Below are 57,671 nucleotides of genomic sequence, written 5' to 3'. Positions count from 1 at the left end.
TATATTTGTAATGTTTTTTGGGTAATGATGCAAATTCTGCAAGCTCGTTTAAGTCTGATATGGTGGTTTCTTTTATCCACTGTTCTATCCAACCAGAAAGATCTTCAAAAGTATTTAATTTTATATCTTCAATGTAGGAACTATAAAATTCTCTGTTCGTTTCCCATTTACCAATAGTTACATTGCTACCATTAAAAGAAAAATACATTCCTTTTGGCGTTCTTTTTTCGAGAGTTGAAGTGGTCAATTTCACAATTTTACCTCTTCCCGTCTTTGGGAGAAGCTCTGTTCTGCTATTGGTTGTTTCCTCATTTAAATTATGTTCGAAATAAGTATTTTCGCTTATTATTATTCGCTTGCAGATAGTATTTCCGTCAAAATATACAAATGTATCTCGCTTATCATGTGGACTCGGAATGAGTTTGACTAAATCCCAAGTAGAAGAAACAAGGGTTAATCCTAGATATTTGCGTTCTTCGTTTGTTAATTCAAACATTGGAAAATCTCCTTCGAATAAACATTCATCTACTTGGGTCCCGAATAAGAATAATGCCCATAAAGTTGTGAATTTCCGATACGCTATATCGTTTTATCTTCCTAAGTGTTAGTAGCAGTGTTCTATACTTTAGGTTTGTATTTGTCAACCTAAAAGTTGACCACCTTGATAACTTAAAAGTTGACCTACCCTGGCAAAAAAAATTAGCGTTAAATACATACGAATGTTAATGACATATTCTTCTTTTGGAGAGAGTGCGCGTGTAAAATCGAAGTGAGGACGTAGTCCGAATGAAGATTTTACACGCGCCGCGAAAAATTCAGCCTCTATCACCAAGGAGAAAGTAAGTTATCCGCCGGAGTAACCCTAGGCTACTAAGCCACCTATCCACAGACAAGACCGAATCAATCTTTGGGGTTACGCATAAACCACTCGCTTATTCCCTTGTGGATAGAATGTACATACCGTTTCGTTCATAGTAATGGAATCCATTTGAGTGTAACAGCCATGACAAGGAAATGAAGGACCATCTAATTGGTCCGGGTCCTCATAAACCCACATGATCTCACCGCATTCGCCACAATGCAGTTCATACGCCTGCTCAAGCTTCTCTTCTTCTACCATCTGAAAGAGTATAGTTTGAATCATTTCCACTTCACAATGCAGCATGCGGGCTATTTCTGCAGGATAAATTGCCGGTACATTATTTTTGAGCAGTATTTGAATTAGATTTTTAAGGTCGCGGTTGAATCGATTCACGTAATTTCCTCCATTTTAACGTATTCAAGCTGGATTAAGATAGGCTTATCTGTTGCCACTAGACGTTCTCACATGCTCACGCTATAAATAGTCGTTGGATGCAACACGAAGGGAGTTTCCTGAACAATGACATACCAGTTAGCATCTAACTCCAATTGGCATGAAAACGTGGTTTTTCCTATATGCAACAGAAAGGATTCTCCACAGTGTAAGGGATACATCCGCTCATTTAATTTGACACACCACTGGTCTTGCTCACGGTTGTAGTGAATCGTCGTCTTTCTACTCACCACTTCACACCTCCTCTGAGCGGCTTAAGCGCTCACGGAATCGGTGTGATTCGCCATCAAACACAAGGATGTGAGAATGGTGGGTCAGTCGATCCAATAGTGCGGTGGTTAAAGCGGGATCTCCAAACACTTCGATCCAGCGGGAAAACTCCAAATTAGAGGTAATAATGAGGCTGCTTCGTTCATAACGCTGAGAAATAAACTGGAAGAGAAGCTTGCCGCCTTCTCCCAAAGGGATATACCCAAGTTCATCAAGAATCACGACATCATATTTGTTCCAGGTTTTCAGATAACGGGGAAGACGGTATTCCGATTCCGCTTGCTGCAACTCCTGGATGAGTTGCATAACCGGTGTAAAACGCACCCGATACCCCTGACGCATAACCTCTATCCCAAGAGCAATGGCTATGTGGCTTTTACCAGTTCCAGATTTTCCGATGCAAAGAACGTTTTCGTGGTGACCGACAAAATCTCCCCCGGCAAGCTGTTCTACCTTCATTTTTGGCAGTTTAGGGATCTTTGTAAATTGAAATTCTTGCAGTGTTTTAAGGACCGGAAATTTGGCCTGCCTAAGTAAGGCTAATTGTTTTTGCTCTTGTTTTCGGGCAACCTCATATTCCAAGCAAGCTGCCAAGAAGCTTAAGTGATCTGAATTCCGTTCAAGAGCATCGCGAACAATGTCTCGATAGTATTGAGCAAGTCCCGGCAACCGTAGTTGCCCACAGGCCAGCTCTATCCGCGCTTCAATAATGGCAGAGGCATCCATTAGATCACCTCCGCTAGAAGTTGATCGTATTTCGTCGCATCATCAATGGTCGTGATGGCTTCTGAATAGACTTGGGGTTGAACATTATCTCCTGATACTATTTGGCGGATAGTATCCGCTGTGATCGTAGATTCACCCAGCAATTCCAACGCTGTGGTCAGTTCGGCAACGGAATAGTCACGCAGCAGAAGCAGAACTTCAAGAAAGTCTTTGTAGCCGCGGCTATGGACCCCGACCATTCGTTCACGTAAACGTCCAAACACTGCCGGGAGCTGCCTCACCACTTTAGCATGGGTGACGGCATGAGGTTTGTGCTGAAGCACGGGTAGGTAATGCAAGATTTCAAGGATAGCTTCACCTCGGGCATAACAGCGAGGATGTGTTGCTACAATTTGGCTAAGATGGATGATGTCTACACGATCCACATACGCTTTGGCTAGAAGCACTTGGCCAGTATACTGGCATGGAACGGAATACTTGTTACGATCGACCGTAACTAAAGCATAAGAATCCACTTTAACGGGTTTTGGCCGTGCAGCGGAGAAGGAGGTGACGGGAAGCGGACGCAGAGCTTTTTGTTCTTCAAGCCATTGATCCATATGCTTCTCTTTCTCTTTTTGGCACCAAGAAAGCAGATGAGCATTCAATTCATCCCATGTCTGAAACGATGGAACTGGAACTAAAGCGCGTTTACGTACATATTTAACAAGAGATTCAACGCTGCCCTTTTCGTTTCCACGACCAGGTCGGGCAAATAAGCTGTTAAAGAGATAGTGAGCCCTCAGACTGGAAAACCAAGTGTGTTCTTCTCGTTCGGGACCTTCAAGGATTTTAACGACCTGAGTAGAGGCATTGTCATACAAGCCTTCTTTACAAACACCTCCAAAATATGCGAAGGCACGATTATGGCCTTCAAGAAAAGCTTCAAGACGTTGGGTTGGGAAAGCGATAACAAACGGTACGCTGCTGTGCTTTAAGCGCATACAGAATAACAAAACTTTCACAAGCTTATTTTTTAAATAGATTTGGGCTTCCCCGAAATCGATCTGCATTTGTTCGCCTGGTGCGGCTTCGAGCAAAAGAAAACACTCATTCTTTACATCTTTTAAACTGCGCACGTAGCGTCGGACCGTTGATTCTCCGCCTTTGAATCCATATTCATCATGAAGTCGTTCATAAATACGAGCTGAGGTATGCCGCTGCTTTGGTGGAGCATTTGTATCCATTTCTAAGATGTTTTCTATGACGTCTCGATAAGGATCCATGACCGGACTGGGTTTAGGCTTTTTTCGATGGTACTTCGGTATTTCACCATCCTTTAGCATTTTCCTTACGGTTTGCCTGGAAATCTTCAGTTGTCTACTGAGTTCTCGGATTGACCATCCTTCCAAAAAATGTTTCTTTCTGATATACTCTTTGTCGACCATTCTAAGCATTCCTTCCTCCTGTTTTGCTGATTCTTGGACAAATCGAGCATAACAGGTTAGGGCTCAGGGTGGTCAACTTTTTTGTTAGCAAACCATGTCTAAGTGGTACACTTTTATGTTAGCAGATACAAGGTTTATCTAGAGTCTTACCAAAAGAGCCTTCGGCTAAAAGAATCTGCGGCAGTATATCCGCCTTCGGCCAAAGCCAATTATCGCCAAATCTTTAGTAACTATATTCAACTAACAGGCCATTTCTCCTTTAAGCAATTAATTTTCCTGCCCTGCACTGAAAAGGAGAGTTCCTTCTTATCTACCCGCTACAAGCTTAGGTGAAGCAAAAAAAGAACGGCGGCCATGTAGCCGCCACTTCTCGTCTAGCTTGTAGCAAGAAATACTAAGTGCCTTGATATACATATTGAACAGAAGCTGGAATCCAATTCGATAATGTAAAAGCGAATATCATCCGCTGGCCGCCTCAAGTATGAGGCGGCCTGAACAATGAGTGCCGCAAATGCAATCATGAGATGCATCCCCTCAACTATTTAATTCTAATCTCAAACTCACCCGTAATCCGACTTGGATAATCCTGAATTTGAAATGTGATCGGAGATTGGTAAAATTGGTCATCCGGGAGAGTTAGCCATAAGGTTTTATCATACCCTGGTTTGTCAGAGCTAGTTGCTGTACTTTGCCCTTTAATCTCGAATGAATTTCCTTGCGCATCCATGAATTCAAAGGGAAATACACCAAATCCACGCTTTTCATCGTACAAAGGATTAGTTTTCAGGGAGAAGATTAAATCCATTTTATTTTCTGCGGGATTCTTAATTACCTGATCAAGCACAAGGTTTGGCGGGCCAACAAGGATTCTTTCGTTTTCTGGATCCAGAGTAATGCTTAAACTCTTCTTATCCATAGCTCGGATGCTTTTTCCTCTCAAAAAGAGTTTTTTGGATTGGGTAAAATAATTACTTTGGAAGAAGAGAATTTCCCGGTTCTCATCTGGATAGCTGCCACTCACTCCGTTTATAATACTACCCCACTCTTCCCCTTTTTCATTGACTAGAGTCAGATCATCAAAGGCAAAGATCTTTTTGCTATTCGCCGGATCATAGAATATATTCAGGGATATGCGCGTTGGATAAACAGTAACCTTTTCCAAGGTAATTCTTTGCCCTTCAATAACTACACTCCGGTTGACTTCATAAACCGTCTTCATACCAACAAACTTATCTTTGTCCACAGGGATTGTGATTTCCCAAGTTGAAGGTAGTTGAGAGGAAGGAGCGGCGGGAACATCTTGAACTATTTGATGAAGCTTGACTTTCAAGGTTAGTCGATTTGGAATAACAGTATTGTCATAAAAGTTGACATTAATTCGAGACTGAATCTTGCCATCACCATCCTCATCAGGGTCACCAGAGCTGCTGTGACCAATAGAAATCTCCTTCAGAGGCTCACCCACTTCATCAAAGATCCCAACTTCGGAAAAATCAAAGGTACCTTCTCCCCTTTTGTTTTCCACCGTGTAGAATATAACTAGACTTGCCTCATCCATAATGATTCCATCGACGGTAAACACAATATTTTCATGTTCATCCGAGACCCCCAGAGGTAAGATAAAATCATTCTCTACTGCGGATTGAAGTCCTTTATCATAGTTTATAAGTTGAACAATATAACCTAAACCTGGTATTTTATGCAATACAGCTGCAACGGCGGGAGAAACCCGAGCAGTCGTAATGAAGGCGACCAGCAGAAAACATGCCACGAGAGTATTCCATTTGCGGAAACGCCATACCTTTTGGGCTTTTATTCCCTTAGTTAAACCTTTTTGAATATGATCGTCGAGTTCATTGGGGATAGGCATGTCAGCAACCCGAAGCTTGGCCTGAATCAATTGATCATGAACTTGATTAACACCCTCAAGCTCGTGAAAGGCATTAAACTCATTCATTAATTTTCCCAAGTCGTCCAATGTATCTAACTCATCCATCGTTTCTGAATAGCTAAAAGTTCCCTTTTCCCCTTTAATGCTCTCATCTGGTTCATTTTGTTCAAACATGACTGTCCCCCCTCATTTGAAGGAATTCTTTAAGCAGTTTATATGACTGGAATAACCAGGTCTTGATCGTACCTTCAGGTCGTTCTAAAACAACAGCAATTTGCTGAATCGTTAAATCCTCAAAGTACTTCAGTTCAATAACCTGACGATATCTGAGATCGAGACGATCGAGGGCCTCTAGAATATCCAGACGTTGCAAATCCACCCTTCCTCCCGGTTCAGTTGAGTCATCTAAGGCTGTCAGTTTAGATTGAATAACCTCACCAGTCAGAGGAAGTTGGGCTTTAAGCCGCTTTAACTCGTCGTTACAGACATTAATAAGAATGCGAATAAGCCAGGTCTGAAAGTATTTAGGCTCCTTAAGTTTATGTATGCTGCGGTAAGCACGATAGGTCATTTCTTGAATAGCCTCGAGGGCATCATGTTCACTCTTCAAATACCGAAAAGCGATCCGATATAGCTGATGCTTATGAAAATTTATAAGCTCGTAAAAAGCCTCAGCATCTCCTCTTATTGCTGCGACAATAGTTTGCGCTTCCATTGCTCACCTCTCTGTCCGGATTCCTCGTTTGGTCGAGTTTGGGCTTCACTTATTGGACTTCACTGAGCCCTAAAAAGTTTTAAATCAAAGAAATAATCTTGTTATAACTGCTATGCCCCACACCTTGCTGATTCCGGTGTGGGGCATATAAAACCTAAGTTGATAAAATTTCATGAAGTTTGGGATAAACTGTAAGAGCATTTCGATAAAATACAGCTTCGTGATACTCTTCCGGTATAACAAGCTTGATAAATTCTATATAAGGTTTAATAGGTACAAGTGGCCAATCTGATCCAAAGAGAACTTTATTATAGCAATTCGAAATGACTAAGGCTTGTTGTATATACTCCACGTAAAGCCTTTTATCTTTGGTTTTCATCACGTGCTCTTTATTCCCTGCGATGAGTCCGGATAAGTCTGCGTAAACATTATGATTCTTGGCAGTGACCTCTGCCGCATCAATCATCCACGGGACGCCCATATGACAGATCACAAACGTAACGTCCTCTTGTTTTACGGCTAACTCATCAATCGTTAACGGATGGGAATATTTTAAAAGCCCTTTTGGGGATTGGGTATCGCCACAATGAATCGCTACGGGAACTTCGTATTTGCGAGCAAGCTCATAGATAGGATCATAAATCGAATCATACACGTAATATGGAAAATAACCGGGATAGAGTTTAATCCCTGTCACTCCCCTTTTTTTAAGTTCTCCTTCAATATAATCAAGTTCTTTATGATCTTCCTTAAGCCTTTCAGGATTGACGCCTACACAAGAAAGTAAACCTTCTACAGTCCCATCTGCCAAAACAAATTCTTCCGGACTTCCCGAAGGTTGGCTGGGCTCCCGACTGGGCGTTGACATGATGATTCCAGCTACAACACCGGCTTGTTCGAACTCTTGTCTTAGCCCTTGAGCACTAAATTCCACTTGTGATATATTTTTCGCCGTTTCATTAAATCCAGGGCGACATGAAAAATGCAAATGCGCATCAATGATTTTCAAAATACCATCCCCCGTATTTAGTTTCCTATGCCTGCCTTAAAGCACCTAGTTCTTGTGTTTACCGCTCTGCTTTGCTTACCTTCCGAAGCCGGCCCTTAATCGGAGTGTTCTGCAGATTCTGCAGCACCACCTCACCCTTATTGTTCAAGATGTCAACAAAGGTTGATACATCCAGGATATTGATGATTCCGATATCTGCCGCGGTTATGCCTTCAATACGGCAAAGCGTACCCACAATATCGACGGGTCTCATTTTTGTTTTCTTCCCGGCATTCACATGGATCTTCATGATTTCAGTGCTCAGCTGCATGCCTTTTGTTTCCTTGATTTCCGGCAAGGTATTGCTTTTCGCCATAAAACCTTGTTTCGACTCATGCACCGTTGCTTCTTCCGGTCTTTCCTTTAGAAGGATCTCTTTGCCGATGTAGTCGTGGATTTCCTTCAAAAACTTATCTTCGTTTTTGGTAACAAAGGTTATGGCTTTACCCAGTTTGTTGACTCGGCCTGTTCTTCCGATCCGATGAACATAGCTTTCTCGGTCGTATGGGATATCATAATTGATGACCAAGGTAATGTCCTCGATATCCAGACCTCTTGAGGCAACATCTGTCGCACATAGATATCTGAAATATCCTTGTTTAAAATTCTTCATGACATTCAATCGATCTCGTTGTTCCATTCCGCCATGAAGTTTATCACAAGAATAGTCCAGCTTCATGAGTTCTGTGTAAACTTCATCGACAGTTTGCTTAGTATTGCAAAAGATCATACAGCTGTCCGGGTTTTCAACCATCGTCAGATCTCGAAGAAGCTTCATCTTGTCTGTCTGATCGACAAGATATCGTTCCTGAGCGATCCGATCGGCCGCCGGATTCTGTTCTTCGATTTCCACGCGGATGGGATTTCTCATAATCTTACTGCATAAAACATTGATATCTTGGGGCATTGTCGCTGACAATAAAACGGTCACCCGTTCATGAGCCAGGTTGGCAATGATCGTTTCGATTTGCTCGATAAAGCCCATATTCAGCATTTCATCAGCCTCATCAATGACCAGGTATTTTATAGTTGATAGATCCAAGGTCCCTCTTTCGATATGATCGATCAAGCGACCCGGGGTTCCAACCACAACATGGGTTTTTTGTTTAAGTTCCTTTTCTTGAACTTGAAAAGGGTACTTACCAAAAATTGCTGCTACTTTTATTCTTCTAAATCTGCCGATATGAAACAGGTCTTCTTTGACCTGAACTGCCAGTTCTCTGGTGGGGGTAAGGACTAGGGCCTGCGGTTTATTCTGTTCCCAGTCCACTAATTCACAAATAGGGATAGCAAAGGCCGCCGTCTTTCCGCTTCCGGTCTGGGACTTGACGATGATATCCTTTTGGGCCAGGACTGCCGGGATCACTTGCTCCTGGACTTTGCTGGGACTGATGAAATTCAGTAAGCTAATTGCTTTTAATAATTCACTGCTTAATTGAAAGTCGTTAAAATTACCCTTGTTCATTGAGAGGTCTCTCTTTCCTTATGACAATTCCTGATTCAGGCCTTCAGAGTATAAGCTTACCAACTATTTGGGGACGACCTAAACTAAATTATAATGCAAATCCATCTTTAAGCAAATTTATGCTTAGCTTTTCACCAGTTCAAGCGGTATCTCAAGGTTTTATTCCAGAATTATCTCTTAATGATAAGTCCTAAGAGTTTTGAAAACGATATTACTTGTTCAGGGGAAACAATACAGCCATCCAGGTCAGCCACGGTAACCCCTAAGCCCTCTATATTACAACTGCTTAAATCAATTCCCTTTAAGCTTACTCCTGACATTCCAGTTTGTTGCAGATTAGAATTGTTAAACGCGACTTTTGAAAATTTAGCTTTGTAGAAGTCAGCGCTGCCAAGTGAACTATTCTTAAAACCAACCTGTTTACAATCCAAAAAACGGAATAAAGCATAACTTCCATCACATTCCTCAAAAAGTACATTCCGCAGCGCAGACTCACTCATATTCATGCCAACCATTTTGCAGTTGATCATTTCTACTTTATGTATGACAGACTGGCTAAAATTCACATTGGATAAATCGCAGTTTTCAAACCTAACATCGACTAAATCGAGGTATTTAAAGGACACATTGTCAAACTTTACGTTCTTAAAAAGCACTTTGTTAAAGGATACATGGTCAGCATTTTGATCCTTGCACAGAACATTGCTAATAATCCCCTTAGTAAATGAATCTTCCGGTAGAATACATTTATCGAAAATTGAAAGTATATCTAACTCCTTCGGGAGACCAGGGGATATTATTTCCAGGCTTGATTTCCTATCTTCCATACTACACCCCGTCTTTAACTTTTTAGTCACTCACTCTTAGGACAAACACCAACTTCATCTCTTTCACATAATATAGAACATTGTGAAAGGAGGCTGAGGTTAATGGAAGTTATCCTGACTAGTTTGGCCCTTTTACTACTCAAAGGGGTACCCCTACTGGTTTCATATATTAACAATAATTCTTTTCCACCCCCTCTGAGTCAAGAGGATGAAGCACGTTACTTCCAAATCCTACAGCGTGTTCATATAAACTCAGATTTAGACGGGATAGATGAAATAATTGAAGTAGAACATGCACGAAACATGCTGATCGAGCACAACATGCGCCTAGTGGCATTTATCGTTAAACAATTTGTCAAAAATCAAGAAGAAAACGAAGATCTGTTTTCAATAGGAATGATAGGCTTAATTAAAGCCATCGATAGCTTCAATCCTAATATTGGTGCCAAACTAAGCACTTATGCCACACGCTGTATCAAAAATGAGATCCTTATGTACTTTCGTAAAGATCGAAGCAACTTAGAAACCTCCCTTTTTAAACCTATTGGACCAGATGACAGTGGGGATGAATTAAGTTTGATTGACCGTTTGAGTGCTGACAACAAACCAATTCTTGATCAAGTCGTAAACAATGAAGATCAACGCGATCTGCTTGAAAACGTAAAAAAACTACCAATCCTTCACCGCCAGGTTCTTAAAATGAGATTTGGCTTGATGAACAGTACAGAGTATTCTCAACAAACGGTAAGCGAAACACTTGGGATTTCACGGTCCTATGTATCAAGGCTTGAAAAAAAAGCCCGCCAAATGTTAATCAAGCTAATGAAAGAGAGAAAACCATAAGCATATAGGCATCAGTAAAATGACAATCCAAGACCGTCTATCAGTGGTCTTGGATTGAATATTGACTTCAGTTTCGACGTATACGACGCCGGCATTGCTAATAATCGTTTCCCATAAACTGACAATATAACTTCTTACGGAGGCTAAAAGGTTGTACTGGTTCGAATGTCGATGGTTTTAGAATTAAGAACGTTACCCGAGTCTGATAACGTGTCTATTTCAAAAGCCGGTCCGTCAGATTCATTTACAAAAACAAACCAAATTCGATCATCACCGGTACCAACTATTTTAGCATCTTTGGAATTTCTGTGTTCAGAATCAGTCACTTTAATCTCTGTGGTTTGGTCATTGTCAATGGTGCCAACCAGCATAGGAAACGGAGTTCCGGAAACTGCTTGGAAATACTGTCCCGAGTGGCCGGAAAAACCGCCTCCCAAAATCCATTTCCAGCCAAACAACCCCTTTTTTACATAGCCGGCATCAATTGTGTTACTATCTCCGGTAAGACGTTTAGTGAAAACAACTACGCCACCCTTAACTTTTTCCTGATAAATTACCCGGCTGCCTCTTCGTCCAGTTTTTTCAATCGCACCATAGACTGTTGTCTCACCCCGTTCAGAATAAACCCAGTAACCACCCGCTGCAAGAACTAAGAGAAGGAACACACCAGTTACCAAAATCTTATTTTTCATGCATAGCTCCCCTTTAGTTTTGGTTTGGATTAACGTAGAAAGTCTGAATTCAGACCCTCAGCACAAAGGTCTTGGAGAAGATTGTGAACCAATTCTCTTCAATTTTACTGCATGTTCCACTGAGCATTAACGATAGGGCCTTTTATTATTAGTCAATCCCACCAGATAGTCGATGCTAGTTTTATAGAATTCGGCAAGTTTAATAAGCGAGGTACTAGGAATATCCAGGACACCACTTTCATATCTTGAATAGGTTGTTTGGCTTACCTTCAGCAAGGTAGCAAGCTCTTGCTGAGTCAAATCCCCGTCTTCTCGCAAGTCACGTAATCGCTGGTACACGGTATTCACCCCATCACTATTTTATAGTATGCGATAATCGCATATTGATTATTATGCGATTATCGCATAAAATAGTGAGTGTAAAGCACTATAGGGGTGAAGAACATTGGTAAATTATAAAGAACTGTATAGTATACTCTTCAACAAAATGACCGATATCATTGAAGAAATTCAACAAACCCAGCGTCTAACTGAAGAAATATACTTAAATAGTAGGGACAGTGAATTTGTTCTTATGAAGTCAAGCCCGGATTCAGACGGCCCAGGAAAGCAAGAATAATTAAACAACACACCTGCTGAAGCAGGTGGATTTAACGTTGCGAGTAAAACTCGCGTTAAGGCTGAACGCCTTCTAAAAAGCCCATCTGCTAAAGCAAGCTAAAGACTTCTAACTGAAACTTAGTCTTCGATTCTGAAGTTATCCCCTTTATCATGCAGTTCCTGATTTTCTATATAATTTCTCACAGTTTCTTCGGTCACTGTGCCTACCGTTGCGCAGAAATACCCTCTTGCCCATAAATGTTGACCCCAGTATTTTTTCTTTAATTCTGGAAACTGATCTTGCATCAAATGCGATGATCTTCCTTTCAAATACTGCACAATTTTACTGGGGGCCAAAGTTGCTGGACAAGACAATAGCAAGTGAACGTGGTCCCGACCTATACTCCCTTGCACAATGGTTATCCCTCGTGCTTCACATCCTTGCCGGATAAGCTCCCTTAATCTTAGGCCAATCTCTCCTTTTAAGATTTTATATCGATACTTGGTTACCCATATTACATGATACTTTATATCATAGATTGCATGGCTGCTTTTCCTATATTCAACCATATTACTCACCTCTCATGAATAATATGGCTGAAAAAGTTCATCGCTAAAACCTTTCCCGCCTTAAAGGCGGGGGATTTAAACCTTGCACATTGAAATTAAAGTTAAATAACCCCCACCTAGGCTTAGATGAGAGCTATAACTATTTAACCTCTTCGCGACAATGGCAATCCCTGCGCAATAACAGCAGAAATCAAACTTTAACCGTCTTCTTCATTACAAACCCCGGCAGTGGCTCCTTCATCTTCCAGACAATACTAATGGGCGCTGAACCATAATGGCTTTGAAAATCGGCAAAGCCAAGACAAGTATACGGAGTAGTAAAAGCTCCCTCTTGCTTATATTCTCTCACAAAAAACAGCACCTTCCCTTCACTGGCTGCTTGGCTAAGATACCTCTGCCCTGTCAAGGATTCCACCGTCGTCCGGCTTTGGGACTGCCAATGAAACAGCTCTTCATTGATGGAATAATCCTGATACATGGTTGAGGGGGAATAGTCCTTTTCAGACTTGTTCAAGGTCACGAAAAAGACATCCAGTTTCTTCTCAGCCAAGTAGAGAACTCCTTCCCGGAAAGAGCTCCTCTTTTGTTCCGTATGTTTGCCCAGAGCCACCAAAATCTGATCAAAGGTATAGGCACAGTATAAGTCGAGTGGATATTCATCCTCAAAACCAATTAAAGGCTTATCCACGAAATCGATCTTGCCGAATTGATAGTCCAGTAAATCCATTAGTTCTTGGTAAAGCCGCTGATCATTAATGGCCCAATAAATTGCCTCTTCTATTGAAGCAAACCTCTTGTCCAGATTACCTAGCCCCTTACCCCATAGTGTATAGTGAACCATGGTTAGCATTGTCCGTTCCACCGTAGTTAAAGAATGCAATAAAGAGCCTTTACTTAAAAGAATCAGCGGTAAGATCTTCTGCATAAAACCAATCCAGCGTCTGGAATTTACAAAAGATAATCTTCCAAGCGCAGAGGCAAGCAATCGTTCCCGCTCTGCATCTGCCTCATATCCCGTCAGTAAACCGGCTTGGGCTGCCAGTCCCACAACCGTTGCCTTTTTGCTGTAGACGTCTTGGGGTGTCACATGATAACCTTCGAAAAACTCCCTAACCTTAAGTTCTTGTTTAGTTTCGATAAGATCATAGAGCTTGCTGATTATATTACGCTTAGTATTAACGGCATTGCGTATGTTCTCCAGAATGTAGTCCTGGGCTTGTTTTTCCAATTGGATGGAGCAGCCTCTGGGCACATTGGCAAAACCCGTCTTGATTTCCTGCTCAATGGTTTTGCGAGACCTGGATAACAAGGCTTTAAAACGGTCTTCAAAAGAATACTTCTGGTGCGCTTGTCCCACAAAGTCCAAGACCGTCAGGGCTTCTTTTCCCTCACAGAGTCTTAGCCCCCGGCCTAACTGCTGCAAAAAAACAGTTAAGCTTTCCGTAGGCCGCAGAAAAAGAACCGTATTCACTTCCGGAATATCAATTCCTTCATTATAAATGTCCACCACAAAAACAAAGGTGATTTCCTTCGTCACCAAACGCCGCTTCACGCTATCCCTCACAGCGCTCTCCGATTCCGCCACCAGAAATTCTGAAGCAATCCCCGCTTTGTTAAAAACCTGAGCCATAAATTCAGCATGCCTCTTATTTAAGCAAAAAGCAATTCCGATGATCTCCCCAGGTTCCAAACAATACTTTTCTAGGGCGCTGATAATATAGCTAACCCTTTTTTCGGCAATGGCTTTTTCGAACACATAGAGGTTCTCCAGTTCCCGTTCATCGTAATTGCCGGCAACCCAGTGAACCCGACTAAGGTCAACATTATCCGTTACCCCAAAATAATGAAAGGGGCTGAGCAATTTCCGTTCAATAGCTTCCCATAAGCGGATTTCAGCAGCCACTCTGCCTAGAAAATATGTATAGATGCTCCGGCCGTCCGCTCTCTCAGGGGTTGCCGTCAGTCCGAGCAACACCTTCGGCTGATAATACTCCAAAAGTTCTTGGTAAGATGGGGCAGCAGCGTGATGGAATTCGTCAATGACAATATAATCGTAGAAATCAGGGGAAGTGACCTCTGTTAGATCCTTCGAGTTAAAGGATTGGATGGAGACAAATAAATGATCAAAGCTATCCGGCTTCAGACCTCCCACCATCATGGAACCAAAGTTGAGATCCTTGAGTATCCCGCGAAAACAAGCCAAACTTTGGCTTAATATTTCCTTTCGGTGGGCGACAAAGAGCAGTTTGTTGGGGCGAGTGTGGTTTGTCCTGCAAAAGTCCCGGTAATCAAAGGCGGCGATCACGGTCTTACCCGTCCCCGTGGCCGCAACCACCAGGTTTTTAAACGAGTGATGCACTTCCCGCTCAGCCTTCAATCTGTCCAGAATTTCCTGCTGGTAATAGTAAGGCTTCAGATCAAAGTGAAACCCTAAGGCATTGGCTTCATCCTGACTGTTTCTTCGCTCAGACTTTAAGGCTTTTCTCAAGCGCTCAGAATCAAGGGTTGGAATAAAAGGGGTAAACTCAAGGTTATTCCAGTATCCTTCAAAGGTGGCCCGGATTTTCTCTAAGATATCTCCGGAGTCATATTGGGATAGCTTGATATTCCATTCCAAGCCGCTGGTCATAGCTGACTCTGAGATATTTGATGATCCGATATAAACGGTGCTGAAGCCGGTATCTCTCCAGAAGACATAGGTTTTGGCGTGAAGGCGGGTCCGTTCCGTATCATAGGAAATATGTATTTCCGTGTTGGTTAGTTTACTGAGTTGTTCTACGGCTTTAAAATCCGTGGCTCCTAGATAAGAGGTGGTGATAACCCGCAGTCTACCACCGCCCATGGTAAACTGGGTCAGTTCATTGATGATTAACCGCAAGCCGCTCCACTTGATAAAGGAAACGAGGAAATCTATTCTGTCACTGCTTAGGATTTCCTTTTTGAGTTCGGAGATCATGCTCGGCTCATGGACTGCCCCAGTAAAGAGGGAGTTCTCCGCGATTGAAGTCTCTGGCCTCACGATCTTTTCCGAGGTAGGTAAAGCTTTTGGCTTGTTTGCATTCTTGTCTACCAAGGCTAGTAAGAGTTGGGCGTCCTGATTTATTAGGAAACTCTCAACTCGTTTTAAGGTCTCTTGATCCTTTTTGAAGCTAAAGCTCCCTTTCTGAATACATTCGGCTATGTATTGTAAGATACCATTACAGAAATTGACACGGTCTATGACGACAGAGTCTCTATCTTCAATATAATCCAAAATCTCACGCATAATTTTCGTCAGGTATTCAGCCAGAATTTTAGAAGACTCAGCTGAATCCAGGGGCTGAGTATCTTTAAAGATTAGTTGCCGATCCACTTTATCCAGATTTTCGTTGATAATTCCGTTGATGATTTGCTCGTATAGGCCATAGATGATTTCGGACATGATGCACCTCTAGTTCACGGAGTGAGATTAGCCTTGAGAAAGCTAAGTATATGGACATAACGGAAGTTCTGTAACTATCATTTTCTTTCTTCCAATTTGGTATAATTCAAAGCATGTACTAGCTCAATGAATATTAGTCATTGCTAGTGGCATAATATAATATCAGGGCTAAACATCGTCAGCGTGGCGATATGACATGCCAGATCTTGCTCTAGTAGTTAGGCCATTATCTCTAGGGCAAAAATGGCCAGCCGGGGAAGGACCGGCACGGTGTTTAGCTTTTACTATTTTTACCCTGCTCAAGTAACAATATCGATTTGCTATCAGATGACATGACCTTCCCTGATAAAAGCCTGTCAATTTCCCTATGATCTATATTTTCGGTATAAATAATATGCTTTCTTGCAATTTGCGCAATCAGCGTTCTGGCATAATAGCAACTATCGAGTTCTTTCCGCAGAGTTATAGCTCTCGATACAAATTGGGGGGTGTTTCCAACATTCTCTTCCATCATCAACAGCATAATTTTGTGGTTTGCATTATCGAGAGGGCCGTCCCGCAGAGCGGTGATTGTATTTTCATTTGAGGCGTTATATGCAATATCATTCATAATATTAAGCGCAATAAAGGTACCTACCTGCCCAATCAGCTTTCTTACATAATCTTCTTTTATCACTTCATCTGGCATTCTTTCTTTTGCAAATTCAATGATACTGTGGACAATATTTTCGCTATGGTCTTGATAACGTTTCAGCATTGCGTAAATGACTTTTTGAGGTACAGAGTACAATGTTTGCAATATCTTATCTATTTCATCTGCATCCAAAGCTCCATATTGATCAATTAGGGCACGACCGATAAGCTGTGAGTACTTTAATGCACGCATCACTATGTAATGCTCCTTATTAACGTCATTTACGTCATAATCAAATATTCCACGGAATTTAATCATATCATGACGTTCTTTTTCAATCTGTTCAACCTGCCAATGGGCATTTTTTTTATCTTGCGAAGAAGGAAGTTTGTCTGATATATCAGCAGATTCGTGAAGAAACGGAATATTCATCTTTTCAAAATCCCACTCAGGATATTCGCCCATCAATTTTATAGCATCATCAGCAATTCTGAGGATAATATTTACATTGTTTCTTATAAATGACAAGAATAGAATTATGGTATCATTTATTCCGAAACATATATGGTTCATGACAAATGACAGCGTTTTAAGGTTTGTTTGGTCTTTCTCCAGTTCTCTGTTTATGGACTTAGCTACAAAATAAGCAAAGGTATTCTTATCGAAGAAACTAACACTAAAGGAATTATCGTCTTCTTTCAATATATGTGCCTCGACACAAGAATTCAGAAACCTCTTTGCGATTATGTCAGCTTTTTTCTTACTGTTATATCCTTTGATAATTCTTTCTAGATCTGAAATGTTGATCCTCTCGGTTTGCAATCCAAAATACATTTGGTCAGCTATGTATTCGAGTACCATAAGATATACATTGGCAACAGAGTCCTTTTCGCATGAAAGGATCGAATTCCTTATATTTGTTTCAAATACCATGGAAATAGTCTGAACGCCCTTACGATCACCGGCACCGCCTTGCAAGAAGTATTTGATATATTGCAACATGTTGACCGGCATGAATGAAAAGAGGCTAGTTTGGCATTGAACCATATAGTCGAGAGCGGTTTTGATTGCATCTATCTCATCTTGTCTTTTTCCATAAATTCCACATACTTTTCCCACAAGTTTGTCACGTGTTTCCTTATAGAACGGCTTAATATCAATGGTGCTAATAGTTTTTCCTTGCAATTTGGCTTTGACAATTTCCTCGAGATCCTGTTTTTTTTCTTTGGTTGTACAAATAAGAAGCTTTCCTGATTCGATTATTCTTGCAATCAAATTCTCTTGCGCTTTTTGATTTGAAATGAGATCCACATCGTCGATGAATACAATTTGACTCGCTCTATCAGCTTGCTCATACGTATTGTATCCGTGTTCGGACATGTTTCCATACTGCTCTTCGAACAAATCGCGGAACATTTTGTCTATTCTACTATCCTTATAATCTCTCTTTTCGATAAGGATTGGCATAAAACCAAGTTCTATTGACTTGGAATACAAATATCGGAGAAGAGCAGTTTTACCAGAACCGCTATTGCCGGTTATTCTGATAGCCTTATCGGTTTTAACCGCAGAAAAAATATCATCGATACCGATGCATTCAACATGTTCGTCAGAGGAGAACGCGTCTCCTTCTGCAGCCAGTTTTGGAAGTACATAATAATCCGTAAAATGAGTCCGTATGTTTTGCTTGTCCTCAAGAAGCATGTTTAAGAATGCATCAGTAGGCGCAAGCCCTTTTTTCTTTTTATTAATTTTCCCGCGAGATACCGGGACGAAAATATTTTCTTTGGTAGCCCAATTGAACTCTAACCTCTCCATCTCGCGTGTGTTGCTATCGTATGTAACCGCATTAAAAGCGCATTCTTTGTCTATATTAAGATTGAACTGTCCTCCCATAATGATATTGAAGGTGGAACCATCGCCATTTACTGTTGTAATCGCTTCCGCTTTATGGTCATGACCAAAGAAAACAAGATCATCGGTAGCTAATGCTTTTTTCAATATTTCTTTGGTATTCCATTCACACCATTCGTAATGATGGTGCATAATAGTGATTTTCAATTCGGCTTCCGGATCACGGGTTAGTTTTTCACCGACATAAGTGGGTAGATAGTGAAATTGTTTATCTTCTGGATCTCGCGTTGAATACGGCGCTGAGTTCAGCAGACAGAATTGCAGTTTAACGTCTCCAACAGTAATAGTGTTCACATCACATATTTTGTCTTTAACAAAGCAGTGCTTGATCGCTGAATATGCGAAAAAGCTTTTAAGACGATCTAACTCTTCAAAAAGATGCTCATCTTTGTTCCAGACTTTGATTTCTTCTGCTCCGCGGCTCCCTTTCGGTAGAATCATGTCGTGATTACCGGGGACAATTTTTGTATGAATGAAACCACAGCTTAAAGCCTCTGACAATTGATACAGGAACTTACCAAGTAAATGCCTGCCCGTTTTAAATTCATTTGGGTCAGCCGTATCGCAAAGATCACCTGAGAAAACTAGAACAGCGCCATCCATTTTACCAAGTGTTCTAATTGCGCTAACGGCCTTATTGAGTTTTTCTGTTAAAGAATGATCCGAACTATGGCAATGCATATCACTTAATTGGACAAATAATAATTTCATTTTTTTATCCCTTCCTATTCTGTTGCATTTCAATGTCAAGGTATGTGGCTTTGTTGACTTCGCATTATTGCTATAATCAGGACACAAGTAAGTTTTTATTATTTTGCCTAAATCTACCACTTAAAAGTTAAAGATCTCAAAAACGGCACCTATTCGACTACTTCCATTTCAAGAGTAATAATACAATCGATTTTATATTTCCAATCTCTTAACCATCTTTTTCTCATTATTGCTATAAGTGAAACGTTCAATAGGTTCTCATTCTAGACATACTCAACATCGATACTTGATTACTCAACTTACACCGAAATCAAAATTCACGCCTAGTTGGTAATTGTAAACCTACACTTCGGATAATTCTTACACCCCTTAAAATCCCCATATTTACCCTTTCTCATGATTAAATCCCCACCACATTTTGGGCAAATATTAGCGCTTACTTGGTTCGCCACTTCAGCTTTCTTTTTATGAATTCCTTCAACATGCTGAGTTCTGGCCTCCTTATCTCTTACATTTAGAGCTAGTAATTTCGCATATATCTCTTCCTTTTGTTGTTCAGTAATGGTTTCCGCTGTAAACTCTCTAATCGTTTTAAGCAATTTTACTGAATATATAACCTTGGTATTTGTCTTAACCTTTAAATTAGCATCAATGGAAAAAACAATAATTGGCACGTAATTCAATTCTGGGTATTCTTGCAAATTCTGCTTTAGAGCCTGAATATGCCCATAGTTTTGTCTTATCGGATTAAAGAACTTTTCCTTCCGCTTGTAAATTACTTGTGCCCAATACTCCCCGTGCTCATCTCCCAAAATCCAGCCCTTATAGTTCTTTGTCTCTATTACAAAAATCCCATAATTTGACACGACTACATGATCTATCTGGGACGTCTTCCCATCAACTCTCAACATCAGATCATTTATGACCTTATATTTCGTAGGATCTAACCTCATCAGAAATGCCGATATAGTTTTCTCACCAATGATTCCTTTGATTTTGGCCTTATACAATCGATAAATAAAAACTACTAAAACTAAAAGCCACAAATACCATAACTCCACGAAAGCCTTTATCATTTGAGCTTCTCCCCCTCATTTCCTCTCTTGGCGTTTTCAAAGCCTATAGTCGCTTTTTAACTCCTAAGCTTTTTCTAAGCACGACTAAAAGAACTTTTCTTTAAGCACCTAAACCCGCTTCCTATAATACTCCTCCAACTTCTCATCACACCACCCAAAAATCCAGTCCTTCTCCTCATGCGTCAGCCTCCTCCAAACATGCCGATTAAACTCCACATACTCAATATCCCGGCACCGGCTAATAAACCGCATATCCTCAAACCGCTTAAAGGGATTGCTAAAGATATTTCTCTCAACATCCTTTCGGGTATATCCATCTTTACAATACAGACTGGATTTCTTCTCAACCACCAGCCCGCTCTCTTTTCTGTCCCTATAGAAATCCATGAAGTAATTAACCATGTCCTCGACTCTAACTCTTCCACTTTCGTCAACATGCTCAAGCATGGCCTTGAGCAGTACCGGCTTATAGGAAAAGCTCATATCCATGGTCCTGACCATGTCCATAAACTTATCTTTCATATTGGCAGGATTAATCAGCTCCCAGCCGTACTGTTTAGCATAGCTCTCCACAGTTGCTTCCTTAAAATATTTAAAGCTCCTTTTATCCCCAAAGGGTACCTCTAAATCAGGGGTTATCTTTCTTTCACGCAGGTACCGTTCAATGGTTTCTGTTTGCACATCCACCATCCTCACAAACTCCAGCTGGGATATCATCCCTTTCACTTCATCCTGCCAGTTAAAAAGATCAATCAGTTCATAATCCGCGGCATTCACCGGGAAATCCAGAAAAACAGCCGGCTTTTCTCCTCTGGCGATTAAATCCCTGTCCAATTCAAACTGCTTCTGTGAAGCAACAACGTACTCTCCGGCCCTATATTCCTTCAGGTTAAACATTCTGTGCAGAGAGTAGGGCATATTAAACAATCCAGCATTATCAATAAAATCGAAGACCATCAGATAGTCCTTACCCGCGCACTTGCGCATCCCTTGGCCCAGCTGCTGAACATAAAGTCCTCTGCTAAGCGTCGGCCTAGCCATGAACAAAACTTCTGTTTTCGGACTGTCCCAACCCTCGTTTAAGAGATCACAGGCACATAAGACTTGGATATCCCCATTTTCATAACGATCTAAAATCCTCGCCCTTTCTCCTGACTTCATAGAACCGGAAACAGCCTCGCAATGAATTCCCTTTTCCTTGAACAAGGCAGAAATATTCTGAGCGTGATTTACGGAAGCACAGAACACCACCGCCTTCTTATCCCTAACATAGTTCAGATAAGTTTCGGCAATCAGCTTACTTCTCTCCGGCACAAAGAGCTTGCTTTCTAAGTCCTGGGCGTAATATTTAATGCCATTGATTCTCACTGTAGAAAGATCCACATTGGTCTTGACCCGGATACACCTGATGGGAACAAGTTCCCCTAATTCCACGGCTTGCTGCAAATCCAGTTTATGAGCCACATTTTTAAAGTCCTCCAGGATACTCTCGCCATCGGCTCTATCCGGGGTAGCCGTGAGACCCAGAGTAAATTCAGGCTTGAAATAACTCAAAACCTTCCTATAAGTATCTGCTGTTCCATGATGACATTCATCGAAGATGATATATCCAAAGTCATCGGGTTTGAAGCCTTCCAGATTTCTGGCGACACTCTGAATGCTGCTGCAGACAACATAAGCGTCATTAGCCTTTTCTTCAGCAACATAGAGTCCTGTCTCAGCCTGATCCCAAAGTTCTTCAAAGGTGCCTTTCGCCTGGGCAATTAGTTCTTTGGTATGAGCCAAAAACAGAGTTCGTTTCCCCAGGCGTTTGGCATCACTGACTGCAGTCACAGTTTTTCCAGTTCCGGTAGCATGATAAAGCAGGGCGATACTCTCCCCATGCTCGCGCATGGTCTGAAGATTGTCTAAAGCTGCTTGCTGATGCTCCCGCAGTTCGATGACCTTGCCCTTCTGCTTAGGCAGATAATCCTCCAGCATTCTAAAGGCAGGCATTTCCCCCACAAAAATCCGCAGCTCATCCTTGACCTTTTCCGGTTGATGCTTAAGCTGGTTGTAAACCCAGCGGTAAACCTTCCAGTTCTGATAGATCAGGCTGTTTTGCTTGGTAAGGTCATCATAATATTTATTAGAAGAAACCTTGTTGGGATTATGATAGGTTTCGCCGTCAATCTCGATGGCGATTTTTAAGTCTTCGCTTTCCAGAGCAAAATCAAGGGAGCGTCTATGGCCATAAATATCTATGACTGGATACTGAAGAAATAGATACTCCGCTTGATCCGGACCAAAGGTATCACAAAACAGCTCAACAAAGAGGTCTTCGGCGATACTGCCCAAACATCCCTTGTGCTTGATCTTTTCTGTCAATTTCCTTCTACCTCTCAGTCTTCCCTGACTTCCTTGAGCAAGAGCCTATCCCGGAAAGCGCCTCTCTCCTCAACCTTTTGCTTCCTGATACTCTCAAATTCCTGCCGGGAAACCCCTTTGTAATCCAGGATGGCGTAGACCACTTCCACTAAATCCGCCAGTTCTTCAACCTTTTGGCTGTCCAGGTACTCCTGAATCTCTTCTCCTAACTTGGCGTTTAATAAATCCAGGTATTCCGGGCCTGAAACCTTTGCGATAATGGCTTTCTTGCCGCTATCTTCGATGATCTGGGGTATTTTATCGCGAATCAGTTTGTTGTAGATTTTTATCCTCTCTGATCCGCCGTCACGGACTTCCTTCTCATCTATTACCGGAATGGTAATGAAGCCATCCCGATCATCGCCGATCACCTTTCCCTTATGCCTGACGAGCCAATAGGCGGCGTAAGCACATAAAAAAGCATCCAGCCTGTCCTCAAGGTTCTTATATTCCTTTTTAGACATAGCCTGAATGCCCGGTGAATGATTAAAGAAATCATTAATATTATGGACGGGAGGATTAAAGTCCCCCAGCCTTTGCAAAAGGCTGACCATCCGCCCCATTTCTGTCTTGGTTGTTTCAAAGGGAACCTTATGTTTGATCTTATATTTAACGGGAAAAGCGTCGGGAAAAAGGCCTAAGGTTATTCCCGTGGGAAAGGTTTCCATAATCACATGCTCTTTATTGCTTAAGTCACCTGTGAGGGCAAATTCCGGCATCCGCTTTCGAATGGCTTTAACCACTTCTTCTCCTCTGACCACCCCGAAGTGTTTGAGCATAAAGCGCCTGCTGCAGGTAAAAACGGACAGATTTCTGCCATGAATTTTCTCTCTCATAATAGCTCCGTCACAGTACCGGGCACCTGTCTCGTTATTAACGATTAAAGGGGCATCAATCCCCACAAGGGCTCCTGCCCGGGCATACTCTGCTACGATATCCCCAATCATTTCGTCGCTGAAAACCCTGGACTCACAATAGATGATTTCCCCATTGTCAGCGATCACACAAATTCCCGATTCATTGGCATAGGTCCAGGCTAAATCGATTCCGATATAATGCATTGATTTACCCCCAAAAACTTTTGGCTTTATTCTCATACCAATCTGATCTCAGTCTTTATTAACCTCCAAAAGCGCGGTCAGCTAAAGAGGTCCATCCCGATTTGCGAGGAACCTTGAGTCTCTTCTCTGACGTCTTCCTCTAAATCGGGCAAATTCATAGCTATTGCAGCCAATTGGTCACAGCGCTCGTTTTCCGGATTTCCTGCATGACCCCGCACCCAATGAAATCTGACCTCATGCTTTTGGATCATCACCCACAGTCTTTTCCATAGATCTACATTCTTGACCTCTTCCGTCTTAGTCCTCATCCACCCTTTACGCATCCACTTAATGATCCATCTCTGTTCAATAGCTTCTGTCAAATATTTCGAATCACTATAGATGGTCACACGGCATTTTTCTTTTAAAGCCTCCAGCCCTTTGATAGCAGCCATTAACTCCATCCGGTTATTGGTTGTATTGGCGTATCCCCCGGATAATTCTTTTCTCTTTTCATTATATAAGAGTACAACCCCATACCCCCCATTGCCTCCGGGATTGCTGATACATCCTCCATCAGTATATATGTCAACTTGTTTTAGTTCGCGGTCATTCATGACCCGGCAGCTTCTTTTATCAAGGAGTGAGCCCCCGGGCATGTTTGGATTAATTTTCTCTGTTCAACATTACGATGCACTGAAAACTCCCCCTAGATTATTACTAGTCCTTACGGACAACCTTTGACGTATAGTTTCTTTTTCGCCGAACTTTTATCTTTTCCTTCCACCATTCACCAAATAATTCAAAAACTATGCAAAAGAGCACCAGTCAGTCTTAAAAACTGATTGGCGCCCTTTTCTATTTTCAAACCGCACAATGATAATGACATATAGTATAAAATGAAACTTCAATAACACCACTTGCTCTGTTTTCCCTATGGCTCAGAGAACAAAATCACTCCTTACTCAGAGATTCCAATAACTTCTGCAGATAATCGATTTGTTCCGGTGACAGCTTTTTCACGGTACCCAGTAGTCGTTGGATCTCCGGGCCCCAGGCCTGTTCTTCTTCTGCAAAGAATTCGGCAAGACTAATGCCCAGAGCAGCACAAATGCTTTCGAGGGAACCTAGTGAGGGTTTAGAATCGTTGGCTTCAATTTTATAAATCGTAGTCGGATCCAGTCCGATTTTTTTCGCTAAAGCATTGGCAGAAATTCCAACGGTATTACGAAAGAACTTGATTCGCTGTCCGTAATTCATCTCATCACATCCTGAATATAATTCATGTTCAATTATAACTGAATCACTGAAATGTAAATATCGTGATTTTAATTCACTTTATATATTGACATAATGAATTAAATTCTATAACCTGTAATTAGGGGTGGTCTTATTGTGGATACAACCGCAAAACAAATTAAAAAGCTAAGAGTATCACTCAGACTGACTCAAAAACAACTTGCTGATTTAATTCATATCGACGAGAGCATGATCAATAAAATCGAAAATGGTCATTCAGCAGGCTCAATCCGAACCTTGACCAAACTCGCTGCCGCCCTCGGTGTTAGTATTTCCGAACTCATCGGAGAACAATCCCCTGAACAGCGGGAGGAAAACGATGTCCAGACAAGACCTCAGTGATTTTGAGATAGGTTATGACTATGTCCGCAAGCGCTATTCCATTTTAGCTAAACGTAACTGCCAGGATTTATGGGAACTGGGAATCGCTTATCTGCAGACCAGAGGGGCTAACGCCGAGCTATCCAGAGGCATGGGCTTCTATTTCCTGGAGTTAGGAATTAAAACCCGCCTCGCTGAGATTATCCCCGGTCCCAGTCCCTCTGGTCCCTGTCTCCCTAAATAAAAACTTTGCAAAGGGGCACCGGTCAGTCTTAACTGCTGAGCGGTGCCTCTTTCATACTAATTTTATGTTCTTGGGTCTTTTATACAACGTAAATTCCGCATGAATTTACCATATACAAAAAGCAATAAGACACCAAGGGTATGAGTTTCCGGCCTAACCGATCTCAAACCCTGGTGTCTTCACTTTTCGCCATTGAGCCAAAGCTCTTATTGTAAAATGCATGTCAACCGAACATCTGTAAATAGATTTGGAACACCTACACGTTCCATCTTTTGCCTTGGTTTTTGGGAGCATCAGAAGACACTTTGATACTTGAGGATGTGTTTTAAGCTTTCTGTGACACTCTCTTCCGATTGATTAAAGTAGGCAAGAATATCTTTTTGCTTTTTCGTCAGCGGGTTGTGCATCATCACCCCCGATGGGTGGACGACGACTTTGATCTTGCGCATTTCGATAAAGATTCTATCTAGGGAGAGACGCTTCTTGAGGATATAGGGCTTTATCGTATTGAACACATACGTCCTCAGAATCAACGCCAGAAAGGCTAAAAACATCTTTCCTTCTTCCGCCTGCGCGGAATGAATTCTTAATCGTTTCATATCTAAATCATTTTTTAGACTGTCAAAGGATTTTTCGATGACGTCCTTCATCCTATAAATCTCCAGGATGTCCGCCGTGCTTTTCTGAAAATCCGTACTCATCACTAGAAAATATCCCATGGTCCGCATATAGGCATCGATGACCTCGTGGTTGGCTTCTACGCTGAGGACAGTATCCTTTTTGTCTTTGGTGATATGAAAAAACGGTTCCGCCTCACGAGGAATGAGCCCTTTGGCTATGGAGGCTTGCCACTTCTTGAAGTCTATCTTGAAACGGTATTTTTCATCCGCCATTTTTTCATCGGAATACAGGAGATGGACTCGACAGCGAAAGCCATAATCACTGCGCTCAAGGGCTATGCCATTAACATCGCCAATGCCCAGATCATAACGCGAACTCTTGACGTTTTCGCCATGGGCCTGAATAATCTCTTGAGATAGAACCAGCCTATTGGGCATACCGATAATAAACCCACGGGTATGTTGGTTCAGATAAAGCAGATTGTCTTTGCTAAAAAACCCTCTGTCCATCACAAAATGCGCGTTCTTAATGCCAACCTTATCACTGCCTTCCATCATGGCGACTAAATGGCTTTTATCAGGGATACTGCCGTAATAGGTTCGATAATAGACCGGTAGCTTCGTCGTCTCGCCAAAGTACATGCCCAGATTGATCTGCGGTAGTTTCTCCTTGTCGCGGTTATAACCAAATTCCACCTCTTCATTGAGCTTGCTATAGGAAGAAATGGAGGTTATATCATAGGCTAGGTATTCTTCCTGTTGGCGTATATGGACCCATGCTCGGAAAAATTCATTGCGCTTAGCTTCATTAATAACTTTCAGAAGCCTTGAGCATTCTTGAGATGCAAGGATAACATCGCTTCCAGTGAGCGTTTCCTCCATCCAGTCCTCACAATGAGACAAAACATTGCCTTCCAGAGCCATATAGATGGCCAGCATTAAGATACTTTGGGCATCTTCGCCGAAGACTCTGTACAGCAACGTATCCAGCTGAGATTCCCGGGTGATTGCCTTCAACAGAAAGTAGCTTCCATAATTCTTGATGCTCTCGATCGGAACAGTCCTTAGCTGTGGTTTCCCGCCGTAAATCTTGAAATAATTATCGTTTGGAATCAACATACCGGTTTGCGTGTCATATTTGCCGATGATGGTTTGGGAACTCGTCGGCTGGCCTTTGTCATTTCGATAGCCTTTGCCAATATGGTACACATATCCTGACTTCTTGCAGGAGACATTGCTTTTCGGCATGGAGACGAAGGTGTATGCGGGTGCTGAGAGTTTCGTCATAAACATCCCTCCTAAAGCCTTATGTATATGATTATATTATACCATATACATAAACATTTATCTTCCCCCTAATATGAAAAAATACCTGTATTTAAGCTATATTTCTATGCTCTTATACAGGTATATGATATTTTTTTGCGGGATTTAGGATACAAGAGGGTTGACAGTCATGACCGGTGACTCATTGTTCTACATGATGAAACCAGATGACTCCGAACAGCGAAAAATAGGATTCCTCTATCTTAGTTCATCTATCCTTTCAAACAGGGCTTCTACACAAGCACTAGTCTCGAATTGATGCATAATCCCCTCGGCATCATAAAACGTTATAATCCTTGAAAAATCATCTAACGCCTCCCCGGACGGGCTGAGTTCAAAGCGGCCGGCCAATAGGTCGGAAAGGATGTGAGAAACGAAGAAGCGCCTTTTGGACTACGTCCAGTTCTTTAGACATCTCCTTCTTCGTTATTTTCATTCCCGAACACCTCAGATAAATCATGAGTGGTTTCAGGCAGCATGTCGATCCCCAGCTTCTCCCTCAATACCCCGCGTATATCCCGCACAAAAATCGGCCTGCCTCTTTCCCCCAATTGAAAGAGCCAGCTGGGAAACCCAATGGCTTTTCTGGCGAATTTGGAACCGAACATGCGCCGGTACTCCTGCCGATCGGCCGCTATCAGAACAACGACAGCGTCCGCCGCAATTTCCTAGTTTGAAGTATCCGAAGCTTCGGGAATGTACTCATATTCTCTCTCCATCATATATAAATGAAACGCCAGCCTGGGCCCGGCCCAGTAATAAGCTTGAATAAAATCCTCCCCTTCGATGGAGCAGCCCGGCAGATCCGGGAAAACAACCGTATATTTGCCGTTTATTCTATCCCGCTCTATAATGGCCGGGAAAACATATTTCCTCTTCATCATCCACCAGTCCTTACTGCATATCTCCGCCGGAACAGACTTACCTGCTCCAGGTCTCATCCTTAAGCCACACATTCAAAAGATCGTACACTTTATTCTTATAAGTGATATCGTCTCTTTGTCATTGGGGGCGATTTGGAGCAGCTCATGCTTGACTTGCTTAAGAGTTTTATCCGGGTTTTCACAGAGGAAGGCGATCTGGCTGGCTCTGACTCTCTCCAATTGGACCTTCAGATCGGCAAGCTCCCCAGTCAGCCCGGTGATAATACTGCTTTGCTCCGCCACTCTTCCGGAGGCCTTCCTGTTTGGTCATTCCCTCGATATCCATATCAAGGATGAATTGCGCCCGTTCCTCCTTTGGGATACCTAAAAGAAGCACTGCCTGGCTGTAGTTCAAATTCGGATTCGAATCCGAATTTGAGGAGAAAAACTGTCCGGCTCCGTATTCTGTAAAGATACGCATCAGTTTATTGGCCCGGCTCTGGGAAAAGTCCACCGACTCTTCCAGCCACTTGCCCCATTCTCCATGTTCGAGCAAGGCCTTGGCCTCCGTCAGCCGCCTTCCGATCTCCACGGCGGCGGCCAGGCAGATTCTCTCAGTCTGATATTTGATCATGTTAATTTCAGCCGCGATGACCTGGGTGGTGCGTCCGCTGATAATGTCCGTGCCGGTACCCGTCATGGTATCCACACTCCTTAGGCTAATGTCACTCATAGGATATGTGGACAGACTTAAGAGTGTGACATGATTACAAACGATCTCTACGATCCGCCGGTGACCTAAGCAATTTACCCACAAAAAAGGAAGCGCCTTTTGAACTGCACTCAGTTCTTGAAGCGCCTCCTTCTTTCGTCTTCATTCCAAGTTGATATTTACCCATCACCCGCTCGATAACCTTTGCCTCCTGAAATTCCTCACCTTCTACTGCGATTTAACGAAAGATAAAGTCATCATAGAGGGTTTCCGGTGCACTGATCAACTGTCCATTCAACGTGGCCCGCAAAGATGCTTTCTCCCTTTGAAGCTCTTGCCAATGAGATGCACATCTTTGTTCAAATACCGGCAGCACAGGCTTTTGCAAGGCAAGATACCGATGCCATTTTCCGGGAGCTTGACAAATAGAACCTGTTTACCATAACTCATCTTACAGAGTAGAGCGTCTTCCATGCTGTGGATGTTGTCACTGGAAAGACCGGTATTGTTCCAAAAGTTCTGGACTGTAAAATTGGTATATTTAATAATAGTACCTAAAGGTTTATTTTGCCCCTTGACATATTTGATATATAAACTCATAATTTAATATAGAGAGTATCAATCCAATTATATAGTAATGGAGAGGCAACTGTATGTCTAAAGAAAAATCCGATCGTCGTTCTTACACTAGTCCCCTGCGTAGTAATCAAAAGGAAAATACGCGTGATCGTATCTTAGATACTCTAGCGGAAATTATCAGTGAAGGGCGCATCCTTGATTTTACTGTAAAAGATGTAGCTATCCGTGCCGGTATCTCTTATGGTACGGTTTACCGCCACTTTCCGACACGAGAATCTTTCCTGGAGGCTCTTTATGAAGCAGCCTCAACTATTATCGCACAAAGCGCACCTTTTATACCTCAATCGTTAGATGACATTCCTGCCATGGCAGGAAATACTTTAAAGATATTCGAGGAGAAGGCAAATCTCGTTCAGGCTTTCACGATAGCTTTGCTGGTTAACAATGTTAAGCCAAAAAGCAGGAATCAGCGCGATCAAAAAATACAAGCGTTGGTTATAGAAAATGCCCCACACTTGTCCGCAGGAGCCGTCAAAGAGACCGCTGCAATAATTTCTCATCTTTGCAGTTCTCTAACCTGGACAACTCTTAAGCAAAGGTACGAACTTAACTCCGAAGAAACGACTGAAGCAATGAATTGGGCGCTACAAGTACTGATCAACAGTCTAACAGGGCACGAAAAAGATTAGTTAAATGCAATAAAACCCATAGATAACTAATCAAATTTAGAATGAGAGAATTGGTATGAAACAATTAGTTTGTTTATTTAAGGAATTGAAAACTGAAGATCAGCATTTGGCAGGCGGTAAAGGAGGAACACTCGCTTACCTTTATCAACACGGTTATCCGGTGCCCAATGGTTTTATTATTATGCCGGCCGCCTTCGAAAAGGACGAGTTAATACCTGAAGCCTGGAACCAAATCCAAATGTACCTTAGACAACTGCGTCAGACAGTTGATGAAAACGCTTTCGCTGTCCGTTCATCTGCGCTATCTGAGGATTCTTCCACTGCATCTTTTGCCGGCCAATTTAAAACTGTGCTTAATGTTGGTACTGACGATGAAATCAGAAAGGCGATTCAAACTGTGCGCCAATCACGGCATAGTGAGGATGTGCAGGTTTACAGTCGCTCGAAAGGCCTTACTGTGTCTCACGACATGCCTATAGTAATCCAACAAATGGTGAAGTCAGATATTTCAGGCGTTTTGTTTACGGTAGACCCGGTTACTAATAACCGAAATGAAATGGCCGGCAACTTTATCTTCGGGTTGGGTGAAAAATTAGTGTCTGGTCATATCACAGCGAATACTTTCAAGCTGCGTCGAAAAACAGGAATTTGGCATAGCTTTAGCTATGATGGATCGCCGAAACTTAAAAAATTCGCTCCTAAGCTCTACAAACTGGCAAATCGTCTGGAGATGGAAATGGGCTGTCCTCAGGATATCGAATGGGCGATCACTAGCAACACATTATATTTGCTGCAGTCCCGGCCAGTAACCACCTTGATCGGATATAATCCTATCACCGGTGAGTGTAACGATAGCTTGACTGGCAATTACCTATGGTCTAACGTAAATTTCGGCGAAGCTATCCCCCAAGTGATGACACCTATCACTTGGACTGTTCAACATCAAATATTCGAGTCGTGGAAGTTGCTGCCCGGATATCAATCATCAGGCAATATTGGTGGGCGTATCTATCTTAATTTAAGTATTTATGCTTCGGTATTAAGTGCTTTAGGAAAAAACAAACAAGGGATAATTCAATTTTTGGAAGGTTTATTATACACACGAATCCCGGAGAGTATGGACATTCCCATAATATCACTGTCTAAACGATCTACGGTTTCCTTTCTTATTAGTTTTGGAAAGTTAATACTTAAACAAATTCAGACAACCCGATTATTACCCAAATTCCTTAGTTCGAATCCGGTTTGGTGCGAGAATATGCAAAAACAGATCCAAAAAACAAATACCAAAGCCGAACTTAATTCCTTGTGGCAAAGAGAAATTTTACCTCACCTGCAGAACACTGTTTGGTATGTAATGGCTAGTGTTACTCAGTTTTCAGGCTATACCATTAAACTACGACGTGAGTTAACCGAGCTAATTGGACCGGAAAATGCAGATCTGTTTATATCCGGACTGAGCAGCAGTTCGGACGTAAGAGACAATTCGAAACTATTAGCAAGTCTTGGACCTCTTCTTGGCATATCAAAATTGGCCTGCAAGGAAATCACCCGCAAAGAATACATAGCTTACTTTGGCCACCGTGGGCCAAATGAGTTTGAACTATCTGTTCCTCGTCCGGCTGAAGACCCGGGCTGGCTTGACCAGCAGCTGGCACAATATGAGAGTTCGCCCATAGATATAGAAGCTCTGCTCATAAAACAGCGCACCTCTTTTGCCGCTGCCTGGAATCGTTTTGCAACAAGCCATCCCCAGAAGGTGCGATCTATAAAACGTCGTTTAAACAAAGTTGCTCCAAAGGCTCGCATACGCGAGGCAGTTCGTTCCGAATATGCGCGTGATCGTTGGGTTGCCCGTATGTTTGCTCTTCAAGCCGGGCATTTAACAGGCCTTGGAGATGACATTTTCTATCTGACAATCGATGAGGTGTTGAATGTTCTGTCTGGAGAAGAGGCAGCAATAGAATATATCCCTGCCAGGAAGGATATCCACAAAAGGTACCTATCTTTACCTGCCTATCCTTCGATCATATGTGGCCGTTTTGATCCGTTCCGGTGGGCGTTAGATCCCATGCGGCAAAATGGCATATATGATGCTAATGGCTCTACATCCTGTTCTGAGAATAATTCCAGTCAATCGAAGAGTCATATAATTACAGGCTCCTCCGGGTCTGCCGGTCGATATGAGGGATTGGTTCGCCGCATACATACTCTGGAGGAATGTGAACAACTTCAGAAAGGTGAAATACTGCTTACCTCTCAAACAGACATCGCTTGGACACCACTCTTTCCTAGGGCGGGAGCAATCATCACTGATGTGGGAGCACCGCTGTCGCATGCAGCTATCATTGCTCGCGAGTTGGGTATTCCGGCAGTTGTAGGTTGTGGCAACGCGACCATGTGTTTGCGGACCGGCGATCGTGTACTTGTCGATGGTGGGCAAGGCGTGGTACGACTCTTGAAGTAATTTATTTCGCATATTTACACGAAATATATCATTGACGGTAACCACATCTGCAAAATATTATTCTTTAAGCCATTGATTCTCATCACTGGTTTTCTCTTTGTCTATGAACATCATAAACAAAGGGATGCCTTAGCCAAGGCATCCCGATAAATGTTTTCATTACAAAGCAGCTCGTCCGGGTCTGAAACGATCTTCAGAGCTGGTGTCGGCTCACTGAAGTGATTAAGTATTTCACCACGCCAATTTTTCAACGCACTCCTTCTCCCCGTTATCTGTCTAATCTCCAATGACTTTTTGCAACCCTTTTAAGAAGACTGCAAAACTATGAGATTCGTTTTCACTAAGCTTCATATAATTACTTACAGCCCGTGCACCGCTTATCTTCTGGTATTCCGGCACTAGTAACTTTAAGACCTGAGCAGGATTGCTTAACCGATCAGGTTGCCGATACTTTGCTTCTCTTTGCCGACGGGCAAGGCTTGTCTGATTGTAGGCTTTTCCCACAGCCGCTAAATCACCCAGGAACCAGGATTCAAGCTCATGACATACAATTCTCACGAGACAATTTTCCCTTCCGCCTACTTGGCAGAGTTCTAACAAACGCTTTTTCAATACTATGCAATCGTTACTATCTTGATCGATCAAAACCACAAAACGTGTCTCAGGTTGCCTAAAGGCACAAAGTTTCTTGGGAATCGATTTTTCTAAGTCCTGCTTACCCTCATGATGAATAATCGTATAGGAAACATTATCAGGTATCACTTTAGGTAAGATCGCTTTGAGCAATTCTTTCATGGAGGGTTCTTCAACTAAAAACACGATTTCCTTCATAGAGGGCTGGCCCCTTTAAAAAGCCCTTGTTTCCAAAGATAACCGGGCAAATCCCCTGCGGCCACCAGATTGCGCAGGAGTTCATCCTCCGAGGCTCGCCTAATTTGGCTAAACCCATCCACTTTGACCAGCCAGAACAGTTCCTCTAGTTTAACCCCGTTCACGAAATCAGGAGAATGCGTTGAGATGAAGACTTGCCCACCTGCCTCCATATAGCTCCGGAATTCTTCCGCTAACTCATATAACAAATCGGGATATAGTTGATTTTCCGGTTCTTCGATACAAAGCAACGGATGAGGGTTCGGATCACTTAAAAGAAGTAAGTAGGCAAACATTTTTAAAGAACCATCTGAAACATACCGTGCTATAAACGGATCTCGAAAGGCTCCATCCTGAAACCTTAAAATAATTCGCCCATCTTGAGTTTCAGCCGCCTCAACCGAAGTTACTCCCGGAACTCTTTGTTCCATCTTTCTTAAGACGTCTTGAAACTTTTCCGGATAATGTTCATGCATAAATTGCGCAACCAACGGCAAGTTTTCACCCGTTGGGGATAGATGCTCTGCATAGCCGGCGTCTTGACTTGATCGAGCCGCTTGAACATGAAAATCGGAAACATGCCAGCCTTCAATAAGGCGTCTAAAAGCCGCAACTTGCTTAAATTTTTTAAACTGACCTAAACCTTTAATCGCTAAGATATCAGGAGAATCCAGCCTCTGTTCTTCTCGTTTCTCTTTCGCCCCGGCACTGCCGTACTCACTCTCATTGACAATGGCAGTTCCAGACCCATTGGAAAAATCAAGGAAGTGCCAAGGTTTACCTTTTTGACCTCGTCTGTATTTTAAACGTTCACGAGTCACAATGGGTAAACCCCTGTCATTAAGACCTACGTTGAGTTCGTAAGTAACTAAGGGTTCGTCCGGTTCTGGTCGGAACTTAATTTCGATCTCGATCGGTCCCTTTGCATTACGCGAGATAACCTCCTTATAACCTCCTCTTTTAAGAAGGGCTGCTTTGACGTTATCGGTCAAAGCATCGTGCAAAAAACCGAAGACATCAAAGAGCGTGGATTTTCCCGTCCCATTGGCACCCAAGAAGACAGCCATATCCGGCAAATTTGTGATTTTAATATCTTTAAAGACTTTGAAATTTTTCAGTCGCAGTTCCGTAATCTTCAAACTAATCAACTCCTCTCTAATTAAGAATTAGTTCTTCAGAACACTTCCAAGCATTCTCATATATTGTAAAATCAGAAATATAATCAATAATGCCTATACCATCTTAACCCTTCATCACGACTCCAAGCGGACTTGGGCATTGTTCTATAAATAGCTTAACCTAAACATTGTCATGAATTACATTTTATTTTTTGAAACTTTATAATATTTCTAGATAATTCTTTGCTATTCTAATATTCTTCATCCTTTTGCTAATCCCTGCCCAAACTATTCACTTTTAGAATATTCCAGGCTCTTTATTAATTGCCTTTTTGGGGAGCACAACAGAAAGTGCAGCGCACAAAATGTTCGACAGAGTTCTAATTCTATAATTCGCCACCACACCAAGAATGAGAAGCGGAAAATAGCGCCTCCCGTTACTTGTTCTCCATACTCCATATTAATTCACTGGCAATATTCGGGCTATCAAGCCGCATAATGCTTTCTTCCGTACTACCAAAACTCAAAAGATTAATGCTTCCGTACCATACAAGCTTTTGGTCTATAACTGCATATTTTTGATGAATCCGTGATCTAAAGACAATGCTTATACCGGCATTTTTCATTATATCTACCGTCTCCTGTATCCTACTTCTATCCTTTTCCTTAAAATCTTCACTAGGTCTTGTTACCACGATAACTCTTACGTTATTTTGTAAGGCAACTATAAGATATTGCATCATTTGTAAGGTTCGCTTCCTGGTAATGAAAGGACTGACAATCAATATCTCCCTTGCCGCATTAATAACATCATTGGAATATACTGGAAGAAAATTATCTTTAATATAGATACTATTGACGGACTCCTCCGTTATTGATTCGCCTTTAGCTTTATAGCCAATGGAGGCATAGCCGTTAAGCCGTTTATGATACATCTTCTCCAACATCCTGATATGGATATCCACATAATCATAGATTAGAACTTCATTCTTATTCTCAAAAAGTCTGTGCAGCCTGCCAGCATATTGCTGGAGGGTTCCCTTCCATGATATTGGCATGACTAAAAATAGGGTATCCAAGCGAGGTTCGTCGAAGCCCTCTCCGATATATTTTCCTGTAGCTACTATGGTTAGCGGTTTGTCTGCCGGTGTTTCAGATATTCTCGCCATTATTTCTCTGGTTTCTTTTATCCCCATTCCACCTGTAACAGCAATCACGTCGGGAATTTTTTCACTCAATCTTTCCGCAAGCAAGGCAACATGCGCAGTTCTCTCAGTTATGACAAGGCAGTTCCTGCCGCCTTGAAAGCTTTTTACGATATCATCAATGATCCGCTGATTCCTCAATTCATTAACGACTATCTCAGAGTACAGTTCTTGAATGGATACATCCTTTTCAATCTTATCGAGGGGGACCCTCATTGCCGTAAATCTTGGTATGACATAATGTTCAAACGGGCGTTTTGCTGCTTGTTTCTTGGCATCATCTTTATATCGTATAGGACCACACTGCATAAAAATAATGGGCTGATGCCCGTCCTTTCTGATAGGAGTCGCTGTCAATCCATAAACATACTTGGCGTTGGAATTTTTCAGGATCTGCTCAAAGCTAAAGGCTGAAATATGATGACACTCATCGACGATAATCATGCCATACTCTTTCACGCAATTCTTCACTTCACCCATCCTGTTTAAGGATTGCAGCAAAGCAATATCAATGATACCGCCCAAGTCGTCTTTGCCTGCCCCCAACTGTCCGATATTATCTTTTTTCCTTTTCCTCCCTCTTGGATTTCTTCCAGCATCGTCTGGTGAAACCTCATTAATTATCAAAAATTCCTTGAGCCTTTTCTTCCATTGGGACACCAAGCTAACTTTGTCAACCAGAATCAGTGTATTTACATTCCTCTCAGCAATCAGTTTTATTGCTGCAACTGTTTTTCCGAAAGCGGTTGTTCCCGAAAGCACTCCCAGATCATGTTTTAACAATAGGTTGACAGCCTGTAGTTGTTCATCTCTCAAGATCCCTTTAAACTGTACATCGATGGTATTGCCATGATTCGTCTTATCTATAAAATCAGTCTCTATCCCAAGTTCTGTACAAAGAGCCACTAAATCTGACTCACAGCCTCTCGGGAGGCAAAGATATTCTTCGGTTTCATCAGAACAAGATATTATCCTGGGTTTGTCAAAGGTGGGCAGACGCATTGCCTGGGCCTTATAAAACTCCGGATTTTTAAAGGCGGCCAACCGTTTTAAATGGTTTAACGCTCTTTGCGAAACTCCGGTTTTAGGAATGAAGAGCATGTTTGCTTTGACAATTTCTAAGTTATCGGAAAAATCATCCTTGGATAGCTTGACTCGGTTAGTTTCCCAAGGCTTTTCAGACTCTGTTTGATCATCTGTTTTCAATAGTCCCAATTCATTGCCATAACAAAGTTTTGCTATCAGTCTATCAACGTCATCTTCAGAGAGCTTCCGAACAGCAGCTAAATAGGCCCATTGGTCTTTGAAGGGTTCAAAGTTTTCATCGACAAAGACACTGTTGTTATTAGCCCTGGCAGTTTTTTGCAAAGGCAAAGCTATTAGATTCCCCAAGCCACCCTTCGGCATAGTGTCCTGATTGGGGAAAAACCTATCATAGGATTTAAAGGTAATCTCGTGTCTCTTATTCATTGCGTAGGTAAGTAACGCGCTTCCCAGTTTTCTTGCCAGTGATGCCGCAATCGGCTTTTCAAAGAAAATCCAGGCATGGGCTCCTTTACCTGATCGTGAGCGTTCAATAACTATGGGGAAGTCAAATTGCGAACATACTTCTCTCAGCTGAGTAATGTCTTTTTGCCACTCTTCTTCATCGAAATCAATAGCCAAGAAATAGCAGGTTTCATCAAGGCACAAAGGATAAATTCCCGCAACTAAGTTGTTTTTCCCTCGCAAATGATCATCAATAACTCTTTCATCTAAAACTGCATAGGCCTTATTTGGGCAATCGACGCACTTTCCCATCGGTTTTCTGCATAGCTCCGATTTCCATTCGTTTAGACAGGACGGTGAATATCCTGCCGTCCCCTTCTTTTTATTTTCCCACCGTTTTCCATAGACATCATCCCGGCCTTTAAAGTATGACATAAATAACTTAACTTTTTCCTCTGGGTCTGACTGATTATCTATTTCAGGGGGCAAGGCTTGATCTTCAGATTCATGCCTGAATAATTCTAACGGAAGTATCGTTTGATGAGGTATATTCTCAACAGCAAAATCAGAACACCCGGTAATTGTAACCTGATGTTCTAAAGCATCAAGCTTTGCCTTCAAGTGAACTATTTCATCCTTTAGCTTACAGTTTTCCTTAATCAGAGTTTGATAATGCTTCAGCAATTCTTCAAAGGTCAATAGTGTCACCCTATTTCACGTTTGTCCTGATTTGGGATACTATCTATAATATACCATAAATTAACTTTATATAATCTTTAACCTTTACCCCAAAATTAATGACCGGGTATCTTTGGATGCAATTGTTCAATTGCCCATGCCTTCATTGTTATTGGCTGCAAGACCATTACCTGAAATCCTGCAGCCTTTGACTTTTGTATAAGAACCATTAAAGATATATAAGAACTTGTTTTTAGTACATTTTCATTATGATACAGATCTATCTTATGCACCTTTAGTTTCGCACTGCCTTCAGAGCAATATCCAGCTGACTTCTAATCTTACCTTCCTCCCCGCTGCCATTAGTGGGCAGCCTTAAAAAGCAAAACTCATATTTCCGCAAAATCTCATCCTTCATGGCATCCTTCTCTAGCTGTGAGGGGTTATTTTCATGAAAAGCAAACCCATCCACCTCGATAATCAGAACAGGCTGCTTATCCTGCTTATGGAAGATGACGACGTCAACGGATGCTCTATTGTTAACATAACGTTGTTCCTGTAGGGTAAGCTTTTCCAGACTCTTGAGGAGATTTTTCACCATGACCTCCGTAGTAAAGCTCAAATTATCATACTGCTTTTCCTTAAGAATGTCGTCTAAAAGCGTATAGATAATGTTCTGAGATTTGTATTTTGAACGTCGACTCAGCCTTTGGCTGAAAGAATGCAGTTTCGCTGAATATTCTTTGTACAAGAGATCAAATACGGAGACAATTTGGCTTTCAATAATATTCTGGTCCAACGTATTGTACTCCATGTAGCGGATCAAATCGCCGATTTCTTTTCCCCGTCGCTGGAATAAAGAGTGATCTGTCACCAGGACAAACTGCTTGATTGCTCTGGATACGGCAACATTGATTTTACAGGGATCATCCACAAAGCGGAGACCGCTTTTTCCGTCCCGGGTGTCATCCAAGACGGTTGACATAATCATGATCTTCTTTTCCCGCCCCTGATATTTATGAATAGTGTCACACTGGATTTCTTTCGGAAGCAGTCCGGCGGCTGCGCTTACCTGCTTGACATAAGGTGTCGTAAAGCCGATTTCCTCACTATCCTGGGCTATACTGGGATTCTGCAATACCTCCCCGACTACTACATCTATTTCTCTCTGATTGTATTTTCCCGGTTTCACACCTGTAGTATTATTGCGCATATGATTGCCCTCTGGGGTACGATAGAGAATTAAAGGATTAGCCTCCATATCCTCTTGAGTGAAAGGAACCAAGCCGCCTTCATAGTATTTCTGATTGCAAAATTCAATAATTTTGGGGTGGCAGCGATAGTGCTCTTTCAGCATGACCTGAGGAATACCCTTCTCCCCATACAGGGCAAGGATTGAAGACAAAATATTATGTTTAAAATAATTAAAAACAGGATCAGCAACCTGTTTAGACAGTTTACCTATTTTCTTCTCATCAACGATCTGCGGCAGCTGCTTGATATCCCCGACAATAATGGCATTTTTGCAGCAGGAAAGAGCCAATACGCCCGTCAATAAATTCACCTGAGAGGATTCATCGATGATGACATAGTCCAAAAGGTAATTATCCGGAAGCGAATTGCGCAATGAGTAAGTTGTGCTCAGAACAATAGGAAAGTGCTGGATGAATTCAGCAAACATCGGTTTATAATTTTTGATTGTAAACTGGGGAAGCTTTTGCTTACGGTATTTTTTAACCAACGCTTCCCTGAACAGCAATTCGGAAGCCTGCTGATGCTCTTTCAATAATTGATCGAATGAATCGTCCGCCAATTCTTTGGCCAATTTTGCTTTTTGCTCTGTCAAAGCTTCTATCTTTAATTGATAAAATTTCCGCTGCAGATTGATGACCAGGTCCATGTCATTTTTCAGAAGAGATTTAAAATCTTTAAAACCGTAAGAAAACAACAGCTTGATCTTATAAAGAAAACGATCCACCGTTCCTCTTTGGTTAGCCAGATAACTATCGGCTAAGAAGGCAATAATTTTTTCAGGGCTGGTCCGATAAAAAGAAAGCTTTTGAATCTCCGGAATGTCTTGTTTCTCGTAATAGGTCTCAAAATGCTCCTGTTCTGTCAGGAAAGAGGCAAGTTGCTGCTGAATTCGTGCCTTTTCAACATTAACTTCAAGAAGACGGTTGATTTTAGTATTTAGATTGGTGATCTTTGCTGTCAGTTCCTCTTTCTGAACTCCCCGCTCCCAGTCCTGCACATTGCCTTGGGGCAAACAGCTGAAAAACTCTCCTTTGTTCTCATTGCTTCCCAAGGCAGCTACCAGAAATCCATAGCCGTCTTTCTCCAGCTTGTCTTTCACATTTTTAACTGCCGCATTATTATCGGATACGACGGCAACCGTTTTGTTCCGGGTAATTAAATTAACCAGGATATTCAAAATGGATTGGGTTTTACCCGTTCCCGGAGGCCCTTCAATAACCGAAACATTACATGACAGCGCGTTCTCCAGGGCCTTCTTTTGATTCAGATTAAAACGGAACGGAAAGATAAGGTTCTGGAGATCGGGGGCTGATTTTTGCAGAGGTCTTTTATTGATATAACTGCCGAGAACACTTTCCGGACTGACAAATGTAAGTTTATCGAACACCTTTTCCAGAAAAGATTCAGCTTCATCTTCTATGGGACTGAAGTGCGCAATTTCTTTCCAATATTCCAGGATGTCTTTTCCCATTTCATTGATGCCGTTGCTTTTTATACTTAATTCCGTCTTGTTGAACACCTGACTTTTGCTCTTCTGCCTGAATCTAACTCTTACCATCGGTCCAAAATCCAAGATATATTCAACATCATACAGCGGCATGTCCCCCCAATAGGCTGCTTTATCTTCCATATTAATCGTCGTCGGATTTTCACGGATAAAGGTGTTGCTGCGATGATAAGAATACTGACGGGAATTATTATTGAAGATTACATGCACCATATAACCTGCATTATTATACGTTTCAACCTCTTCTGTCTTATCTTCGCCATTTAACCAGATTAAGTATTGATTAGGATTCATCGATTCATGTCCTTTTTCCTTTTGAAGTATTTTCAGCCATCGGCTTTTAATAATTTACTATTATTAAACGATCTGACCGGTTTTTTCAAAGTCCAACGCAAATTTTACTTCCTGCAAATCCAGATAATCATGTCTGAATGCTTTCCTCAGTAAAGGCGGAGGAATAAACTCATCGTACTTCTCCAATTGTGGTGCTTCGTCTTCTTGCATAAGCTGCTCTGTGTCAGAAGCGCCGGCTATAACCCTCTTAAGCAAGGAATTAAGGTCAATCTCAGACCCGCTCTTCGTACTGAAGGTAATAAAATAGGGTGAAAGGCCACCCACATTCCTTATTTCAAACATCTCTGCTCCCCCATAACGCAGGCACCTTTCCAGAGTCCGACAAGCGACTGTTCCCAGCCAAGGGAACAGGCAGTAGCTATTACCTCCTAAGGGGAGAATATTGGTTTTCAAGACCCCGGTCTCCCGGGCTAAATCCCGCACTTCAGATAACCGCTTAACCGCACCGGGCTGAAGGTATGCATAAGTAATATCTTCCTCCAAGACCCGCTTCATGCGCTGCAGGATCTTGGAATGAATAGAGCCTCCCCCGCCGTTCCAGGCAGTACGGACCTTGCCCTTGACCTGTTTGGCATAAACGGTCTTGCGTTTCAGATCAATCTCCGTGACCTCCCAGGTCCGGCCGGCTAGAGCAAAACGCTCCCCTTGAGGCGGCGGCGACAGAATACTGCCGACTTCCTTGGATTCATCGCGTACTGCAAATTCTTCATTGTCCGGAAATACCGAATAGAAGCGAAAATTACGCACTACTTGCTCCCCGGTTAAACCCACCAGCAGTCCCCGTTCTTCCGTTTGCTCAATATGATCAATTTCAATCAAGTAAAGTAAGAGCTGCCTGAAATCCTCACTGGAAATGTTCTTAAAAGGGCTCAAGGTTAACACCCTTTGGGCCAGTGCTGACGGTATCAATTCTCCCATAGCAGCCAGGGTACTCATGGTTTGATGATAAAGAAGACTAAAAGGATAATCCTTAGAACTGACCGGCTCAATCCAGCGTTCTTCCAAATACAGCTGAATAATAGCAATGGCTTGAAGCAGTGACCAGGGAATCCGGTTAGGGAGCAGGTCATTTGCCCCTTGATCTTCCTTACAAACAAACCACATTTCCGAAGGAGTACCTCTGCGGCCTGAACGTCCTAAGCGCTGGACGAAGCTGGAAACGGAAAAAGGGGTCTCCAACTGAATAATTCGTTCCAGATATCCCAGATCAATCCCTAATTCTAAAGTAATGGTGGCAGCCGTAACACAAGGTTCCGGCGATTCCTTCATTGCCTTTTCTGCCGCTTCTCGCAAAGGAGCCGAGATGCTGCCATGGTGAACATGGTAGACATCCGGCATCCTTTTACTTTCAGCCAGCTGACGCAAGGTGGCCACCGTGTACTCTGCCTGCTCCCGGTTATTGGTAAAAATCAAACACTTCTTATTTTTGCTCTGCTCAAAAATATATTGGTCAAAGGGTGGAATCCCTTGCTTGGAAACTTTATCGGATTGTTGTTCCGGTCGGTGTTCCCGCTGCCCTTCCGGCCCGTACAGATTTGCGGCTTCCTTTTCTTCCTCAACCTCGTCATCCTGATAAAAGTGTTCCACAGCCAGACGAATTTTCTGCTGCCCCCCTTGAACTATGGGAGTGATTACCGCCCTCTCCGTCCCGGATGACAGCCACTTTTCAGCTTTGGCATAATCACCCAAGGTTGCGGAAAGACCGATTCTTCTGGGCTGATGACCGATCATCCGCGTCAGCCGCTCCAGCTGACAGAGAATCTGGCCGCCCCTGTCCGTCCCCATAAAGGCATGGACCTCATCAATAACAATAAAGCGGAGATCGGCAAAGAGCCGCAAACTATCCGTACTGCGGTTGATGAGCATACTCTCCAGGGATTCCGGGGTAATCTGCAAGATCCCCCGGGGATTCTTCAACATCTTGTTTTTGTGGCTTTGAGATACATCCCCGTGCCAATGCCAGGCCGGAAGATGCGCCTCTGCCAGCAGATCTCTGAGCCGCACAAATTGATCGTTAATCAAAGCCTTTAAAGGGCCGATATAGAGAGCGCCAATACTTGAAGGCGGATTTTCATGGAGTAAGGTAATCACCGGCAAAAAGGCTGCTTCGGTTTTTCCCGAGGCAGTGCCGGCGGCCAAAAGCAAGTGGGCGTCCGACTCAAAGACAACCTGGCAGGCTTCCACCTGCACGGCCCGCAGTTCTGTCCATTGATGATTATAGATGTATTCCTGAATAAAAGGGGCCAGCCTGTAAAATGGATTGCCGCTCATAAGCTGAATTCCGCAAATTCATCATCTACGCCTATTTGTTCCGGATCTTGATCGGCCGCTCTCAGTTTAAAATCAGGCCCATACAAAACTTCACTGCAAGATATCCGGGGATTCTGCAGCAGGATATTTAATATCCCGATAAAGTCCCGGACCACCTCTCTTGGTGTTAAAAGTTCGTCGGCGCCCATCCGTCCTGCCACTTCCTGCATGAAAGCCATCATATCCTGCTCCGTGATGCGGGGTTCATAGCCATAATGCTGTCCATGGACTTCAACCAAACGCTTAAGCAGTACAAATATTTCTTCATGAGTCAGGGTCTGTAAGCGGATAATCGGGCCAAAGAGATCCCGCAACCCTCCCTGACTGAACCTGCTCTCCGCCAATCGGGAGCGCAAGGCCTCATAACTGTATAATCCCCTGCGCTGATCCTCCACAAATTGAGGAGTACCGCCCAAAAGGATGCCCAGATGCTGGGCCTTGCCCTGCATGGTATCGTTGAACATAGTCAGTAGCTTTTCGTAATTGCTTTGCCTGGCTATACTATTGCTGATTTTGTAGAGGTTAACTCCTTCATCAAGGAACGTAATCAAACCTTTATAGCCTATCCGGACCACGAAAGACGCCATCAATTTAATGTAGTCATACCAGCTTTCGTCATCAATAATCATCTGGACATTCAGAAAAGCTTTAGCCTCGGTCTTAGTGGCAAATTCCCCCCGCAGCCAGCGCAAAGCAGCTGCTTTTTTACTCTCATCCACCTGACGGTAACCATTCCAATAAGCTGTCACCGCATTGGCGAAGTCAAAGCCATGGACCAGGCCAGACATCTGGTTTACAGTCTCAAAGATCTTGAGCTCTACCGCCTCGCCAAAACCGTTAGCCTGAGGACGCAGCCCTGTATCTTTCATAACCTCCATCTGGATTCCCCCAATCCATTTTTCCAGGATTGAGGCCAAAGCGCCGCCGTCGGGTCTGGTCTTAGTCGATAAATTAGTCATCAATTCCCGGTAAGTAGCCAGCCCCTGTCCTTTGGTCCCCGTGAAACGGCGCTCCGGTGACAAATCCCCATCGGCAACGACATAATTCCTTTCCATGGCATAGTTACGGAGTGTTTGCATGAGAAAACTCTTGCCGCTGCCATACCTTCCGACAATAAACCGGAAGGAGGCTCCCCCCTCCCCCACATTTTCCAGGTCAGACAGAAGGGATTCGATTTCTTCTTTTCTGCCCACCGCTATATACTCCAGTCCGATCCTGGGAACCACTCCCGCCGACAGTGACTGGATTAATGCGGTGCTGATTCTTTTCGGTATTTTCATTTGACTCATTCCATTCCCGCCTATCTTATGCTGTAATTTTCTTAATCATATCCCTGTATTCCTCATTGATTGCCGGTGGAAACGATTCTACATTAATAATTATATCGCCAAGATTATCCAGGGCCAATTCATTGATGGAATCAATCAGAATTTCGGGCATCATCAGGGACTCCCCGGCAATTTTATCGATCCTGGCGATTAAGTCCTCTTCCTGGCTGAAGGCCTTCAAAGCCCGGTATTGAAAAGCGGAGATATTCATCCGGAAGCGTTTCCACTCCTCAGAAAGATCCTGCGCCGGCTTGGAATGTTCCGGCTTCTGCGGCTTTGCCTCTTCCAGGCGGGGTAAAAGATAGTCCAGTTCATCCCGGAAGTCATCGGCAACAATTTTCTGGCTGCCTTCAACGGCAATGAGCAGGTCGCCGAGATAGTTAAGAGACAGCTCATTGATATTGTCAACCACCGAGTCGACCAACAGATCAGGAAACAACCCGGATAATGTTGAATCTTCTAATACCCACAGATTTTCTGCCAGGGCTCTGAGCAATCCTAATTGCCGGTCATCAAGCTCCTCCAGCAATTGATGAACAGGCTCCAAATCCGTCAGCAATTGAACCGGCGTTCCCTGAGGCCTCTCTAAATTGCCGGCGACAGTCTTCTCTCTTCCGGGCCGGGGCTCCTCCTTGTCTTCGGCTTGAACCTCAATTTCAGGGATGATCAGCATATCCCGTACTTTATTGGAGTCTTTGAGCAGTTGGTCTATTTTAGACGGATCCAGCTCGATTTTAAGAGAGGACTTGGTTGCCGGTTCCAGACTTTCTATTTCGGAAGCCAGAAAATCATCGATCCAGATCCTGATTTCAGATTCAAGTGCATAGCTCCGCAGCCTTCCGTTGTATCCCTTCGCTTCTCTGAGCTTGTTTTCAGTGTGTTTGATCACGGCGGTAAGAAATTCCCGTAAAGGTTTGTGCCTGGTGTAAGGAATCGTCTCCAGGGTAATCTGCCGGCCTGCATCATAGCAGTGCACCGCACTGCGGAAAGGTGCATGCTGTATTTTCTCCCTTTGACTGGGTTGAAACATATCCAGCATTCCTAAATGGTGCTGTTGTAACAGAAACTCATTAACTTTTTCAATAGTTTTCGGGATATATTCCGCCACAAGGGCTTGACCGCTTTCATTGTAGAATTTACTGCGGAAAAGATTATAATCCGAAAGCCGGTTAATTAACTCCAGGGGAAAACGATAGATTCCGGACTTGTTATAGCGAGTCAGGATGGTATCCAGGTAAACAGAATTCGCGTTCCGGGTGTCGAGTTGCTCATAGATTTGCAGAGGGTCGCTGTCGCACCCAAACATAACCGCATAATCCATAAGCCAGTCCACCAAATAATGATCCAGCTTCGGATAGCGCTCCCGGTAGTTGATCCATAGATCAAACAACTGCCGGTATCCATCCTGAGGCCTTAAGACTCCCACATTATTAATCAGTTCATAGACATGAACAAAGATGTAAGAAAGATCCGTGTCGGGATAAAGTCCTTTTCTGACCTGCCCCCGCCAGTAAAAATACCACTTCTGCTGTTCGGCGCTCATGGAACTGTACGTCGGCCAATAGGACATAAAGGGAATGAACCTGGCTTTAGATTCCACATGTCCGACGAGCTTCTTTGCTTCTTGGAGAAAACTTTCTCCGTTATAATAGCCCGTATAGGAATTAGACGTACTGATTTCAATGGAGAAGCTGAAATCCAAGTTGCCCTCAGCAGTGGCTACTTGTACCTTTTGTTCAGTCCTGAGGGGAATGGGCTGGGCCTTACCCGGCGAATCATTCCGAAGGGTAAATTCAGCCGGTCCCCCTGGTGTTTTTCCGCCGCTTACAGGCTTTTGCCGCAATCGATAGGCCGGCGGCAAGGCTACTCTCTCTTCATAAGGATTGCGAACCCCATACTTCCAAACCGTATCTCTATCCTGAATGCCAAACAGAGTTGAAAGGGCCTCCAAGGATTGCTGATGCTTGAAAAACCCGGTACCGCTAAACAGGCCGAGGACCAGGCGCGCTTTACAAGCGATGAGATTGTTATATAGCTTTGAAGTGCTGGACTTAAGCAAAGCATCGGCTTCCAGAATCATGAGCAGATCCCATTTAGCCCGGCTCAGCCCCGGGTAATTTTCCAAGGCATTGGGAGTCGCCATATACAATCCGGCTGCATTGCTTTTTATTTCCGGATCTTTCTTATTTCCTTCATATTTTGCGGAGAGAATGGCTTGCCATTGCTCCGTCATTTGGCTGAAAAGAGTCTTTTTTCCCACCACCAGCACCCGGATTTTAGGGGATTCCCGGAACAGACCAGTCAAAGTTTCCAGCAGAGTAATCTCATAATCGGCAAAAGCTCCGGTAAAACCTCCGGGAATCCCCCATTGGATCAGGAACTTCAGATGTTCAGCTGCAATCCTGCCCGGTGCAGCATTGGCGGGCAATTTCAGCTCCGGAAACTCAAGCCGCTGCCAGGGGCCATCAAAACGCTCCGAACCTCTCAGCAGAATTTCCGCGGCGGATAACCTAAGGTAATTGCTTAATGCTGTTCCGTCAATTAAACGCCCCATGGGCCCTAACCCAAGCTGTTTCAAACTTTCCACGGGACACCAGCCACTCTCCAAGCGGATATATTTTTTATCCGGTTGAATTTTCCTGGAGAGATCTTCCGCTTTAATTCTTTCATTTCCCTCCACAAAATAAGGAATCGCCTCCGCATAGCCTATACCATTCATTTCTCCTCTGGCGATGGAAAGAATAAGCCCTCCTCTGTTTTCCGTCACCCGGTGTCTGTCAGACAATTCCTCCAGGTTGCCTTTGATCCACTTTTTGATTTTAGGTAGGATTTCCCGCTGAAAGACAGCAATTTCTTCACCCCTGAGGGTAAACTCCCCGCTCTGAAGCGGAATTTGCAAGGAAAGCCCGGCGGGATTAAATCCCTCGCAAAGTGAAGAGCCTGCAATTATATAGCCTGCCAATGAAGGGATTTCAGCGATGCTCCCGGGATTTACCCGCCAGAGAGCTTCACAGGTGACGGAATCTATAAGGACCCGGTTGATTTTAATAGTGCAGGCAGGTTCTGCTTCCAGGACGACTTCAGATTGTACCGGGAAACTGCGCCTTTGCCATTGGGGAAGGATCGCGCGGAGAAATTCAAGGATTTCTTGGCCCTGGATTTTGTTTTTTCTGAGCCAAAGGTCATCGTTTTCAGTAAAGCCTGGCATGTTCCAATAGCTGTTTTCTGATACATATGTGCCTTCTCCCCAATATTCTCCCCTCAGTTGGGGTTGGATAGCTTTTTCCGAGCCGTTCCAACTATACCGGATTTCAAATCCTGCCGGCATTTTTCCGGGCTTGAGCTGCTGAATTTCCTGGGGTATTACAATCTGAGGCTTATTTTTTTGCTCCTCCGAAATTAAGCGGGCCAATTCCTTTTTTACATAGGCTAAGTTTCCCAGAGGAATTACTATGCGTCCTTTCTCATAGTTCACCCATACAGCTAGATCACCTAACTGCGGATATTTATTCAGCAGCTGAGCGAAGGGTATCGCTCCGGCTCCTTTATACGCATTTAGATAGAATTTCTTGTCTTCTGCAGAGAGAATAATCCGATACGGGGATCCGGAAAAGATACCGGAGATTCCGGATAGAATGTCTTTAAAAAGGCTCATCCTATTTTCACCAACCTTTGCATTAGCCTATGAACTGATTTAAGGACAATGAAACCTTTTGATATATTTCTTTTAAAAATTGTAATTTCCTGTATTGATCTTTACAAAAACAAAAATTTCAGATCTTTTCGGCATTTCTTTTTTTGAAACCCAGATATAATCAATTTTCACTTTTCTTCAGACAAAAAACGCCGACAGAATTCACTGCGGCGCAACTAAGTCTATTTAACTTTGTCATATGAATAGTTAAGAGCCTTTACATCATAAACGGTCGTACTTGTACACTTTAATAAACTGTAATCAAAAACTGCCAGATTAACTCCATCAGGGGACATAGTGCTAATATATTCAATACCGTCAAACCCTTTGCTTTTTATGTAATCGCTTACATATTGGGTCGGCAGATAGTCTAAAAGACTGTCATGACGCCTAAGTGGCTTGGCGATCTCCTGGCTGATCATTTTTAATGGTTCAATATTTACAGCGTGACGGGTAAACTCAATCCCGTAGGATTTGGAAGCGATAAATGGACTAATCTTATCAATCTCTGCCAGGTTAATCACTTCCATATCCTTTAGCAATTCAAAACTCCCAATTGTCACATAATCGTAAACTCCCGCTCGAATCTCATGCAGAGTTGTTTTTACGGTATCTGCCAAATAAAGAATGCTGATTCCCTCGGAATTGGCCCTCCCGGCTGATGCTAAATGAGGCGGCGGGGGACCCATATCATCTGTTGAAAAACCCTGTCCTGTCGGACATATCCGCCCGCGATAAAAAGTAGTACCAGCCTTATAGGTCTTCCTTACACAGTATATGAATTGGTACAAAACATCTTTGTTTAAATAATCCGTATGAAATCGGTTCTTGCGTTTAATTACCTCAACGAAATCAGCCCAGGCAAAATTTTTTATGATTCCATTATCCTTTAAATACCCTTGGTCTTGACTCTGCCATAGCCCAACAGGAGCATCAAACAACTCGGGCTGTTCACTATATTTTTCATGGCAAATGCTTGTAATCAACCTATAAATGCACTCCGGCGCAACATTAAAAATATTCCACTTAGAATAAAGAATGTTTTTCAGCAAGTCTGTACTATCTTTTGGGAAAGTCTCCGGCAGATTTGCCGCTGTAGTATAAGCATCCAGCAATTCATCAAATAAATCGGACAAATTGGTATCTGTACCGATTTGATATGTAGAGGCATTCTTTTGTCCACAAAAGCTGCAATTGCCGCTTATATTATAGCCCTGAATAATCCCTTTGATTTCAGCATCCCTAAAGCAGTTGGTACAGCAATACATATTAACCAACCTCGCTCAAGTATTTTCCCATTAACTCCAAATGATGCATCAAGGACAGTTTTTTTACGCTTCCAAGTCCCGGATATGTTTGATTTTCGTAATGTTCCAACAAAGTTTTTAGCCCTGATGTTAATTCAACCGACTTAGGTTCTGCCTTATACCAGGTTGCCAATTTGGAAACCGCTTCATAGAATTTTTTGGCAGGGTTAGCTATATCTTCATTTGAATCAGAAACAAAATGCCTTACTCTCAGTTCTTGATTTTCAGCAAAATACACGATATGGATCGCAACTGCATACGGGGCAAAACCGGCTTCAAGATATCCGTCTCCTATGACTGAATAGTCCGCAAACCCTGAGTTACCATCATCCTTAAAATACAAATGGCTATCAGAAAAAAATTCATCGGGTTGCTTGAGATAATCGGCATTCCGGTTTTGTTTCTCAAATTTATCATTGAAGAGAATCCTATTCCGTTTTACTCTGCGCCTGAAGGTACTTTCGTCCGGGATCAAAGCATATTTAGGATTTACATCAGCAAACTCACGCTCATAAATATCCAAATAATCCCGGTTAATATTAACAACGAGCAATTCGTTCTTAGCGATACCCTTCTTAGTCCAATATTCCAGAAGTGATTGAGCATTTTCCTGCATGATTATGGACTTGATGACTGTCTTAGTTTCATACAAGGTTAAAAACTCATTTTTGTATGAGGCTTCTTTCGATCCATCCCGGACATCTCTTAAATCTTTCAGAAACGAACCTACCGCTGGATTCCTGATAATTGAGATCGGATGGTCAGCTTTGATGTGTTCGGACATCGTCTTAATGAGCGTAGGGGAAAGCTTCACCGGCTCAACGACCGGGACCACATAGTCTCCCAACAGATCATTGGATACCAACTCCCGCAAAGCCAATAGCTCGTATTGTCTTCCGCGTACATAGGGAAAATACATACTCTCATCCCCCAAACTTCTGATTTAGAAAACGATTGAGAGCCTCAAATTCCTTTTTCGCCGGATTGGAAAAGTATATGAGCGATTTCAATTCATAGGGGACACTTTGAAAGAAACTAATCTCTATTCTATTGCGTTCTTTCAATACCTGGATTGACATGGCATAAGCATGTTCAACCGGTATCTTTGCGAACAAAGAAAAACACTCATCATAATAAAACACTTGAGAAGTAATGGGCAGCCGTCCAAAATACTTTTTCAGGATTTTCTCATATTCCCTTTTGTGCAGCACCTTAAAAATAGCCAGATGATTTAGTTGTGAATTGTCCTCTGTAGGTTCCTTGCGCAAACGCCTGCTGATTGCATTCTTCTTCGTAAGAACATAAATACCCACCGGGGTATTTTGCAAAATGGCCGATATCTTAGCAAAATTGCTTGCAGAAGTAACTACACACACATGGTTAAATGCCTTATAGTAATCCCGTAACTGTGTGTCCAGACGCTCAAAAGAATCTAATTCCGTTTTTATTTCGTACACAACAGCCTTACCGTTGATCAAAATAAAATCCGCTTTCGATTTTCCGATGGGGATTTGGGTTAAAGCTGTTGTAGTATTGATGCTGTGCTTACCCAGTAAAAGTTTATTCAGCAAGGTATTTAGATAAAAGTATTCGTTGCGATAGGACGCTGACATGAACTTATATACTTCGCTAATGAGCTCTCCATTATTCTTTGCTTCCGGATCGGCAGCATATCTTCGCACAACTTGGCTATAAGTTGCGTTATGATTGCCATTGAGTAAATTATGGAAAACATTTTGGGTAAAGAGTTTATTTAGTATCAAATTCTGAGCAGCTACAAAAACCCCCTCCCCTTTTCACTATATTTTCCATTTCATGATATCATACTCTAAAAAGCTTGGGAACCCTCTTCTTTAGCTGTAGGTACAATTGAAATAGGCCCACAAATGGTGGGCTATTTCAATCTGAGTGCGCTCAAATGCTTTCTGACTTTTCTAATTGTATATATAAATTTTCCAACTCTAACTGCGCAAGAATAAGCTTCTTTTCCGAATCTGCAGACATGGCCTTTGCTTTCTGTGCTATCTCGATAGCATCAGCAATCATAGCGCTGATGCTGACTATCATCCGCTCTATCTTTTTATTCTGTAAGTTAATGGCTTCCCGCTCCATAGACCCCTCCCGAATAAAAAGCAAAGATTTGACACATATTTTAAGGGAATATCCCTTAAATGTCAATAAGGGATATTCCCTTAAGGCATACTTATATGTGAGGTGGTTGCTGTGTATGTGAGAATTCGTAATATGCGGGAAGATAGAGATATGACCCAGTCCCAAATGGCAGAGTATCTGAGAATTCATCAGACAACTTACTCTGATTATGAGATTGGCAAACTAAATATCCCGGTACAAGTTTTGGATAAAATAGCCGACTTGTTTGAAACCAGCATTGATTATTTGGTAAACCGCACGGATGTAGAAAAACCCTACCCTCACAAGAAATAGTTTTAAATAAACACGGCCCAGAAACGACAACATTGTCATTCTGGGCCATGTTTTACTTCTCCTCATCCTCGGCATAGGAAGGCAACGGGATGGAAGCGGCTTTTTAGTCCCTATATCAGATAATAGCAGGAGCAACTGTTATTGAAAGCTTATCTGAAGTTCTTTGCCTAGCGCATTAGCTATCTTAGCTAATAACTCGATACTAGGATTGTATTCACCACTTTCTAAACGTGAAATTGCAGATTGTTTTGTGTTAATTTTATCGGCTAGTTCTTTTTGACTTAACCCTTGTTCCAATCGGAGTCTTATTATTTCACGCTTAATATCATAGAGAACTTTAAGATCATCATATTCACCTTGAACTTCAGGATTTTGAAGTAATTGTTTTTTCACTTCATCATGATTCACTTTTGATCACTTCCTTTAAAGTAATTAGTCATTCGTTTTAAAGAAATATCTAAATCTGTTTCTTAAGCTTTGCTTCCTTAAGCCACTGGGGAAATTCATTCAACAGGCGTTCGTACAACTGCTCATCCGATATCCGGTCAATATCATCCAGGGCAAAAAAGTTGGCATTATCCACAACTCTGCCTGCCATGGTATCCAATTTTTCCAGGATACCATAGTCTTCCCGCCCAATACCTACAAATTGCCAAAACAGCGGCAAGCTGGCGGCGTCAGTAATCAATTTCCGGATCTCTCTGTTTTTGTTGATTCCTCCGTCTGAAATAAAGACGATAAAGGCCGGAAGGCTGCTCCTTTGCTCTTGTTCTTCTGTATAAAAACCTATAACATCCCTGATAACCGGCGGTTCGTCATTCCTGCCGAAGATCTTGCCCTTGAAACCACCGTTTTTGGCCTTGTTTAGAATTTCTCTTTCTATGTACCCCTCATATGTTTTCTCCGAAACTGCGGGCAGGCGGTGAAAGCGATGATCAAAAATCCAAAGATCCAGCATTCCATCATCATCAAAGTGGCTGGCAACCGCGGTAATCCGGTCGAGCAGATTTTGTACGGTCCCACCTTTGTAAAGCTTAGACATTGAGCCGGAAATATCAAGCACTAACCCCACCTTAGCTAGCACGTTGATTAGCTTTTTCTTTTCGAGAACCGCGCTTACCTTCTTTTTGAGCAGGTCGATCTTCGATAAGTTTACAACCAACGGTTCCTGAGGGGCTGCCTCCTTATCCAGCTCAACCTCAATTCCAAAATTATTGCATAGGGCTTCAAGCCCTCCTTTAAAGCCGCTTCCTATGGCATTGAATTTCCAGGCTCCATTGTGACGGTATAATTCGGCAGGTACCAGAGCCGTTTCAACCATAAGCTGTTCCCTGACTTCATACTCCAGAAGAACCTCCCGCGTATCTTTATTTAAGACAGCTACCCTTACCTGGTCAATCCCGCCAAAGTTCTGCCCCTTAGCCTCAGCGCCATGAATAGTTATTGTGAAAGCAATCCTGCAAATATCTTGAGGAAGGCGTGCCAAATCTATAGCTATTTGCTCCCCACCCCCGTCACGAGCCAGAGAATGATGAACCGCTCCATTGCCCCCTGCCGGATTATTATAAAAAATGAAATCCTGGTCAGCCCGGGTCTTTCCGTCCATAGTTAATAAAAAGGCCGCAGCATCAATATCGTAGTGAGAAGGATTGCCCCCGTCTTTGACATGCCAGCTAAGGTTAACCACCAAATTTTTAATATCCGGTCTATTCTTTGTAACATCTGCCTTTTGCCCCTTGGTCACATTCATATTATCACCCTTTCAAGGTTTTAATCAGTGCCTCAATAACTATGCCCATTTCTAGACCACGCTTTACTCCTCCCCATCCCCGGCATAGGGAACAATACTCTTCTTAACATTCCGGACTCCGCCCAGGGGGTTTGTGACATCCCCCTCATAACGGGGAATAACATGAATATGTGCGTGAAAAACGCTCTGCCCGGCAGCCGCTCCTACATTAACCCCCACATTGTAAGCGCTGGGACGGAAGCGGCTGTCTAACAAATCTTTTACTTCCTGGACTAATCTCCAGGTGCCCAGAACTTCTTCTTCGGTTAGGTCAAAGAAGCTTGCGACATGCCTCTTGGGAATAATCAGAACATGTCCTTCATTGACCGGGAATTTATCAAAAAAGGCCAGGGCCAGATCGTTCTGGACAAGGATAGCTATCTCTGGGAGCTTACAAAAAATACATTCACTTACTTGCTTCCCCTTCTTTCCAAACGATGTGATTTTCTCTCTATCTGGATTATTGTTTCCTGTGTTATCATTCTGGTCTTGGTGGTGCTCTACTTCTTTAACAAATCAGAGTTGCAGACTACGCAGCTTACAAAATTTCATTAAGTTTAGGATAAACCTTAAGCACATTTCGATAAAATACAGCTTCGTGATGCTCTTCCGGTATAACATGCTTGATAAATTCTACATAAGGTTTAATAGGTACGAGCGGCCAATCTGATCCAAATAGAACTTTATTATAGCAATTCGAAATGACTAAGGCTTGTTGTATATACTCGACGTAAAGCCTTTTATCTTTGATTTTCATCACGTGCTCTTTATTCCCGGCGATGAGTCCGGATAAGTCTGCGTAAACATTATGATTCTTGGCGGTGACCTCTGCTGCATCAATCATCCACGGGACGCCCATATGACAGATCACAAACGTAACGTCCTCTTGTTTTACGGCTAACTCATCAATGGTTAACGGATGGGAATATTTTAAAAGCCCTTTTGGGGATTGTGTATCGCCACAATGAATCGCTACGGGAACTTCGTATTTACGAGCAAGCTCATAGATAGGATCATAAATCGAATCATACACGTAATATGGAAAATAACCGGGATAGAGTTTAATCCCTGTCACTCCCCTTTTTTTAAGTTCTCCTTCAATATAATCAAGCTCTTGATGATCTTCCTTAAGCCTTTCAGGATTGACGCCTACACAAGAAAGTAAACCTTCTACAGTCCCATCTGCCAAAACAAATTCTTCCGGACTTCCCGAAGGTTGGCTGGGCTCCCGACTGGGCGTTGACATGATGATTCCAGCTACAACACCGGCTTGTTCGAACTCTTGTCTTAGCCCTTGAGCACTGAATTCCACTTGTGATATATTTTTCGCCGTTTCATTAAATCCAGGGCGACATGAAAAATGCAAATGCGCATCAATGATTTTCAAAATACCATCTCCCGTATTTAGTTTCCTATTATAATTTCTTCATTATATCATATCCTCATTTTGTTATCGTCTTTCACAATATCATAGGCATCAATAGGAACAACAGTAGCAGCCTTATACTAACAATCCACCGGTGACAACCATGTTTTCCGGCAGGTTCAAGATACTCAGCAAGGGCTGATAATTGGCAGAAGCACACCCTTCAAAGAATCCCACCCAACATGTTCCCAATTCAATAGCCGGGGCGTAGAGCTCAGCGTAGGCCAGGGAAAAATAGGTATTATCCCGTCCACGGGGGTGAAACTCCTTTGAAGTCATAGCCACAATCAGACAGGGAGCGTTCCGTAATATGACATCTTGACCGGTTTGGCGATAAGTTTCCACCACTCTGCTATAATACTGTGCCCCCGCCCCGCCAAGGCCGGCGGACTGCTCGGCTGCGCCCGGAAAGGCCACCGTTCTGAGTGCAGACACCAGTTTTTCTATTTCCTCTATGCTGCGCCGGTAATCGCGGAGGTAGCCGTTCACATCCAGGTATTTCGTTTTTCAGTCAGGGATGGCTGGTTTATATTTCAGGCTACTGCATAATCGTCTCCGCCGGCACAGACTTACCTGCTCCAGGTCTCGTCCTTAAGCCACACATTCAAAAGATCGTACACTTTATTCTTATAAGTGATATAGGTCTCTTTGTCATTGGGGGCAATTTGGATCAGCTCATGCTTGACTTGCTTAAGAGTTTTATCCAGGTTTTCACAGAGGAAGGCGATCTGGCTGGCCCTGACCCCCTTATAGCCCTTGGCGGATGAGCTTTTTTGCAGGGATTCCAGGGAATCCTTCAGCTGCCTGGCCGTTTTATCCAGTTCTCCTTTAGCCGTCCTAACCTTCTCCAATTGGACCTTCAGATCGGCAAGCTCTCCAGTCAGCCCGGTGATAATACCGCTTTGCTCTGCCACTGTCTTCCGGAGGTCTTCCTTCTCCTGCAGGGCCCGGTCTTTCTCCTGCCGGGTCTGCCTCCGTTCCTTGATCGCTTGCCTGAGTTCCTGTTTGGTCATTCCCTCGATATCCATATCAAGGATGAATTGCGCCCGTTCCTCCTTTGGGATACCTAATAGAAGGACCGCCTGGCTGTAGTTCAAATTCGGACCCGGATCCGAATTTGAGGAGGCAAGCTGTCCCGCTCCGTACTCTGTAAAGATACGCATCAGTTTATTGGCCCTGCTCTGGGAGAAATCCACCGACTCTTCCAGCCACTTGCCCCATTCTCCATGTTCGAGCAAAGCCTTGGCCTCCGTCAGCCGCCTTCCGATCTCCACGGCGGCGGCCAGATAGATTCTCTCAGTCTGGTATTTGATCATGTTAATTTCAGCGGCGATGACCTGGGTGGTGCGTCCGCTGATAATGTCCGTGCCGGTACTCGTCATGGTATCCACACTCCTTGGGCTGATGTCACTCATAGGATATGTGGACAGACTTAAGAGTGTGACATGATTACAAACGATCTCTACGATCCGCCGGTGACCTAAGCAATTTGCCCACAGAAAAGGAAGCGCCTTTTGAACTGCACTCAGTTCTTGAAGCGCCTCCTTCTTTCGTCTTCATTCCCGAACACCGGAAAAGCTATCGTTTCCCTTTGTTAACCGGCACCAAGCAGTTGTGAGCAGAACTGGATTGCAGTGAGACACTTGCAAGCACGCCAGCCCGACAGATTGTCTAACCGAAAGGTTAGCCGGATTTACGGGTATAAGAAATTACCGCAGCCCTGACCAGAGGCAGTTATTTCTTCTTCATGATCATAACAATGAGTGAACTATTCCAGAGTTCAGGCCGTCTCATAAAACGAGACGGCCTGATTTGTATTGATCTTAGAGTTACGCTATTTTATCAGTTTGGAGAGTTCCTTGAACAGAGGTGTACCTGATTGCTTCAGCAAATCAAAAACGACGGTTTCTGTGTTGGTAACGACTGCTCCCATAGATGACATCAGGGATAACCCATTTCGGTAATTTGCCTTGGTCCTTGAACACACCGCATCACCCACTACGAAAACCTGGTAACCATTGGCAAGTAAATCCCTGGTCGTTTGAAAAACACAAACATGGGTTTCCGTCCCTGTAATCATGATTTTCTTTCGTCCCAACCCCTTCAGTGCCGAAGTTACCTCACTTGTACAACCTGAAAAGGTCATCTTTTCGTAGGTGGACGATCCTTCGAGATTGTTGCTTAGCT

General features: G+C 42.9%; 48 protein-coding genes and 2 pseudogenes (2 of these 50 running past the window's edge). 6 read left to right on the top strand and 44 right to left on the bottom strand.

Annotated elements, in window-relative coordinates:
• From DESYODRAFT_RS12005 to DESYODRAFT_RS11960, 10 genes are all read right to left on the bottom strand, one after another.
• On the bottom strand, positions 1–496 hold the 5' end (the start) of the coding sequence (locus DESYODRAFT_RS12005) for an immunity 26/phosphotriesterase HocA family protein (RefSeq protein WP_007783309.1). 614 nt of this gene lie to the left of the window's left edge; 496 of the gene's 1,110 nt are visible here — the first part of the coding sequence; the start codon lies at positions 494–496; the stop codon falls past the left edge of the window.
• Between the two features lie 417 nt (positions 497–913).
• Positions 914–1,255 (bottom strand): hypothetical protein, encoded by a 342-nt coding sequence (locus DESYODRAFT_RS12000; protein WP_007781996.1) that lies wholly within the window; start codon positions 1,253–1,255, stop codon positions 914–916.
• A 68-nt stretch (positions 1,256–1,323) separates the two neighbouring features.
• Positions 1,324–1,545, bottom strand: coding sequence for a DUF5348 domain-containing protein (locus tag DESYODRAFT_RS11995; RefSeq protein ID WP_242833471.1), 222 nt, complete (start codon positions 1,543–1,545; stop codon positions 1,324–1,326).
• A 4-nt stretch (positions 1,546–1,549) separates the two neighbouring features.
• On the bottom strand, positions 1,550–2,311 hold the full coding sequence (istB, locus tag DESYODRAFT_RS11990; protein ID WP_007782005.1) for an IS21-like element helper ATPase IstB: 762 nt from the start codon (positions 2,309–2,311) through the stop codon (positions 1,550–1,552).
• Positions 2,311–3,747 (bottom strand): IS21 family transposase, encoded by a 1,437-nt coding sequence (gene istA, locus DESYODRAFT_RS11985; protein WP_007782006.1) that lies wholly within the window; start codon positions 3,745–3,747, stop codon positions 2,311–2,313. Before istA ends, istB begins: the two co-directional genes overlap by 1 nt.
• Positions 3,748–4,276: 529 nt before the next feature.
• Positions 4,277–5,803, bottom strand: coding sequence for a DUF4179 domain-containing protein (locus DESYODRAFT_RS11980; protein ID WP_007783308.1), 1,527 nt, complete (start codon positions 5,801–5,803; stop codon positions 4,277–4,279).
• On the bottom strand, positions 5,796–6,344 hold the full coding sequence (locus DESYODRAFT_RS11975; protein ID WP_007783307.1) for a sigma-70 family RNA polymerase sigma factor: 549 nt from the start codon (positions 6,342–6,344) through the stop codon (positions 5,796–5,798). Before DESYODRAFT_RS11975 ends, DESYODRAFT_RS11980 begins: the two co-directional genes overlap by 8 nt.
• Positions 6,345–6,498: 154 nt before the next feature.
• On the bottom strand, positions 6,499–7,353 hold the full coding sequence (locus tag DESYODRAFT_RS11970) for an amidohydrolase family protein (protein WP_007783305.1): 855 nt from the start codon (positions 7,351–7,353) through the stop codon (positions 6,499–6,501).
• Positions 7,354–7,411: 58 nt separating this feature from the next.
• Positions 7,412–8,857: a DEAD/DEAH box helicase gene (locus tag DESYODRAFT_RS11965; RefSeq protein ID WP_007783304.1), complete on the bottom strand. Its 1,446-nt coding sequence runs from the start codon at positions 8,855–8,857 to the stop codon at positions 7,412–7,414.
• A gap of 170 nt (positions 8,858–9,027) precedes the next feature.
• Positions 9,028–9,684, bottom strand: a complete 657-nt coding sequence (locus tag DESYODRAFT_RS11960; protein ID WP_007783298.1) for a pentapeptide repeat-containing protein — start codon at positions 9,682–9,684, stop codon at positions 9,028–9,030.
• Positions 9,685–9,786: 102 nt separating this feature from the next.
• On the opposite strand from DESYODRAFT_RS11960, the gene sigK reads away from it, so the two are divergent.
• On the top strand, positions 9,787–10,527 hold the full coding sequence (gene sigK, locus DESYODRAFT_RS11955) for an RNA polymerase sporulation sigma factor SigK (protein ID WP_007783297.1): 741 nt from the start codon (positions 9,787–9,789) through the stop codon (positions 10,525–10,527).
• Between the two features lie 143 nt (positions 10,528–10,670).
• On the opposite strand, the gene DESYODRAFT_RS11950 is transcribed toward sigK, so the two are convergent.
• The 10 genes from DESYODRAFT_RS11950 to DESYODRAFT_RS11905 all read right to left on the bottom strand — a co-directional run bounded on the left by DESYODRAFT_RS11950 (position 10,671) and on the right by DESYODRAFT_RS11905 (position 24,851).
• Positions 10,671–11,219 carry a hypothetical protein gene (locus tag DESYODRAFT_RS11950; RefSeq protein ID WP_007783296.1) on the bottom strand — a complete coding sequence of 183 codons (549 nt, stop codon included), beginning with the start codon at positions 11,217–11,219 and terminating at the stop codon, positions 10,671–10,673.
• A 126-nt stretch (positions 11,220–11,345) separates the two neighbouring features.
• Positions 11,346–11,558, bottom strand: a complete 213-nt coding sequence (locus DESYODRAFT_RS11945) for a helix-turn-helix domain-containing protein (protein WP_007783295.1) — start codon at positions 11,556–11,558, stop codon at positions 11,346–11,348.
• 399 nt (positions 11,559–11,957) lie between these two features.
• The gene (gene tnpA, locus DESYODRAFT_RS11940; protein WP_007783294.1) at positions 11,958–12,389 is read right to left on the bottom strand and encodes an IS200/IS605 family transposase; all 432 of its coding nucleotides are present in this window, start codon (positions 12,387–12,389) and stop codon (positions 11,958–11,960) included.
• Between the two features lie 190 nt (positions 12,390–12,579).
• Positions 12,580–15,810: a DEAD/DEAH box helicase gene (locus DESYODRAFT_RS11935; protein ID WP_007783293.1), complete on the bottom strand. Its 3,231-nt coding sequence runs from the start codon at positions 15,808–15,810 to the stop codon at positions 12,580–12,582.
• Between the two features lie 274 nt (positions 15,811–16,084).
• On the bottom strand, positions 16,085–19,069 hold the full coding sequence (locus DESYODRAFT_RS11930) for a metallophosphoesterase (RefSeq protein WP_007783292.1): 2,985 nt from the start codon (positions 19,067–19,069) through the stop codon (positions 16,085–16,087).
• Between the two features lie 323 nt (positions 19,070–19,392).
• Positions 19,393–20,145 carry an NERD domain-containing protein gene (locus tag DESYODRAFT_RS11925; protein WP_007783291.1) on the bottom strand — a complete coding sequence of 251 codons (753 nt, stop codon included), beginning with the start codon at positions 20,143–20,145 and terminating at the stop codon, positions 19,393–19,395.
• Positions 20,146–20,253: 108 nt separating this feature from the next.
• Positions 20,254–22,512, bottom strand: coding sequence for a DEAD/DEAH box helicase (locus DESYODRAFT_RS11920; protein ID WP_007783290.1), 2,259 nt, complete (start codon positions 22,510–22,512; stop codon positions 20,254–20,256).
• Positions 22,513–22,526: 14 nt separating this feature from the next.
• Positions 22,527–23,612 carry a DUF429 domain-containing protein gene (locus DESYODRAFT_RS11915; protein ID WP_007783289.1) on the bottom strand — a complete coding sequence of 362 codons (1,086 nt, stop codon included), beginning with the start codon at positions 23,610–23,612 and terminating at the stop codon, positions 22,527–22,529.
• Positions 23,613–23,689: 77 nt separating this feature from the next.
• Positions 23,690–24,208 (bottom strand): ribonuclease HI, encoded by a 519-nt coding sequence (rnhA, locus tag DESYODRAFT_RS11910; RefSeq protein WP_042338476.1) that lies wholly within the window; start codon positions 24,206–24,208, stop codon positions 23,690–23,692.
• Between the two features lie 337 nt (positions 24,209–24,545).
• Positions 24,546–24,851 (bottom strand): helix-turn-helix domain-containing protein, encoded by a 306-nt coding sequence (locus tag DESYODRAFT_RS11905; protein WP_007783287.1) that lies wholly within the window; start codon positions 24,849–24,851, stop codon positions 24,546–24,548.
• A gap of 135 nt (positions 24,852–24,986) precedes the next feature.
• Between DESYODRAFT_RS11905 and DESYODRAFT_RS11900 the strand changes: the two genes are divergently transcribed.
• Positions 24,987–25,232, top strand: a complete 246-nt coding sequence (locus tag DESYODRAFT_RS11900) for a helix-turn-helix domain-containing protein (protein ID WP_007783286.1) — start codon at positions 24,987–24,989, stop codon at positions 25,230–25,232.
• A complete protein-coding gene (locus DESYODRAFT_RS11895; protein WP_007783285.1) occupies positions 25,210–25,455 on the top strand; it encodes a hypothetical protein in 246 nt (81 codons plus the stop codon). The genes DESYODRAFT_RS11900 and DESYODRAFT_RS11895 overlap by 23 nt, the downstream gene beginning before the upstream one ends.
• A gap of 293 nt (positions 25,456–25,748) precedes the next feature.
• Here the strand turns inward: DESYODRAFT_RS11895 and DESYODRAFT_RS11890 are convergent, their stop codons facing one another.
• From DESYODRAFT_RS11890 to DESYODRAFT_RS29180, 5 genes and pseudogenes are all read right to left on the bottom strand, one after another.
• The gene (locus DESYODRAFT_RS11890) at positions 25,749–27,362 is read right to left on the bottom strand and encodes an IS1634 family transposase (RefSeq protein ID WP_007783284.1); all 1,614 of its coding nucleotides are present in this window, start codon (positions 27,360–27,362) and stop codon (positions 25,749–25,751) included.
• Between the two features lie 446 nt (positions 27,363–27,808).
• Positions 27,809–28,009, bottom strand: a complete 201-nt coding sequence (locus DESYODRAFT_RS29190; RefSeq protein WP_242833629.1) for a hypothetical protein — start codon at positions 28,007–28,009, stop codon at positions 27,809–27,811.
• 60 nt (positions 28,010–28,069) lie between these two features.
• The gene (locus tag DESYODRAFT_RS29185) at positions 28,070–28,342 is read right to left on the bottom strand and encodes a type II toxin-antitoxin system HicB family antitoxin (RefSeq protein ID WP_242833628.1); all 273 of its coding nucleotides are present in this window, start codon (positions 28,340–28,342) and stop codon (positions 28,070–28,072) included.
• Positions 28,323–28,964 (bottom strand): annotated as a pseudogene (locus DESYODRAFT_RS11880) (DUF3102 domain-containing protein). Before DESYODRAFT_RS11880 ends, DESYODRAFT_RS29185 begins: the two are co-directional and overlap by 20 nt.
• 250 nt (positions 28,965–29,214) lie before the next feature.
• Positions 29,215–29,364: a DUF3658 domain-containing protein gene (locus tag DESYODRAFT_RS29180; protein WP_282433056.1), complete on the bottom strand. Its 150-nt coding sequence runs from the start codon at positions 29,362–29,364 to the stop codon at positions 29,215–29,217.
• A 265-nt stretch (positions 29,365–29,629) separates the two neighbouring features.
• On the opposite strand from DESYODRAFT_RS29180, the gene DESYODRAFT_RS11875 reads away from it, so the two are divergent.
• On the top strand, positions 29,630–30,244 hold the full coding sequence (locus DESYODRAFT_RS11875) for a TetR/AcrR family transcriptional regulator (protein WP_007783282.1): 615 nt from the start codon (positions 29,630–29,632) through the stop codon (positions 30,242–30,244).
• 55 nt (positions 30,245–30,299) lie between these two features.
• Positions 30,300–32,711 carry a PEP/pyruvate-binding domain-containing protein gene (locus tag DESYODRAFT_RS11870; protein WP_007783281.1) on the top strand — a complete coding sequence of 804 codons (2,412 nt, stop codon included), beginning with the start codon at positions 30,300–30,302 and terminating at the stop codon, positions 32,709–32,711.
• A gap of 110 nt (positions 32,712–32,821) precedes the next feature.
• Here the strand turns inward: DESYODRAFT_RS11870 and DESYODRAFT_RS28180 are convergent, their stop codons facing one another.
• The 12 genes from DESYODRAFT_RS28180 to DESYODRAFT_RS11815 form a co-directional block, all read right to left on the bottom strand.
• Complete coding sequence (locus DESYODRAFT_RS28180) at positions 32,822–32,962, bottom strand: hypothetical protein (RefSeq protein ID WP_157137170.1); 141 nt, start codon at positions 32,960–32,962, stop codon at positions 32,822–32,824.
• Positions 32,963–32,987: 25 nt separating this feature from the next.
• Positions 32,988–33,542 (bottom strand): DUF4276 family protein, encoded by a 555-nt coding sequence (locus DESYODRAFT_RS11865; protein ID WP_007783280.1) that lies wholly within the window; start codon positions 33,540–33,542, stop codon positions 32,988–32,990.
• On the bottom strand, positions 33,539–34,720 hold the full coding sequence (locus DESYODRAFT_RS11860; RefSeq protein WP_007783279.1) for an AAA family ATPase: 1,182 nt from the start codon (positions 34,718–34,720) through the stop codon (positions 33,539–33,541). The genes DESYODRAFT_RS11865 and DESYODRAFT_RS11860 overlap by 4 nt, the downstream gene beginning before the upstream one ends.
• A gap of 416 nt (positions 34,721–35,136) precedes the next feature.
• Positions 35,137–38,091, bottom strand: coding sequence for a TOTE conflict system archaeo-eukaryotic primase domain-containing protein (locus DESYODRAFT_RS11855; protein ID WP_007783277.1), 2,955 nt, complete (start codon positions 38,089–38,091; stop codon positions 35,137–35,139).
• Positions 38,092–38,365: 274 nt separating this feature from the next.
• Positions 38,366–41,125, bottom strand: coding sequence for an AAA domain-containing protein (locus DESYODRAFT_RS11850; RefSeq protein ID WP_007783275.1), 2,760 nt, complete (start codon positions 41,123–41,125; stop codon positions 38,366–38,368).
• Positions 41,126–41,188: 63 nt separating this feature from the next.
• Positions 41,189–43,456 (bottom strand): DEAD/DEAH box helicase, encoded by a 2,268-nt coding sequence (locus DESYODRAFT_RS11845; protein WP_007783274.1) that lies wholly within the window; start codon positions 43,454–43,456, stop codon positions 41,189–41,191.
• The gene (locus DESYODRAFT_RS11840; protein WP_007783272.1) at positions 43,453–44,784 is read right to left on the bottom strand and encodes an ATP-binding protein; all 1,332 of its coding nucleotides are present in this window, start codon (positions 44,782–44,784) and stop codon (positions 43,453–43,455) included. Before DESYODRAFT_RS11840 ends, DESYODRAFT_RS11845 begins: the two co-directional genes overlap by 4 nt.
• Before the next feature lie 16 nt (positions 44,785–44,800).
• Positions 44,801–48,478 carry a TerB N- and C- terminal domain-containing protein gene (locus tag DESYODRAFT_RS11835; RefSeq protein WP_007783271.1) on the bottom strand — a complete coding sequence of 1,226 codons (3,678 nt, stop codon included), beginning with the start codon at positions 48,476–48,478 and terminating at the stop codon, positions 44,801–44,803.
• 221 nt (positions 48,479–48,699) lie between these two features.
• Positions 48,700–49,785, bottom strand: a complete 1,086-nt coding sequence (locus DESYODRAFT_RS11830; protein WP_007783270.1) for an RES family NAD+ phosphorylase — start codon at positions 49,783–49,785, stop codon at positions 48,700–48,702.
• A gap of 1 nt (position 49,786) precedes the next feature.
• Positions 49,787–50,743, bottom strand: coding sequence for a sce7725 family protein (locus DESYODRAFT_RS11825; protein WP_007783268.1), 957 nt, complete (start codon positions 50,741–50,743; stop codon positions 49,787–49,789).
• 4 nt (positions 50,744–50,747) lie between these two features.
• Entirely contained in the window at positions 50,748–51,587 is an 840-nt protein-coding gene (locus DESYODRAFT_RS11820; RefSeq protein WP_007783266.1) for a sce7726 family protein, read from the bottom strand.
• A 151-nt stretch (positions 51,588–51,738) separates the two neighbouring features.
• Positions 51,739–51,936, bottom strand: coding sequence for a hypothetical protein (locus tag DESYODRAFT_RS11815; protein ID WP_007783264.1), 198 nt, complete (start codon positions 51,934–51,936; stop codon positions 51,739–51,741).
• 111 nt (positions 51,937–52,047) lie between these two features.
• Between DESYODRAFT_RS11815 and DESYODRAFT_RS11810 the strand changes: the two genes are divergently transcribed.
• Positions 52,048–52,269 (top strand): helix-turn-helix domain-containing protein, encoded by a 222-nt coding sequence (locus DESYODRAFT_RS11810; RefSeq protein WP_007783263.1) that lies wholly within the window; start codon positions 52,048–52,050, stop codon positions 52,267–52,269.
• A gap of 138 nt (positions 52,270–52,407) precedes the next feature.
• On the opposite strand, the gene DESYODRAFT_RS11805 is transcribed toward DESYODRAFT_RS11810, so the two are convergent.
• The 7 genes and pseudogenes from DESYODRAFT_RS11805 to DESYODRAFT_RS11775 all read right to left on the bottom strand — a co-directional run.
• A complete protein-coding gene (locus DESYODRAFT_RS11805; RefSeq protein ID WP_007783261.1) occupies positions 52,408–52,677 on the bottom strand; it encodes a helix-turn-helix transcriptional regulator in 270 nt (89 codons plus the stop codon).
• A gap of 49 nt (positions 52,678–52,726) precedes the next feature.
• Positions 52,727–54,019, bottom strand: a complete 1,293-nt coding sequence (locus DESYODRAFT_RS11800) for a VWA domain-containing protein (protein ID WP_007783259.1) — start codon at positions 54,017–54,019, stop codon at positions 52,727–52,729.
• A 63-nt stretch (positions 54,020–54,082) separates the two neighbouring features.
• Entirely contained in the window at positions 54,083–54,460 is a 378-nt protein-coding gene (locus DESYODRAFT_RS11795; protein ID WP_007783258.1) for an HIT family protein, read from the bottom strand.
• Between the two features lie 136 nt (positions 54,461–54,596).
• Complete coding sequence (locus DESYODRAFT_RS11790) at positions 54,597–55,445, bottom strand: amidohydrolase family protein (RefSeq protein WP_007783255.1); 849 nt, start codon at positions 55,443–55,445, stop codon at positions 54,597–54,599.
• A gap of 117 nt (positions 55,446–55,562) precedes the next feature.
• Positions 55,563–55,976: pseudogene (locus DESYODRAFT_RS11785) on the bottom strand (nitroreductase family protein); the annotation flags it as partial.
• A gap of 77 nt (positions 55,977–56,053) precedes the next feature.
• Positions 56,054–56,866, bottom strand: a complete 813-nt coding sequence (locus tag DESYODRAFT_RS11780; RefSeq protein ID WP_007783253.1) for a DUF3102 domain-containing protein — start codon at positions 56,864–56,866, stop codon at positions 56,054–56,056.
• 452 nt (positions 56,867–57,318) lie between these two features.
• Positions 57,319–57,671: the 3' portion of a hydrolase gene (locus DESYODRAFT_RS11775; protein WP_007783252.1), read on the bottom strand. Its footprint extends 196 nt past the window's final position; only the last 353 of its 549 coding nucleotides appear in the window; its start codon lies off the right edge, out of view — the gene reads right to left on this strand; the stop codon is at positions 57,319–57,321.

The sequence above is a fragment of the Desulfosporosinus youngiae DSM 17734 genome, from assembly GCF_000244895.1.
Classification (GTDB): Bacteria; Bacillota; Desulfitobacteriia; order Desulfitobacteriales; family Desulfitobacteriaceae; genus Desulfosporosinus; species Desulfosporosinus youngiae.
Note: the sequence above shows the minus strand (reverse complement) of the source record. Positions and strands in the feature narration are given on the sequence as shown.

Coding starts and splice junctions, on each gene's coding strand:
- istB (WP_007782005.1), bottom strand. CDS start 2,311: ATGGATGCCTCTGCCATTATTGAAGCGCGGATAGAGCTGGCCTGTGGG.
- istA (WP_007782006.1), bottom strand. CDS start 3,747: ATGCTTAGAATGGTCGACAAAGAGTATATCAGAAAGAAACATTTTTTG.
- DESYODRAFT_RS11980 (WP_007783308.1), bottom strand. CDS start 5,803: ATGTTTGAACAAAATGAACCAGATGAGAGCATTAAAGGGGAAAAGGGA.
- DESYODRAFT_RS11975 (WP_007783307.1), bottom strand. CDS start 6,344: ATGGAAGCGCAAACTATTGTCGCAGCAATAAGAGGAGATGCTGAGGCT.
- DESYODRAFT_RS11965 (WP_007783304.1), bottom strand. CDS start 8,857: ATGAACAAGGGTAATTTTAACGACTTTCAATTAAGCAGTGAATTATTA.
- DESYODRAFT_RS11960 (WP_007783298.1), bottom strand. CDS start 9,684: ATGGAAGATAGGAAATCAAGCCTGGAAATAATATCCCCTGGTCTCCCG.
- sigK (WP_007783297.1), top strand. CDS start 9,787: ATGGAAGTTATCCTGACTAGTTTGGCCCTTTTACTACTCAAAGGGGTA.
- DESYODRAFT_RS11950 (WP_007783296.1), bottom strand. CDS start 11,219: ATGAAAAATAAGATTTTGGTAACTGGTGTGTTCCTTCTCTTAGTTCTT.
- tnpA (WP_007783294.1), bottom strand. CDS start 12,389: ATGGTTGAATATAGGAAAAGCAGCCATGCAATCTATGATATAAAGTAT.
- DESYODRAFT_RS11935 (WP_007783293.1), bottom strand. CDS start 15,810: ATGTCCGAAATCATCTATGGCCTATACGAGCAAATCATCAACGGAATT.
- DESYODRAFT_RS11930 (WP_007783292.1), bottom strand. CDS start 19,069: ATGAAATTATTATTTGTCCAATTAAGTGATATGCATTGCCATAGTTCG.
- DESYODRAFT_RS11925 (WP_007783291.1), bottom strand. CDS start 20,145: ATGATAAAGGCTTTCGTGGAGTTATGGTATTTGTGGCTTTTAGTTTTA.
- DESYODRAFT_RS11915 (WP_007783289.1), bottom strand. CDS start 23,612: ATGCATTATATCGGAATCGATTTAGCCTGGACCTATGCCAATGAATCG.
- rnhA (WP_042338476.1), bottom strand. CDS start 24,208: ATGAATGACCGCGAACTAAAACAAGTTGACATATATACTGATGGAGGA.
- DESYODRAFT_RS11905 (WP_007783287.1), bottom strand. CDS start 24,851: ATGAATTACGGACAGCGAATCAAGTTCTTTCGTAATACCGTTGGAATT.
- DESYODRAFT_RS11895 (WP_007783285.1), top strand. CDS start 25,210: ATGTCCAGACAAGACCTCAGTGATTTTGAGATAGGTTATGACTATGTC.
- DESYODRAFT_RS11890 (WP_007783284.1), bottom strand. CDS start 27,362: ATGACGAAACTCTCAGCACCCGCATACACCTTCGTCTCCATGCCGAAA.
- DESYODRAFT_RS29190 (WP_242833629.1), bottom strand. CDS start 28,009: ATGTTCGGTTCCAAATTCGCCAGAAAAGCCATTGGGTTTCCCAGCTGG.
- DESYODRAFT_RS29185 (WP_242833628.1), bottom strand. CDS start 28,342: ATGAGACCTGGAGCAGGTAAGTCTGTTCCGGCGGAGATATGCAGTAAG.
- DESYODRAFT_RS11875 (WP_007783282.1), top strand. CDS start 29,630: ATGTCTAAAGAAAAATCCGATCGTCGTTCTTACACTAGTCCCCTGCGT.
- DESYODRAFT_RS11870 (WP_007783281.1), top strand. CDS start 30,300: ATGAAACAATTAGTTTGTTTATTTAAGGAATTGAAAACTGAAGATCAG.
- DESYODRAFT_RS11865 (WP_007783280.1), bottom strand. CDS start 33,542: ATGAAGGAAATCGTGTTTTTAGTTGAAGAACCCTCCATGAAAGAATTG.
- DESYODRAFT_RS11850 (WP_007783275.1), bottom strand. CDS start 41,125: ATGAATCCTAATCAATACTTAATCTGGTTAAATGGCGAAGATAAGACA.
- DESYODRAFT_RS11845 (WP_007783274.1), bottom strand. CDS start 43,456: ATGAGCGGCAATCCATTTTACAGGCTGGCCCCTTTTATTCAGGAATAC.
- DESYODRAFT_RS11840 (WP_007783272.1), bottom strand. CDS start 44,784: ATGAGTCAAATGAAAATACCGAAAAGAATCAGCACCGCATTAATCCAG.
- DESYODRAFT_RS11835 (WP_007783271.1), bottom strand. CDS start 48,478: ATGAGCCTTTTTAAAGACATTCTATCCGGAATCTCCGGTATCTTTTCC.
- DESYODRAFT_RS11830 (WP_007783270.1), bottom strand. CDS start 49,785: ATGTATTGCTGTACCAACTGCTTTAGGGATGCTGAAATCAAAGGGATT.
- DESYODRAFT_RS11825 (WP_007783268.1), bottom strand. CDS start 50,743: ATGTATTTTCCCTATGTACGCGGAAGACAATACGAGCTATTGGCTTTG.
- DESYODRAFT_RS11815 (WP_007783264.1), bottom strand. CDS start 51,936: ATGGAGCGGGAAGCCATTAACTTACAGAATAAAAAGATAGAGCGGATG.
- DESYODRAFT_RS11800 (WP_007783259.1), bottom strand. CDS start 54,019: ATGAATGTGACCAAGGGGCAAAAGGCAGATGTTACAAAGAATAGACCG.
- DESYODRAFT_RS11780 (WP_007783253.1), bottom strand. CDS start 56,866: ATGACGAGTACCGGCACGGACATTATCAGCGGACGCACCACCCAGGTC.